Below are 56,498 nucleotides of genomic sequence, written 5' to 3' on the forward strand. Positions count from 1 at the left end.
CCAGACCACCCTGGCGTTCCTGGCGGACCACCGGGCGTCGACCTGAACCCGATGCGGTGCGCGCCGGGGTCGGGGCCGGTCTCGCCGGTGGTGACGACGCCCGACGGGACCGCTCCGGCCAGGTGACGACGCCGGCTGAAGTGGTCATGCCTGCCGGGGATGAACTGAGCGTGCGCCGTGATCCGTACTGACGGGTGTGCGGACGACGGAGTTGGTCACCTGCCCCCGGAACGCGTTCGACTGGCTCGGCCCGGCCGGCGTACGGGCGGTGGTGATCCGCTGGCTGCGCCTGGTCGCGTCGGACGCCGAGCTGGCGCCGTACCTGATCGGGCTGGACCGGCCCTGGCTCGCCCGCCGGTTGACCGCCCTGCTGGCCGTGGCCCTCGGCGACCCCGGCGGGGACGGTGGGCGGGCGGCCGGCGGGGCGTGGCGGCGGCTCGGGTTGACCGACGAGCAGCACTGGCGGGTGCTGGACTACCTGGCCGCCGTGCTCTGCGGCCTCGGCCTGCCGGTCGACACGGTCGTCGCGGCCCAGCGCGCCGTCGCCGGCGACGCCCATGCGTGACGCGTGCCGACGGCGAACGGCCGTCGGCGGGCAACCTCACGCCTGACGGCGGTCAGCCCCAGTTGTCGCCGTACTCGCGGACCCCGTCGACGTCGAGGGTGATCCGGCTGTTGGGGGTCCACGCGCCGGTGGCCGCCTGCCAGCTCGGGTCGTCGCGTTCGTCGATCGCCGTCCAGTTCGGCCGGTGCAGCCGGAGCTGGATCGGCCCGGAGGAGGCCCCGGGGGCGAGGACGCCGGTGGTGAAGGTCAGCTCCACCCAGCCGGGGAAGGGGGTGCCGGGCACCGGGTAGACGGTCGGGGTCGGCGTCGGGCCGGGACCGGGCGGCGGCGCGGGCGGCGGAAAATACTGGAGGGTACGGCGGATGGTGGCGCAGCCCAGCGTCGCCCAGTCGCACTCGCTGCTCAGCGCCGCGTTGCCGTTCTCGAAGCGCAGGTGGTAGCGGACCCGCACGGTGGTCAGGTCCAGTGGTGCGGTGCCGGTGTTGGTGACGGCGAGCCGGAACTGGGCCTGGTTGTCGGTGGGTGCCCAGTCGAGGTTGAGGTAGTCGACCTTCGCCCGCCCGTACGCGGTGCGCACGGTGGTGACCGCCGAGGTGTCGGAGTAGCCGCCGACGGCGTACGCCTGGAGGGCGATCCGGTAGTCGGTGCCCGGGGCGAGGTCGGTGAGGGTGACGGCGTTGGTCTCCGTGCTGCCCAGTCCCCGGTAGGCGTTCGGCCCGATCGGCGAGCGCACGTCGTAGGTGATCGGGCCGCCCGGCTCGCCCTTCCACGTCGACGGGGTCCAGGTCAGACTCAGCCGGTGCGGGTCGTTGGCGACCACCACCGGTGCGCCGGGGGTGGTCAGCGCCGGGGTGTCGTCGGCGCGGGCGGCGCTGACCGCGACCAGGCTGACGAGCGCGGCGACGGTGGCGGTGGCGGTGACACGACGGGCACGCATAGCCCGGATGGTACGGACTGGCATGCACGTCCATCAATGCAGAGGTTGATGGCTGATTCGTTTCCCCGTTCGGCTGGGCGGGCGGGCGGGCGGACGCGACGGAGCGGGACCCGTGACCGGGTCCCGCTCCGTGGGTCGCGCCGCGCCGCGGCGGCCGGTGCCGCTCAGGCGGGGATGTAGTCGAACTCGTCCGGGTTCGGGCCGGTCCGGCCCGACTCGCCCCGGTCCAGCCCGCTGAGCCGCTCCATCGCCGTGTCGTCCAGGGTGAAGTCGAAGATCCGGAAGTTCTCCTCGATCCGCTTCGGGGTGGTCGACTTCGGGAAGACGATGTCGCCGCGCTGCACGTGCCAGCGCAGCACCACCTGGGCGGGGGTGCGCCCCACCTGCTCGGCGACGTCGACGATCGCCGGGTCGTCGAGCACCCGGCCCTGGGCGATCGGCGACCACGCCTCGGTGAGGATGTTGTGCTCGCTGCCGTACGCGCGCACCTGCTCGTTGGTGAGGTACGGGTGCACCTCGATCTGGTTGACCGCCGGCACCACGTCCGCCTCGGCGGCCAGCCGCTCCAGGTGCGGCACCTGGAAGTTCGACACCCCGATCGAGCGGGCCCGGCCGTCGCGCTGGAACTCCTCAAACGTCTTCCAGGTGGAGACGAAGTCGCCGTCGTAGCGGGTCGGCAACGGCCAGTGGATGAGGAACAGGTCGACGTAGTCCATCTTCAGCGCGGACAGCGTCGACTCGAACGCCCTGCGGGCGTCCTCGGGGCGGTGGAAGCCGTTGTTCAGCTTGCTGGTCACGAAGACCTCGCCCCGGTCCAGCCCGGAGGCGCGGACCGCCTCGCCGACCTCCGCCTCGTTGCCGTACATCTGGGCGGTGTCGATGTGCCGGTAGCCGATCTCCAGCGCCCGGCGCACCGCCTCGGCGGTGTCCTTCGGCTCGATCTGGTAGACCCCGAAGCCGAGCTGCGGGATGGTGTTGCCGTCGTTGAGGCTGATGTCGGGAACGGTGTGCGCCATGTCGGCTGTCTCTCCCATCGTCGTGTTCGCCCGGTTCGGCGCGTCGATCGGCCGCCGGACCGCAGCCCGCACGCCCGCCGGGCGGGTGTGTCACGACGAGGGTGTACCCGGTCGGGCCAAGTCCTCACGGCCCGACCGGGGTGATCTGCGACAACCGGACCGTTCAGCCCCAGATCGCGGTGGCCCACTCCGGGTGGTCGACGAACGGGTTGCGGTTGCCCTGCCAGCGCTCGTAGATGCGCTGGTTGCGGCGCTGTTCGAAGGCGTCGGGCGGGTCCTGCCGGTGCCACTGGAGCAGCACCGGCAGCCGGCCCAGGTAGGGTGCGCTGCCGTTGGTGACGGAGTTGTTCATCTCCAGGTTCGGCCAGCCGTCGTCACCCTCGTACCGGATCGCCATATACATGATCATGCGGGCGACGTCGCCCTTGACCGCGTTGCGGGGCTCGAACGAGTCGGCGTCGGTGTAGCTGCCGGCGGCCTCGGCGACCGCGCTGCCACCGGTGTCGAAGTCCTTGTTGCCGCGCGCGGAGTTGACCGTCACGTCCTCCGGCCGCAGGTGGTGCACGTCGGTGCCCGGCCCGGTGGCGGTGCCGAAGTCACCGTGCGACTTGGCCCAGACGTGTTCCCGGTTCCAGTCGTTGGCCCCGCCGCCGTTGCTGCTCTTGCTCTGCGACCGTCCGCTGTAGAGCAGGATGACGTTGTTGGCGTTCGCCGGGTCCTGGTCGGTGTCCTTCAACGCCTCCCACACCTGGTCGTAGTTGAGCTTCGTCTGGGTCTTGATGATGGTGTGCAGGGAGGTGCGCAGCGCGCTGCCGCTCTTGCCGACCGCGCTGGCGTAGTACGTCGAGTCGTACGGCCCGGTGGAGCCGGTGGGCGCGGGGGTGGGGGAGGCGCTCGCGGTGGGCGTCGGTGTGCCGCCGCCACCGACGCTCATCGCGGTCGGGCTCTTCAACCCCCCGTGACTGAAGTACGCGGTCAGCGTCCCGGTCGCGGTGACCTGCCGGCCCCGCAGCGACGGGTTGGTCAACAGCCCGAACGTGCTGCGGTAGTCGGCGGTGATCTGGACGTAGAGCATCCGGCTGGTGCCGGTCTCGGTGGCCGTGTCGGCCAGGGCGATGGCGGTGTCGGCGGTGTAGCCGGAGGTGAGCACCGTGCTGGTGGCGGTCGGCTGGCCGATCACGTAGCCGGTGACCGTGGCGGTCCGGCCGTCCTGGGCGGCGAGGGCCTGCGCCACGGTCGACGTGGCCGCCGCGGACGCCGACGTGGCGGACACCGCCACCGGGACCGCCAGGGTGACGACGGCGATGAGCGCGGCGACCAGCCGCCCGGGTCGCGGGCGGGTGCTGCTCTTCATATCCATGCCCGGCGATGTTATCGGCCGGAACCCGGCCGGCGGGAGGTCGACGAGGTGAATTCCCGGCCACCGCGAACCGCTACGCGGCGGGGTCCCGCCCGACGGGCAACCCGCTCAGCGGGCGGGGTTCCAACCGACGGGCAACCGGCTCAGCGGGCACGGACGGCGGCGGAGGCGACGCGGAAACCGATGGTCCGCTCGACCAGCCGTTCCACCAGCTCCGCCTTGCGCAGGCCGCCCACCCCGCGCAACCCGAGGTGGACGGCCAGCGCCCGCAGGTCCCGGATCGCCCAGGGCGTCAGGTACGCCGTACCGTCCCCGCGTCGTGCCATGGCGTCGAGCGCGGCCGACGCGGCGTCCAGGTCGACGCCCGACGGGGCGGGCCGCACCGGCGCGGTCGGCGACAGCGGCGTCGGGGCGGCCGGCCGGTCCGACGGGCCGTCGACCGGTGCCACCAGGTCGCCGGCCGGCGTCACCGGGACGACGGCCAGCCGGGCCCGGCCCTGCGCCAGCGCGGCCACGTCGGCGGCCGACAGCCCGGCCAGCAGCTCACCCACCCGGGCCAGCACCCCGGCCGCGAGGTCCCCGCCGGGTGGCGTCCCGGTCACACCGTCACCTCACGGGGTTGCAGGTGGGCGATGAACTCCGTGGTGATCTGCCGCAGCTCCTCCTGCACCACCGGCGAGGTGACCCGGTGCCGCAGCACCACCGGCACCCCGCGCGGGGTGTTCCCGGCGAACAGGGTGATGTTCTCCCGCAGCGCGGTGGGAAAGACCGGCAGCCCCAGGGCGCGTACCTGATCCAGGTAGCCCTGGTGGGCGGCGATGGGCCGCTGCGCGGTCAGCTGGATCATGGTGAAGACCACCCCGGCGATGTCCGGGGCCACCTTGTGGTGCCGGCGGCTGGTGGCGAACCGGCGGGCGTCGGCGTTGTAGCGGTCGACCAGCTCCCGGACGCTGCCGCAGAGGTGGTCGATGCCGAGGGTGGACAGGTAGTCGGCCTTCGCCGGGATGAGCAGGTGGTCGCTGGCGATGACGGCGGACTGGGTGACCACGTTGAAGTTCGGCGGGCAGTCGATCAGCACCAGGTCGTAGCCGTCGAGCGCCGCGTCGTGCAACCCCTCGGCCAGCGCGCCCCGGACCCGGAACAGCTCCCGGTCGTAGTCCTCCCCGTCGGCCACGCCCCGGGCCAGCGCCAGGTCGATGTCGGCCAGCCCGAGGTGCGAGGCGATCAGGTCCAGCCGGCCGGCCCCGGTCAGGTGCGCGTTGGCCGGGCCGGGGGAGACCACCAGCTCACCCAACGTAACCGCTGGAGTGTCCCCGCGTAGCCCGTCGTACCAGCGTTTCACGGTGCGGCCGTCGCGCAGCCGCTCCCGCCAGTCGTCCGGGTCGTAGAAGCTGAACGTCAGGCTGGTCTGCGGATCGAGGTCGATCAGCAGCACCTTCATCCCCCGGTTCGCCAGTTCGGCACCGAGGTTGGCGGTCACGGTGGTCTTGCCCACCCCGCCCTTGTAGTTGATCACGGACACGACGTACACCGGCGGCACCTCCCCAGAGGGGGAACCGTAACCGCCCGGATGTCGTCTGACCATCCATGATGCCCACCCCGCCCGGTCACGCTCCGCGACCGGTCATCCGGCTCGCCGCCGTCGGCACCGGACTCGCCGGCGTGGCCGTGGTCTGCTGGGCGGTCGGGATGACCCGCTGGCAACCGCTCACCGAACCGGTCGGCCCCTGGTCGGAGCGACTCCCCGGCGCGCACACCTACTGGGCCCGTGACCTGCGTTTCCTGGCGTTGGTGGCGGTCGTGTCCGGGCTGGTGCTGGCCGGCGGCGGCCGGCGCTCCTGGGCCCTGCCGGCCGTGCTGCTCGGCGGCGCCGCGCTGGTCGCCGACGTCGCCGTCGACCGGGCCGACCCCACCGGCCCCGGCGCGACCGCGCTGCTGGTCGCCGGCGGCTGGCTGGCCGTCGCCAGCACCGCCGCCCTTGGCGTACGCCGGGACGCGTCGACCGGTGTGGACGGTCCGATCCACCGCGCGGGGGTGGCCGGCCGGGACCGGAGGGTGCTGACCGGGATGGCCGGTGTGACGGCGGTGTCGGCGCTGGTCGCCGTACTGACCCGGTCGCCGACCGGCCGGGAGCCCGCGCTCGGTCCGGCCACCCTGGTGACCGGCCTGCTCCTGCTGACGTTGACCGTGGCGGGCGCGCTGGCCGCCGCCCCCGACCGCGATCGGGCCCGGATCACGTTGGCGGTCGGGTCGGCAGTCGTCGGTGGGATCGGCCTACCGCTGGTCCGCCTGGTCGGACCGGGGGACCGGCTCGTCGCGGCCGCGCTGCTCGGCGCGGTGCTGCTCGTGGGGGTGACACTGCTGGTCCGGCCCTGGCCGGGTGGTCGACCGGCGTGGTGGTGGCACGCGCGGTTCGTCCCGTTCGCACTTGTCGTACCCTCGGCGCTGCTGTTCGTCGCGGTGTTGGTCAGCGCGGCTCTGAGCGTCGGGGCGCCGTGGACCGCGCTTGCCGGCAACAGTCCGATCGCCGGTGGGGACCGGGACGTCCTCCCCGCGCTCGCCGGGCTGCTCGCCGGGCTCGGCACCGCACTTCTGCTGACCCGACCGACCGTCCTGGGGCACGACCGGCCCGCCCCGGACGTCGCGGCGGTTCGGGTGGCCGACGCCGGTTGACCGGAACGACGGGCGTAGCCGGCCGGATCCGTCCGCCGTCCGGCCGAAGGTCCGGTGTGGAGACCCTCGGGTACGAGGCTGAGAGCACGGCGATCACCTACAGTGATTGCCTGTCCACTGCCGCCGCGTCGAACGGGGACCGTGATCGCCTCGGTCGGCACCTCCGGGACGGCAGGCGTCCCGGGGCAGCGTCACCGGCAGGGTTCGCCGGCCGGCACGTCGTCCCCGCCGCCCGGAGCACAGCGACGGTAACCCCGTCGAGGGGCGCGGGCGGCGGTCACTCGACGACCGGCAGCACCACCTCGTTGTGCCGCAGGAACCACGGCTTCCACGGCGGGTCGAACCGGGCGTACCGGATCGCCCCCGACGGGGTCAGCCCGGCGTCGGTGACGGCCCGGCCCAGCGCGGTGGCCCGCTGATCGAAGGCCCGGTCGGTCCACCGCCCGGCGAACCGGACCGCTGCGGCCAACTGCTCCGGGATCTCCCGGACGGTGATCCGGGGGTCCTCCGGTTCGGGCACGGTGGCCGGGCTGAGTCGCGCCGGCAGCACGAACCACACCCGCCAGGCCCCGGGCCGGTCGCCCTCCTCCTGGACCACCGGCGCGGTCATCGCGATCTGCTCGGAGCCGGTCGCCGCCTGGACCACCGGCCCGTTCGTGCCCATCCGGCGGCGGGACCGGTTGGCCCCGGACAGATACGCCGCCAGCGGCCGGAACGCGGCGGTGCCGGCGGCGGCGAACCCACCGTCGATGCGCAGTTCGGCGACCAGGTGGGCCGGGTACCGGCGCAGCTCGAAGCCGGGGTGCCGGCCCAGCACCCGGTACGGCTGCCGCTCGGTCATCGGACACGCTCCCGGTCGCGGGGGATCTTCTCCACCGCAACGCTACCGCCCGTGCGGGGTTTCCTCCCGGGGAAGCGGAACGGTCCGCCAGTACTGCCGTCTGCCCTCGTCCCGGACGACCACGCCGAGCCGGGCCAGTTCACCGCGCAGTTCCCGGGCGTCGCGCTGCCGGCCGGCCTCGACGGCCCGCTGCCGCGCGCCCAGCAGCGGGTCCGCCCCCGGCGGCAGTTCGGGCAGCCCCGCCACCCACCGGCGGTAGGCGTCCCGGTGCGGATCGCCGTCCTGCCACGGCCAACCGTGCTCACGGAAGGCGTCGCCCAGCCGTCGTCCGCTCAGGTCGGACCGATCCCGGGCCAGTTCCGCACCGGCCGGGCCGAGCAGCACCAGCTCCTTGCGGTCGACGAAGACGGCGGTGACGGTGCGTCGGGCCAGCTCGCGGTCGACGCCGTCGCGGCGTAACCGGACCCCGCCCCGGTCCACCGTGACGATCAACCGCTCCCGGGTGCCGACGTAGGCGAGGAGCAGCCCGGCCAGCATCCCGAGCAGCAGGCCCCCGACCAGTGCCCGCTGGTACGGCAACCCGGCGACCAGTTCGAACCAGCCCTGCACCGGAGCCCAGGGCAGCCCGGCCACCCAGTCGGCGACCATGGGCAGCCGCCCGCCCAGGGCGCCGCCCAGCAGCGGGAAGCCGACCCACATCACCAGCAGCTCCCCGACGTCACCCCCGACCGTGGTCGGTGCGCCCGGCTCCCGCGCCCGCATGGTCAGTGCACCTCCCGCCGCATCGTGCGCACCAGCCCGGCGGCGAGCGGCGCGACCACCCAGACCAGCAGGGACACCCCGAGCCGACCCCACTGCCCGGCGGTCACGTCCGGGCCGAGCAGCGGCTCCATGGTGATCGAGGTGTCCAGCCAGCGGGCCGGGCCGTGCAGCGCCGAGATCATCGCGGACAGGATGCCCCACACGGTCGGCAGGAGCAGCGAGGTGACGATCGCCAGTGGGGTGTTGAGCAGCAGCAACCCGAATCCCGCGCCGATCAGCACGTTGATGGCCTGGAACACGGCGGCGTGCCCGGCCAGTGCCGGGTCGAAGTTCCAGTCGCCCGCCCCGCCGGTGACCCCGGCCAGCAGGGTGCCGACGGCGGCGACGGCCAGGCTCACCAGCACCGACGCCAACGCGGCGAGCAGCACGGCGGCGAGCTTGGCGACGATCACCCGTTCCCGGCGCGGCACCAGGGCGAACGTGGTCAGCGCGGTGCGCTGGGACCACTCGGCGGTGATCGACAGGATGCCCAGCACCGGCAGCAGCAACGCCACCGGCGCCAGCGACGCGGTGAAGAAGTTGCTGAAGGTCTGCCCGGCGTCGTCGACGAAGCGCAGTTGCAGCGCGACGATCGCGGCGGCGATCAGCCCGATCGAGGCCAGCAGCCAACGGCCGGCCCGGGTGTCGCCCAGCTTGCGCAGCTCCACCCCGATCAGCCGGGCCAGGGACGGGCCGGGGACCGCCTTGCGGACGGTGCCGGGGGGAGTGGTAGTCATGGTGGTCACTGCACGGCCTCCTTGGTGCTCGCGCCGGCGGTCAGGGTGAGGAAGAGCTGTTCCAGGCCACCGCCGCCGGCCGGCCGCAGCTCGGTGAGGACCAACCCGGCGTCGGCGGCGGCCTGCCCGACGGCGTCGGATTCGGCGCGGACCACGCACCCGCCGTCGGCGTTGGCGGTGGCGTCCAGCCCGGCCCGGTCGAGGGTGAGCCGCAGGGCGTGCGGGTCGCGGGCCCGGACCAGGGTGCCCGCCCCGGCGAGCAGTTCGTCCTTGCCGCCCTGGGCGACCACCCGGCCGCCGCCGATCACCACCAGCCGGTCGGCGACCGCCTCCACCTCCCGCAGCAGGTGGGAGGAGAGCAGCACGGTGCCGCCCCGGTCGGCGAAGTCGCGCAGCAGGCCGCGCATCCAGAAGATCCCCTCCGGGTCCAGGCCGTTGGCCGGCTCGTCGAGGACCAGCACCCGGGGCTCGCCCAGCAGCGCCAGCGCCAGGCCGAGCCGCTGCCGCATCCCCAGCGAGTACGCCCCGACCCGCCGCTTCGCCGCCACCGGGTTCAGGCCCACCCGGTCCAGGACGGCGGGCACCCGGTCGGCGTCCACGCCCATGGTCCGGGCGGCCAGGGTCAGCGTCTCCCGCCCGCTGCGCCCGACGTGCTGCGCCGAGGCGTCCAGCAGCACACCCACCTCCCGACCCGGGTTGGGTAGCTCCCGGTAGGGCTGGCCGGCGACGGTGGCGGTGCCGGAGCTCGGTCGGGTCAGCCCGCAGAGCATCCGCATGGTGGTGGACTTGCCCGCCCCGTTCGGGCCGAGGAAGCCGGTCACCGTGCCGGGTTCGCAGCGGAAGGAGACGTCGTCGACGGCGGGGTGCGGGCCGTACCGCTTGGTGAGGTTCTTCACGGTGATCATGCCGTCGAGCCTGTCGCGACCACCCGGCCGGGCGCTGCGGCCGGCGGTCGAGTGTCACCCCTACCTAGGTCTACCGGCAGACCTCGACTTTGGTTGGTGTCCGGGCGGCCGGCCGGGTTTCTAGCATGGGTGGGTGAGTGCTGCCGTCGTACCCGATCATCCCTGGCTGCTGCCGGGGGCGCTGACGCCCGAGACGAGGGCATCCCGCCGTACGCCCCGGGACTGGCTGGTCGACACGGTGGCCTTCCTGCTCGCCGTCGGCTGGGCGCTGGTGGGCTTCGGCGACGCGGTGTCGCCCGACCCGCAGTTCGCCCACAACGCCGGGCCGCCCTGGCTGGTCGGGGTGGACCTGGCGGCGGGCCTGATCTTCTGCGCGGCCCTGTGGCTGCGCCGGCGCTGGCCGGTCGGGCTGGCCGTGGCCGGCCTGCCGCTGGCCCTGTTCTCGGTGACCGCCGGGGTGGCGCTGCTGGTCGTGGTGTTCACCGTGCTGGTCCACCGGCCGTTGCCGATCGGCGCGGCGCTGGTCGGCTTCCACCTGGCGGTCATCCCGCTCTACACCGTCGTGCGCCCCGACCCGACGCTGCCCTACCTGGCGACGGTGGCCTGGACGGTGATGTTCGTCGGGATCGTGGTGGCGTGGGCGCTGTTCGTCCGGGCCCGCCGGCAGCTCGTGCTGTCGCTGCGCGACCGCGCCCACCGGGCCGAGGCCGAGCAGCAGCTCCGCATCGAACAGGCCCGGCAGCTGGAACGCAACCGGATCGCCCGGGAGATGCACGACGTGTTGGCGCACCGGATCTCGCTGCTCAGCCTGCACGCCGGGGCGTTGGAGTTCCGCCCGGACGCGTCACCGCAGGAGGTGGCGCGGGCGGCCGGGGTGATCCGGGGCAGTGCGCACGCCGCGCTACAGGACCTGCGTGAGGTGATCGGGGTGCTCCGCGCCGACACCTCCGGCGGCGACGCCGCACCGGAACGCCCCCAGCCCACCCTCGCCGACGTGCCCGCGCTGGTCGCCGAGTCCCGGGCCGCCGGGGTACGGGTCACCCTGGTCGACGAGGTCGCCGACCTGGCGGGGGTGCCGACGGCGGTGGGGCGCAGCGCGTACCGGATCGTGCAGGAGGGGCTGACCAACGCGCGCAAGCACGCCCCCGACACGGCGGTCGGTGTCCGGCTGGCCGGCGGGCCGGGGCGGGAGTTGGCCGTGGAGATCCGTAACCCCTGGCCGGTGGGCTCACCGGCTGCGGGCCTGCCCGGTGCCGGCACCGGGCTGGTCGGCATCGCCGAGCGGGTCAACCTGGCCGGTGGCCGGCTGACGCACGGCCGGGACGGCGCGACCGGCGACTTCCGGCTGGCCGCCCGGCTGCCGTGGCCGGCATGAGTCGCCCGGTTGCCGTGCTCGGCACGGGCTGTCCGGTTGCCGTGGCCGTCCCGGCCTGTCCGGTCGTCCTGGCCTGTCCGGTCGTCCTGGCCTGTCCGGTCGTCCCGGTCTGTCCGGTCGTCCCGGTGGGCCCGGGCCGCCCGGTCGGGACTGCCGAGCGGGTGGCCGGTGGTGTCCGGTGACCGGTCTGCCAGACAGCGACGACGGCCCGGTGCGGGTGTTGATCGTCGACGACGACGCGCTGGTCCGCGCCGGGCTGTCGATGATCCTCGGTGGGGTGCCGGACGTCCGGGTGGTCGGCGAGGCGGCCGACGGCGACGAGGTGCCCGCCGCCGTCGCCGCGTGCGCGCCCGACGTGGTGCTGATGGACATCCGGATGCCCCGGGTGGACGGGCTGGCCGCCACGGAGGCGCTGCGGGCGCTGCCGCACCCGCCGGAGGTGCTGGTGCTGACCACCTTCGACGCCGACGAGCAGGTGCTGCGGGCGTTGCGGGCCGGCGCGGGCGGTTTCCTGCTCAAGGACACCCCACCCGCCGAGATCGTCCGGGCGGTGCGGCGGGTGGCGGCCGGTGAGGCGACCCTGTCGCCGACGGTGACCCGCCAGCTGATCAGCCACCTGACCATCGGGCCGACACCGGGAGCGGACCCGCGTCGGGACCGGGCGCTGCGGCTGCTGGCCGGGCTCACCGAGCGGGAACGGGAGGTCGCGGTGGCGCTCGGCCACGGCCGGAGCAACGCGGAGATCTCGGCGGAGCTGTTCATGAGCGTGGCGACGGTCAAGGCGTACGTGTCCCGGCTGCTGACCAAGCTGGCGCTCAACAACCGGGTCCAGGTGGCGCTGCTGGTGCACGACGCGGGCCTGGCCTGACAAGCGGAAACCGGACCTGGGTCGGTCCGGCTGCCCGGTGCCGACGAACAGGTGGCGCTGCTGGCGGTCGCCCGGGCCGGTGCGGTGGTGGACGGTGTGCAGGTGTTGACGCCGGAGGATCTGCTCACCGCCTGGGGGGATTGAACCGACGCCGGTCACCGCCCGTACCACTGCGCGAGGATGCGTTGCGGCGATTCAGCCGCAACTGCTGCCGAGCTGCGGGAGGCCTGCCGTGCGAGTTGGTGAGCAGTCGACGGACCCCATCGATCAGGTTCTGGGTGAGGTGCCGGTGCCCGTCTCGTTGACACCCGAGGACGTCCGGCTCGCGGTACGGGCGGTCGTGGTGCACGCCGCCGAGGAGTGGCCCAACGGGCCGCTGTGCCGCAACGACGGGTCGTCGTACCCGTGCCGGTTGCACCGTTGGGGACGACGGGTGCTGGAGAACCACGGGTTGAACGATCGTCAGATCGACGCGCTGATCCGGCACGGAAATCCGTTCGTGCACGTGCCCTTCCCGTTCACCTACACCACCCCCCGGCCCGGGACGGCACCGGCGCGGACCGCCCCGGCGGCGGCCGGCTATCCGGCCCGTGGCCAGGTCGGCCGGCCCGGGACACCCGGGGCGCGGCCGTCCGCTGCGGGGATGCGGCCCGCGGTGCGTGGCGGCGTGCCGGGACGGCCGGTGACACCCCCCGCCGCCGCGCCGCGCTGGCCCCGGGCGAGCTGAGCGGTCAGGCCCGGCCGACGCCTCCGGTACCCCGATGCCGGTCCGGCCCCGATGATCCCGTGGGGCCGGGCCGGCATCGGCTGCCGCGAGGGTCAGCGGCTGACGCCACAGTCGGGCGCCGCCCAGCTGGTGCGGTTGGTCGACGTGTCGCGGTTGTTCTCCCGCCGGGAGTCGACGTGGACGTGGTCGTCGTGGCCGGCGTACCCGGGGCCGTAGATGCCGCTGAACCCGTGGTCACGGGAGGCGCGGGCCACCTCGCACAGTGACCTGCTCCCCGAGGTCAGGTCGGCGGCGTTGCCGTAGAGGTGCTGGCTGTCCGAGGCCCCGCCGACCTGCTTGTTGCAGCGGGAGTCGCGGAAGCCGCTGGTGACGTTGAGCGGCTTGTCACCCAGGCTGCGCCGCAGCGCCTCCAGTTTCCACATGGTGCGCACCGCGGTGGCCTTGGTGTCGGTGGCGGAGAGCGGGCCGCCGCTCCACCCGCCCTTGCCGCAGCCGTCGTCCAGCTCCCGGTAGCTGAAGTGGGCCGGCGTGCAGTCGTTGTCCTGGAGCTGGTAGAGCTTGGTGAAGGTCTGCTTGCCGGCGATGCCGTCGCTGCGCAGCCCGTACGCGCTCTGGAAGCGCTTGACCGCGGCGGCGGTCTCGGGACCGAAGTCCCCGTCGATCCGGACGATTCCCCCTCGTCCCGCCCAACCGGCGATCCGGATCTGCAACTGGCGGACGTCGTCCCCGGAGCGACCCTGGTAGAGGTCGCGTTTCCAGGTGTAGCAGCCGTCGGCGTGGGCCGCTGGCGCGGCGGCCACCGTGGCGATCGCGGCTCCCGGCAGAGCCAGGGCGAACGCGACGAGTGCCCGCTTCACAGTGTTCTGGCGCACAGAAGTCCTCCCGATTGGAAGTGATTGGGGTGGTGAACAGGGCATCGCCCGGGACGTCCTGCGACCTCCACCCTGACAGCTGACGAGCTGATTCGTGGTGATAAAGGGGAATTGTCCTCGCGATTAGCGATACCTGGGTATTGCCTGTGAAATGCGGGGAATAGTAATTCGGTCAGGTCGTACCGACCGGGGACGGATTTCGCTACCAAGGCGAAGCCTGTCGAAACTGACCAGTCGGGCACCGAGGGCGATGGGGGTTCGTGACCGGGACCCGGTAACGTCGTCCCGGCCGGCGAGGTCGGGGAGGTGCACGTGGCGCGGGGCGGGGTCTTCTGTGTCGAGGGGCAGTGGCACCGCGACCTCAACGAGCGCGGCTCCGTGCTGCCCACCCTCGAACTGCTCGAACGCCTCGGCCGCATCCGCTACATCCACAAGGACGCCGCCACCCGCGACGAGCTGTTCTACTTCCTCGACCGCTGGCTGCTCAAGCAGTACGCCGATCACCGGGTCGGTTTCTTCGCCATGCACGGCGAGCCCAGCCGGCTCTGCCTCACCGACTGGGATTCCGTCGAGCTGGCCGACGTCGCCGAGCGGATGGCCGGCCGGGGTGAGGGCCGGCGGCTCTACTTCGGCAGCTGCTCGGTGCTGCGCGCCTCCGACGCCACGCTGCGCGACTTCCTCGACGTCACCGGCGCGGCCCTGATCTGCGGCTTCACCCGCGAGGTCGACTGGGTCGAGTCGGCCGCCTTCGAGACGGTGCTGCTCGACGTGCTCGCCAACGGCCAACGGCACAACGCCGCCGAGCTGCGGATGGGCTCGGCGCACTGGGCGCCGCTCGCGGCGTACCTCGGCTTCCGGGTCATCTATGCCAACGGCCGAGCCTGGCGGCCCACCGTCCGCCCCCGGGTCCCCGCCCAGCCGGCGCGGGGTCGGGTCACCGGTCGCCCCGGCTGACGCCACCGGGGCCACCGGCCGGCGGACCTGGTAGAACCGGGGGATGGCACGCAGCATCGCAACCAACACCCGGGTCGACCGGGACGCCCTGATCGAATTCGTCCGCCCCCGCCACCGGGTCCTGCTGATGACCACCCGGGCCGACGGCCGGCCGCAGTCCTCCCCGGTCGCCTGCGGGGTCGACGCCGCCGGGCGACTGGTCATCTCCAGCTACCCGCAGCGCGCCAAGGTCGCCAACATCCGCCGGGACCCCCGGGTCTCCGCCTGCGTGCTCTCCGACGACTGGGACGGCCCCTGGGTGCAGGTCGACGGCACGGCCGAGGTGCTCGACCTGCCCGACGCGCTGGACCCGCTGGTGGAGTACTTCCGCAGCATCTCCGGCGAGCACCCGGACTGGGACGAGTACCGGGCGGCCATGGTGGCGCAGGGCAAGTCGCTGATCCGGGTCACCATCGGAAGCTGGGGCCCGATCGCCACCGGCGGCTTCCCGGCCAGCCTCGCCGACTGACCCCGCCGGCCGGGCCGGCACCGCCGTCGCCCGGCCCGGCGCGGCTCAGCCGACCAGGGCGGCGTAGACGAGCTGACGCAGCTGGGAGCGCAACGGGTAGGTGCTCGACGGCATCAGCTGGGTGAACAGCAGGGCGGTGATCTCCTCGGCCGGGTCGACCCAGAACGCGGTGCTGGCCAGCCCACCCCAGTAGAACTCGCCGACGCTGCTCGGCACCTTGGCCGGGACCGGGTCCTGCACCACGGCGAAGCCCAGGCCGAAACCGATGCCGTCGAGCACCGTCTCGGCGAACCCCTGCGGCTGCAACGACGCCAGGTCACCGCCGCCGGGCAGGTGGTTGCGGGTCATGTAACGCACCGTGCGGGGCCCGAGCAGTCGTACGCCGTCCAGCTCGCCGCCGCGCAGCAGCAGCTGGGTGAACCGGTGGTAGTCGGCGGCGGTGGAGACCAGCCCGCCCCCGCCGGAGAAGCACTCCGGGCGGGTCAGCGCGGCGGCACCGAGCTGGTCGGCGCGGACCGCCCGGCCGGTGCCCGGGTGCGGGGTGTAGAGGGCGGCGAGCCGTTTGGCGTCGGCCGGGTCGACCCAGAACCGGGTGTCCGTCATGCCCAGCGGGGTGAGGACCCGCTCGGTGAGGAAGTCGGCCAGGCCCTGCCCGGAGACCACCTCGATGAGCCGGCCGAGCACGTCGGTGGAGACCCCGTAGTTCCAGCCGGTGCCGGGCTGGAACAGCAGCGGCAGCTGCGCCATCCCGGCGCTCGCCCCGGCCAGGTCCAGCCCCGGCGGCACGCCGAGGTCGTAGCCGGCGGCCCGGTAGAGCGCGTCGACCACCGAGGTCTGCGCGAAGCCGTAGGTGAGCCCGGCGGTGTGGGTGAGCAGGTGCCACACCCGGATCGGCTCGACCGCCGGCACGGTGTACGGCTTGAGCGCCGAACCCCTGTCGAAGACCCGGACGTCGGCGAACTCCGGCAGCCAGCGGCTGATCGGGTCGGTCAGCTCGAACCGGCCCTCCTCCCACAGCATCATCGCCGCGACCGAGGTGATCGGCTTGGTCATCGAGTAGATCCGCCAGATGGTGTCCGGCTCGACCGGGCTGCCCGCCTCCACGTCGCGCAGCCCACGGACCGAGGAGTGCGCCACCTCGCCGCGACGGGTGACGACGATCTGCCAACCGGCCAGCCGCCCGTCGTCGACGTACCGGCCGAAGTGTTCGTCGATGCGGGCCAGCCGGGCCGGGTCGAAGCCGGTACGGGCCGGGTCGGTGCTGGGTGCCACGCTCACCCGCCGAAACTACTAGCCGGTACGCGCCGGACGAAAGGTGCGGTGGTGGTGTCGGTGCTCGCACTTAGGGTGGGGTGGTGCCGCAGACCATCGAGGACGAGACGTTCCGCCACACCGACTGGTACGCCGAGGAGCTGGTCGACCGGCACTTCGTGCGTTGCGTCTTCACTGACGTCGACCTGACCGAGGCGGTCACCCGGGGTGCCTCGTTCACCGGGTGTGACTTCGGCGGGGTGTCGTTCAACTCCTCCCGGCACACCGACTCGGCCTTCGTCCGCTGCGGGTTCCGCCGGTGCAACCTGTTCGAGGCCGAGTTCACCGGTTGCAAGCTGGTCGGCAGCACGTTCGACCAGTGCGCGTTGCGTCCGTTGCGGGTGTCGGGCGGGGACTGGTCGTTCGTCGGGTTGCCCGGGGCCGACCTGCGGGGCGCGCAGTTCAGCGACGTCCGGATGCGGGAGGTCGACCTGTCCGGGGCGGACCTGACCGGCGCGACCCTGGCCCGGGTGGACCTCTCGGCGGCCCAGCTGCGCGCGGTGCGTCTCACCGGGGCCGATCTGCGGGGCAGCGACCTCACCGCGTTGGACCCGACGGCGGTCGAGCGGGCCGGCGCGGTGATCGACCCGACCCAGGCGATGGTGCTGGCCGGGGCGCTGGGTTTCGAGATCCGCTGACGGCCCCCTATCGTTGATCTTCTGGCCATTTCGCGGCTGAGCTGGTCTTTCATATTAGGTAGGAAACTTTCCGCGGCACGCACTTGGTAACAAACTGGAAACGCCCACCCGCTGGCATATGGCGCATGGCGGCCCTGGAATGAAAACGTGAGAACGCTCACGGCGCGACCGCACCCCCTCCCCGACCGGTCGCGGGCGTCGGGCTGGGGAGTGGGACATACGTGAACGACCAAGAGACCTGGCGGATCGGGCCGGGCCCGACGACGCGCATCGCCCAACGGCGGGAGGCCCGTCGTCGGCAACGCCGCCGCTGGGCGATCGGTTCGGTGGCCGGCCTGGCCTGCCTTGCGGTGCTGGTGACCTATCTGGGCCCGGACCCGGACCCGGCGGAGCCCGACCTGGTGCTGCCGGCCGGTGCGCCGACCCCGGCCGGTTATCCGACCGGGGCGACGGGGGTGGGCGTGTCGGCCGAGGCCGGGGTCGTCGCACCCGGCCTGCAGCCCCGGGAACGCACCCCGCCGCCGCCGAGCGGGCCACCGACGCCGACGGCCACCCCGGCGGCGTCCCCGGCCGCGCCGACGCTGAGCGTCTCCCGGGCCGAGGTGCCCGCCGAGGTGGACCTGACCGCCCTGGGCGCCCGGGACTGGGTGCACTGGGGCCTCAACCGGCCGGAGACCCTGATCCGTAAGAGCGGCGGCACCGGTGAGATCCGCGACGAGGGCGGCCGGGGTGCACGCGACCGGTACGACACCAATCCCGAGTTGTTCGGGTGGCGTGACGGTGCCGGGGTGCCGGCAGTCTCCGCCACCGCCACCGGTGTGTTCGTCTGCGGGGTCGGTAACGGGTTCGCGCTGGCCGTGACCGGCGACGGTGAACCGCGTACGGTGCACCTCTTCGCCGGCACCTGGATGGCCCAGGGTCGGTTGGACGTGCGGCTGTCCACCGGCGGCGCGACCCGCACGCTGCGGCTGGAGGACCCGCACACCACCCACACCGCCCAGTTCGTCATCCGGTACCGGGTGCCCCGGGGTGAGCAGCTGCTGATCCGCTGGACCGTCGAGAAGACCTTCAACAGCAGTTGCGGCAACGTGAACCTCCAGGCGGCAGCGGTGCGTTGAGTCGTTCGCCCGCCTTTGGGGTTTATGTCGGGATAGCGTGGCCGGGTCGATGCCACGAGCTACCCGGAGGCGCAGATGTCGACCGACGAGCAGGTGCTGGACAGCCCCGAGGGCTGGGTCGCCGATCACATCCGGCGGTACGTCGCGACCGGCGGTGCCGAGGGGCACGAGTGGCAGCCGGGCGTCTACACGCTGCTGCTGACCACCCGGGGCCGGCGCAGCGGCAGGCTACGCCGCACCGCGCTCATCTACGGGCGGGACGGCGACGACTACCTGATCGTCGCCTCCCAGGGTGGTGCGCCCCAGCACCCCTCCTGGTATCTCAACCTGCTCGACGAACCCGACGCGCAGGTGCAGGTGGGCCCGGAGACGTTCGCCGTCCGGGCGCGGACCGCCGAGCCGGCGGAGCGGGCGCGGATGTGGCCGAGGATGACCGGCATCTGGCCGGCCTACAACGAATACCAGAGCAAGACCGACCGGGAGATCCCGGTGGTGGTGCTGCAACGGCGCTGACCACCCGGGTGGCGTCCACCGGTCGGGCTCAGCCGGTCGGGTGGCCCCGGTCGGGGTCAGGTCGGGTCCGGCGCGGCCGGATCGGGCGCGTCGGGTTCGGCACGGAAGTGCCGGCTCGGCGCCACCAGCAGCGGGGCGGCCAGCGCGGCCAGCGCCCCGCCGAGCAGCGGAAAGACGATGAACACCCACAGCTGCCGGAGCGCGGCACCGCCCTCGAACACGGCCGGACCGAACGACCGGGCCGGGTTGATCGAGGTGCCGTCCAGGGTGATTCCCACCAGCAGCACCGCCACCAGGGCCAGGCCGATCGCCAGACCGGCGAAGCCGGCGTGCTCGACCCGGCTCGTCACCACCAGCACCACCAGCACGAACAGGAACGTCAGGATGACCTCCAGCACCGCCGTGCCACCCCGGTTGATGTGCACCCCGTAACCGTTGGTGCCCAACGCTCCCGTCTGGTCCGCCACGCCACCCCAGCGGACCAGCCCCCAGATGACGAAGCCGGCCACCGTGGCCCCCACGAACTGCGCGATCCAGTACGCGACCGCGCCGACCACGGAGATCTTGCCGGAGAGCAGCACCCCCATCGTCACCGCCGGATTGAGGTGCGCGCCGGAGAGCGGGCCGATCGCGTACACCAACCCCACCAGCACGAACCCGAAGGCCAGCGCCACGGCCACCACGCCGCCCTGGAGTTGGGCGAAGACGGCGGTGCCCACCCCGGCGAGGACCAGCAGCAGGGTGCCGAGCAGTTCTGCGGCGTACCGTCGGGCAGCGTCCATGCGCTCAGGGTAGGAAAGATCAGGGGGCTGAGGAGCGGAAACGTGGATGTTCTGCGGATTCGCCGATAGCCGGCGCTCTATTTGACGAACCTCCGTGCGGCAGGCACCGTGGGTGGGGAGGGCGGCACGAAGACGCCCCGAATCACCCGGCGGGCACCGGTTCGCCGCAGGGAACGCGCACGTGTCGTCGAGCGACGTTCCGACCCTGATGATCCCGATGATCCCGAGGAGTCCCACCATGCTCACGATGACCGACAACGCCGTACTCGTGATCCGTGACCTCGCCGCCCAGCAGGACGTGGCCCAGGACGGCGGGCTGCGGATCGCCGCCGACACCGAGGCCGGTGCGCTCACCATCGAACTGGTGCCCGTGCCGGCGCAGGGCGATCAGGTCGTCGACACCGAAGGGGCCCGTATCTTCCTCGACCCCGACGCCGCCGAACTGCTCAACGACACCTCCGTGGACGCCTCCGTCGACGACGAGGGCGTGGTCCAGTTCGGCTTCACCGAGCAGGAGTGACCCGGTCAGCGGGCCCACCGGTGCTCCCCGCCGCGGTGCGGCCGGGTGAACCCGTCCCGGTCGTCGACGCCCGTCGGCGGGCCCCGACGACGCCCGTCGACCGGCCCGGTCAGCTCCGACAGCACGTGCGCCAGATGGTGCGACGTGCTCCATGCCGTCCAGTTCGCCGGTGACCCGGCCCCGGTGACCCGGCGGGCCCGCCGCAGCAACTCGTGGTCACCCCAGGAGAACCCCGCCCCGGCGGCCGGCCAGTGTGCGGCGGTGACCAGCGTGCGGCACAGGTCGGCGAACCGTTCGTCGCCCCGGCCACCCCGCCGCGACCAGCGGTAGATCCACCACCCGTCGTCGGTGGTGTACCGCACCGTCGGCAGCCGGTCGCCCGGCTCCACGTCGCCCGGCGGGGCGGGGACCACGCCGTAGTCGCCGTACCCGACGCCCAGGTCGGTCAGCCGACGCCAGAACAGCCAGTCCCAGCGGTCCACCCGGACCGGTTCGTCGGTGCGCAGCCGGGACAGCGACGGCGGCATCCCGCCGGCCGCCACGGTCACCGTGCGCCAGGCGTGCCGGCAGGCCCAGTCCACCACCCGGCGTACCCGGGGCTCGGCGACCCGCAGGTCGGCGAGGCAGCACACGTCACCGGCGTCGACCAGCAGGTCGCACTGCTCCGGGACCAGCCCGGTCCGCCGCCAGATCCGCTCCACCGCCGTCGTCGTGGCGTCCGGGCCGGCCCGGTCCCGGCCGATCCGCAGCCGGACCACCGCACCCCGGGCGTACGCCCGACAGGCCGCGCCGTGTGCCGCCAACCGCCGGTCGCCACAGGCCAACCCGACCACCGGCAGGACGGGCAGGTCCCACCGGGCCAGCTCGCCGGCCGGCCCGTCGGGCAGGGCGCAGACGTCGACGGCCGGCACCAGACCGGCGGGCAGCCGGCGCAGCAGATCGGGCAGGCCGGTATCGGCCGGGGACACGTCGAGGACCGGGGCGACCAGGGGAGCCGAGGCGCTGTCGAGATGACCCAGCGCCTCCAGCTCACCGCGTCTGCTGGTGAGGATGGGGCGGTAGACCGGTTCCGCCACCCGACCCCCGGGGGCGGGCACCATACCTCAATCTACCGGGCCGACCGGCCCTGCCACAGGGGTTGCCGGCAATCGTCCTGACGGATCGGCACCGTACCCGGGGCCCTCCACATCGGGCATTGACAGTGGTCGGTGCCGGTGGTGGCATGGGTGGGCGGTACGCCGGGCGTGGAAGGGCATCCGATCACCATGTCCCCGCTCCATCCTGCCCGGAAGGCGTACCCCCATGACATCGTCGTGTCACCGTGCCGGCCTGCTCGCGGCGTTGACCGCCGCCGCGCTGCTGCTGGCCGTTCCGCTGCCCGCCCGTGCGCTCGCGGTGCCCGAGCCGAGCACCCCGGTCACCGGCAACGCCACCCACTTCGACGGCCTCGGTGCCCCGTACGGCGGCTGCGGCCTGCCCCAGGCGGAGCTGGACTCGCCGGACTTCGTCGCGCTCAACGCCTACGACCTGCCCGGTGACTACTCGTCGTACCCGCTGCGGCCGATCCCGGCCAGCCAGGCGGCGAAGATCGGGCTGTGGAACAACGGCCTCAACTGTGGTCGCTTCGTGCGGGTCACCATCGGCGACTACTGCACCGGCGTCAACGACGGCGCACCGGGGCAGCCCTTCTGCCGCAACGGTTCGTGGATTACGGACGCCTACAACGGGGCGACCCTGACCATGGTGGTGGCGGACAGTTGCGGCGACGGCAACGCCTGGTGCCGTGACGACCCCTACCACCTGGACCTCTCCACCGCCTCGCTCAACCGGTTCGTGCGCAACGGGACGCCGGTGGGGGACCTGAACCCCACCCACTGGAACAACCGGCACGTCTCCTGGTCGTTCGTGTCCGCGCCGGACTACTCCGGCGACATCCGGATCGGCTTCATGAAGGGCGCCCAGCGGTACTGGCCGGCGATCGCCGTCTCGCACCTGCCCAACGGCATCCACGGGGTGGAATACCTGGCCGGTGGGGTGTGGACGGCCGCCACCATGAACAGCGACATGGGACAGTCGTACGTGATCGGGGCGACCGCGTCCGGTGGCACCGACTTCCAGATCCGGGTCCGCGACGCGGCCGGCACGCTGGTCAACAACGGTCGGGTCTACCGGTTCGCGCTGCCCGCCTCCTGCGGTGGGACGTGCTCGGCGGCGTACACCCGGGCCGACTACACCACCTCGGACGGGACGACCCCGACCCCCACCGCGACGCCGACCGGTACCCCCACCGTGACGCCGACCGGTACCCCCACCGTGACGCCGACCGGTACCCCCACCGTGACGCCGTCGGCCACCCCCACCGTGACGCCGACCGGCATCCCCACCGGCACGCCCGCGCCGGTGGCCGGTTGCTCGGCCGGATACCGGGTGACCGGCTACTGGTCGGGCGGCTTCCAGGCCGAGGTGACGGTGCGCAACGTCGGCAGCACCACCATCACCGGCTGGACCACCGCGCTGACCTTCGCGGGGGCGCAGCAGATCGCCTCGTCCTGGAACGCCACGGTCAGTCAGTCCGGCCGGCAGGTCACCGCCACCAACGCCAACTACAACGGCAGCCTGCCGCCCGGCGCGACCACCAGCTGGGGCCTGGTCGGCACCGGTGACAACCAGCCCCCGACCGTGCTGACCTGCGCCGTCCGCTGACCCACCGCCGAGCCGGTGCCCCGACCCCGGTCGGGGCACCGGCCGGTCGTCACCCTGCCGGGTGCGTCGGCAGCAGACCGGGACCTGCCGCTGCCGGGTGCGCCGTGTCGCCGGCTCACCGGTCGTCCGCCGGCGGGGCGAGCCGCACCCCGACCCCGCGCACGGTGTGCAGGTAGCGCGGCTGCTGGGCACTCTCCCCGAGCTTGCGGCGCAGCCAGGACAGGTGCACGTCGACGGTCTTGTCCGCCCCGCCGTAGGGGATCCGCCAGACCTCGGTGAGCAGCTCCCGTTTGGTCACCACCGCACCGGGCCGGCCGGCGAGGTGGTGCAGCAGGTCGAACTCGCGCGGAGTCAGCTCCACCGGTACGCCGTCCAGGGTGACCTGGCGGGCGCGTGGGTCGACGCGCAGCCCGCCGACCGCCAGCACGGCCTCGCCGTCGGGCCGGTCGGGGCCGCCCCGGCGCAGCACCGCCCGCACCCGGGCGTCGAGCTGCACGGCGGTGAACGGCTTGACGACGTAGTCGTCCGCCCCGGCGTCGAGCAGCCGGACGATCTCCCGCTCGTCGTCGCGGGCGGTGGCCACGATCACCGGTACGGCGCTGACCGCACGCAGCATCCGCAACAGCTCGCCGCCGTCGAGGTCGGGCAGGCCGAGGTCGAGCACCACCAGGTCGGGCCGGTCGTCGAGGGTGTGCCGCAAACCCTCCATCGCGGTCGACGCGGCGGCCACCGCGTGTCCCCGGTCGCGCAGCGCCCGGACCAGCGGGGTACGGATGGTCAGATCGTCCTCGACGAGCAGCAGTCGGGCCACCCCAGCAGGCTAGCCCCGGTCGCCGACCCGCCCGCCGGCCGGGCGCAGCTCCGCAGGCGGGCGCAGCTCGGCCGATGGGCGGAGTTTGCGCAGCTCACGGCGGGTTTATGTCAGCTACTGGACATGCGGTCGACTGGTGGTAGCCGGCATGACCGACATATTTTCGAGGTACGGATCCGGGTCGTACGGCGCGGATCGTGGAGTCACCCCCCATCGCTCCCGGCCCGAGAAGGTGGCCGGCAGGCAGGAGCACCATGTCCAGCACCGGTCCCCGGCGTCGCCCGGCCACCCAACCCGTCCCCGGCCGCGACGACGTGGCCCTGGCCGATGCCCAACTGGTCAGTTACCGGCAGACCGGCATGCCCGCCTCGGCCCGGATGCTCTACGCCGTGGTGCACGCCAACGGCATCCTGGCCCGTGGTCTCGGCGCGGCCTCCGCCACCCGGCTCGCCCCCGGCATGTACCAGGTCGTCTTCGACCAGGACGTGAGCCGGGCCGGTTACGTGGGCACGATCGGGTTGGCCGGCAGCGCCGGGCTCGCGCCGCCCGGTGGCATCAGCGTGGTGGGGCGGACCGGCATCCCCAACGGGGTGTTCGTCAAGACGTTCGCCACCGACGGCAGCGTCTCCGACCGTCCGTTCCACCTGGCGGTGTTGGCCTGAACGGGCGCACGGCGCCGTACGACCCACCGGCCGTCCGTCGCCGCGCTCCGACCGTCTCCCACCATCGCAGCCATCCGGCGGTACGCCAGCGGGGACCTGGTTCGACCGGTGCGATCGCCCGCGCCGGTCTGGAGTGGTCGTTGCCCGATCCGGCGACGGGCAAACCTGCCCGGGGCGGGGAATTCCATCATCTGCACGGCCCGGCGTGATCTGTCGTCGTTGCGGGTATGAGCGGAACATGGAGCATTTCACGATCGCGACGGTCGCCCAGAAGAGCCCAGACTTCCGCCGGGTGCTCTGGACCGGCGAGAAGACCCAGTTGGTGATCATGACCATTCCGCCGGGCGGCGAGATCGGCGAGGAGGTCCACGACGGGATCGACCAGATCCTGACCTTCGTCAGCGGCACCGGTGAGGCCCGGGTCGGCGGGGAGACGCGGGAGGTCGCCCAGGGTGACCTGGTGGTGGTGCCGGCCGGGACGAAGCACAACTTCGTCAACACCGGGCCCAACCCGCTGGTCCTCTACACCGTCTACGGCCCGCCGGAGCACGCCGACCAGGTGGTGCACCGGACCAAGGAGGAAGCCGACGCGGCGGAGGCCGCCGGCCAGGACGAGCCGCCGACGTCCTGACCCGGTGCCGCCGCCGACCGGCGGAGCCGACCGACAGGGCCCCTGCCCACGCCCGGTGCGTGTGGCCGGGGCCCTTCGTCGTCGTCGAGATCCGGCAGGTCCGCTACTGCTCGCCGGTGGCGCCGACGCCACCGGCGTCCCGTGGGACGTGCCGTCCGTGGGACGCGGATCGGCACCCGGGCGGCCGGCGGTCACCGCACCGGTACGCCGGAGACGTCGACCGTCTCCGGATACTTGAGCCCCGATCCGGTGTTCAGCACCACCACCCGCTCGTCGGCCCGGATCCAGCCGCCGGCGCGCAGGTGGCGGGCGGCGGTCAGGCAGGCCGCCCCCTCCGGGCAGAGCAGCAACCCCTCCCGGGCGGCGAAGTCCCGCAGGTCGGCGAGGATCTCCGCGTCGTCCACGGCGACCGCCGTGCCGCTGCTCTCCCGCAGCGCGGTCAGGATCAGCTCGTCGCCCAGCGGGGCCGGCACGGTGATCCCGAAGGCCACCGTGTGCGCGTCGACCCAGGGCCGGGCGCGGTCCTCCCCGGCGGCGAACGCCCGGACGATCGGCGCGCAGCCGGTGGACTGCACGGCCACCAACCGGGGCAGCTTGTCGCCCACCCAGCCCAGCTCCCGCAGCTCGTGCAGGGCCTTGTGGATGCCGATCAGGCCCACCCCGCCACCGGTCGGGTAGATGATCACGTCGGGCACCTGCCAGCCGAGCTGCTCGACGATCTCGTACCCCATCGTCTTCTTGCCCTCCAGCCGGTAGGGCTCGCGCAGTGTGCCGGCGTCGAAGACGGCCCCGTCGGCGTCGGCCACCAGCTCGGCCACCCAGCGTCCGGCATCGCCGATCAACCCGTCGACCAGGCGCAGGTCGGCCCCGGCGGCCACGCACTCGCGGCGGCAGATGACCGGGGCGTCCAACGGCATCACGATGGTCGCCGCCATCCCGGCCCGTGCCGCGTACGTCGCCCAGGCCGCCCCGGCGTTGCCGTTGGTGGGCATGGCGAGCCGTCGTACGCCCAGCTCCCGGGCCCGGCTCACCCCGACCGCCGCCCCCCGGGCCTTGAACGACCCGGTCGGGGTGAGTCCCTCGTCCTTGACGATCAGGTCGGCGATGCCGATCTCGTGGCCGTACGCCGGGGCGCGCAACAGCGGCGTCCACCCCTCACCCAGCGTGGTGACGTGCCGCTCGTCGGCCACCGGCAGCAGTTCCCGGTAACGCCACAGGTCGGCGGGGCGCAACCCGAACCGCTCGGGGGTCACGGCGGCGGCCACCGCGGCCAGGTCGTAGCGGGCCAACAGCGGCGAGCCGCACGTGCAGAGGTTGGTGAGCCGGCCGGGGTCGTGCTCCCGACCGCAGCGGGGACATTCCAGGTGGGTCAGGTACACGATGCTCCTCGCCGTCGGCCCGGGTCGATGCTCGGCACACCGGCATTCTCCGGCAATCCGTCCGGGTTCGCCGGGGGCGCGGCATGTCCGCTCCGATGTCGGGTAGAAGGGTCGGCATGGACCTCGACCAACCCACCGTCCTGCTCCCCGGCGACGTCCGGATGCCGCTGCTCGGTTTCGGCACCTGGCAGGCCACCGGCCAGGCCGGCTACGACGCGGTGCTGGCCGCGCTGGACGCCGGCTACCGGCACCTCGACACCGCCACCATGTACGGCAACGAGGAGGAGGTGGGTCGGGCGGTACGGGAGAGCGGGTTACGCCGCGAGGACGTCTTCATCACCACCAAGCTGCCGCCGGACCGGGTCGGCCGGGAACGGGAGACGCTCGAGGCGAGCCTGCGGGCGCTGGGCACCGACCACGTCGACCTGTGGCTGATCCACTGGCCGCCGTCGTCACCGGCGGACAGCATCCCGGTCTGGCGCGAGCTGCTGGCCGCCCGGGACGAGAACCTCACCCGGGCGGTGGGGGTGAGCAACTACGCCACCGCCCAGCTCGACGAGCTGATCCAGGCCACCGAGGAGAACCCGGCGGTCAACCAGATCCGGTGGAGCCCGACGCTGTACGACCGGCAGCGGCACACCGAGCACCGGGACCGGGGGATCGTGCTGGAGGGCTACAGCCCGTTCAAGGCCAGCGACCTGGCCGACCCGGTGCTGACCCGGATCGCCGCCGCGCACGACGTCTCACCGGCGCAGGTGGTGCTGCGCTGGCACGTCGACCACGAGATCGTGGTGATCCCGAAGTCGGTGACCCCGGAGCGCATCCGCGCCAACGCCGACATCTGGAACTTCTCGCTGACCGCCGAGGAGATGCGCGACATCGACGCCCTGGGCGGTTGAGCCCGGACGGGGTGCGGGGGCGTGACCGGCCGGTCACGCCCCCGCGTGGTGGTGGGTGGTGTGGGGTCAGGCGCGGGCGCAGGCGACGCCGTTGAGCGAGAAGCTGGTCGGCGCCGAGTACGTCCCGTTCAGCGAGCCCTGGTAGCCGAAGGTCGCGGTGCCACCGGGGGAGATGCTGCCGTTGTGCGCGGCGTTGCGGGCGGTCACCGTCGACCCGCTCTGGCTGACGGTGGCGTTCCACGAGCTGGTGACCTGCTGCCCGCTGGGCAGGTTGTAGGTCAGGGTCCAGCCGTTGATGGCGCCGGAGCCCCGGTTGGTGATCGTCACGTCGGCGGTGAACCCGTTGTTCCACGAGTTGGACGTGTACTTCACCGCGCAGCCGCCGCCGGTGGGCGGGGGCGTGGTCGGCGGGGCGGTGGTGGGCGGCGGGTTGCCGCCGGTGTTGACGGTCTGGGAGAAGTTGGTGACGGCGAGCCCGGCACCGCCCTGCCACGGCTCGAAGCCGGCCTGGATGCTGGTCAGGTACCAGTCGTTGGTGATCGCCCCCCGGTTACGGGTGTCGGCGATGAAGTCCAGCACGTTGAAGCTCATGCCCTGGATCGCCGACGGCGCGACGTAGGAGATGACGTTGTTGCCGCCGTTGTTGCCGCGCCACACCTCCCAGCTGCGGCCCGCGATGTTGGCGTTGCCCACCGGGGAGCCGATCGGCTGGATGCTGCCCTGCCGGTTGAACCAGATCATGATCTCCATGGCGTTGACCCCGTCCCGCTTGGGCGACGGGTCGAGCCAGATGTCGTAGGCGGCGTCGTAGATCGCGCCACCCACGTAGTTGAAGGAGATGCTGCCGGGGGCGCTGCTGATCGACTTCACCTGGGCCGGCAGGTTGGTGCCCGGCGAGCAGTTGGTGTAGTGGCAGCCCACGAAGATCGACGGGTACGACACCGGTGCGCCGTTGGTCGGCGCGGAACCCTGCTGGCTGGTGATGTTGAAACCGCTGCCGGTGACGTTGATGCACTGCTGGGCGGTGGTGCCCCAGCGGTTGTTCTGGACCACGTACCGGCCGCCGATGACGGTGGAGCCGTACTGCTCGCAGATCTGGGTGTCGGCGGAGGCGGTGCCGCCGACGGCGACGGCCACGATCGTGCCGACGGCCAGGAGGCCGGCGGCGGCGAGGGCCCGCAATGGACGCTTCATGATGCTCCTTGGCTGCGGCGCGGGGCGCCGGACCTTGTCTCGGATATGACCGGGAGCGCTCCCATGGTCCCTGTCACATTTACACACTTGAAACTGTTGCGCAACTGAACCGGTTAAGTTAACGGGCGATCATGTCCACGTACGTGAACCACGTCCTACCGGTTGGGCGCGAGCAGCGCGCGGGCCGTCCGGGCCTGGAGCGCCGCCTCCCGCAGCACCGCCGCCAGCCGGTTCCGCGCCTCCGGCCCCAGCCGGTCCACCGGCGCGGCCACCGAGATCGCGTCCACCGCCGGCTCCCGCAGCGGTACGGCCACCGCCACCGCCGCCAGCCCCGGGCTGCACTCCTCCCACTCCTCGGCCCAGCCCCGCCGCCGGACCGCCGCCAGCTCGGCCCGCAGCGCCTCCGGCGTGGTGACCGTCCGCCCGGTGGCCGCCGCCAGCGGCCACTGGAGCAGCCGGTCGACCTCCTCGTCGGTCCGCGCGGCGAGCAACGCCTTGCCGGCCGCGGTGGCGTGCGCCGGCAGCCGACGCCCCACCGCGCAGACCGGCCGGACGATGTGCGCCGAGTCCCGCCGGGCCAGCAGCACCACCGAGCCGCGGTCCAGGCGGTAGAGCTGGACCGTCTCTCCGGAGCACCCGGCGAGCCGGTCCAGGGTCACGTCGTAGAGGGCGGCGGCGTCCGCGCCGGCCAGGAAAGCCGCCCCGACCTCCAGCGCCCGCAGGCCCACCGAGAACCGGGTGCCGGTCGGATCGGCGGCCACCCACTCGCGGTCCAACAGGGTCCGCAGGATGGCGTGCAGGCTGCTCTTGGGGATGCCCAGCGCCCGGCTCAGCTCCACCGGCGAGCGGGGGCCGGCGGGGGCGGCCAACGCCTCCAGCACGTCCAGCGCGCGGCCCGCCGACTTGACCGAGCGGTATGACTCGTCCGTCGTCACGCCGTCACTCTAGTGAGACGAACGACTTCCGGCCCATGGGTATTCTTCAATCGAACGGCGTTCGACGGGCTGAACCACTTTCTGTCCAGTCCGGAGGGTGGCGATGGGTCTCACCGGCCCTGGTGTGCGCCGATCGCGCGGAGTAGTGTCTTGCCTTCACCGCGTACCGATCCCCTCCGGAGGCGTACACCACCATGCGTGGCTCCCCCCTGCGCATCCTCGTCGTCGGCGCGGGCATCGCCGGCCTGGCCGTCGCCCGGGCCCTGCGGCTGGCCGGCTTCCGGCCCGACGTCACCGAGAAGCTCCCGCCCAACGAGCTCGCCGACACCGGCCTCTACCTGCCCGGCAACGCCGCCCGCGCACTACGACGACTGGACCTCGACGGCCCGGTCCGCCCCCTCGGGCAGGTGATCCACCGCCAGCGCTTCCTCGACGCCGCCGGCGACCCGCTCTGCGAGGTGGACCTCGACACGCTCTGGGCCGAGGTGGGTGAGTGCCGGGCGCTGCCCCGCCGCGACCTCTACCAGGTGCTGCTCAGCGGGGCCGGGGGTGCGGTGCGGCACGGCGCCGAGGTGAGCACCGTGGAGCTGCTGCCCGCCGGGGTCGCGGTCACCTTCACCGACGGCACCGGCGGCGAGTACGACCTGGTGATCGGCGCCGACGGCCCCCGCTCGGCGGTCCGCTCCCTGGCCGCGCTCGGCGGTCCACCCCGCCCCGCCGGCCAGGTGGTCTACCGGGGCGTGGTACGCGACGGCCCCGACGTCGCCGACTGGACGGCGCTGCTCGGCCGGCGGGCCGGCTTCCTCGTGGTGCCGCTCGGTGCCGGGCGGCTCTACTGCTACGCCGACGAGGCCGGCACCGTCGCCCCGGCCGACCCGGTCGCCCGGCTGCACGAACTCTTCGGCGGCTACGGCGGGCCGGTCCCGGCGGTGCTGGCCGCCTGGCGCGACGTGCAGGTCGGGCTCACCGACGAGGTCGAGCTGGGCCGCTGGCACCGGGGCCGGGTACTGCTGGTCGGCGACGCCGCGCACGCCACCGCACCCACCCTGTCCCAGGGGATCGCCATGGCGCTCGAGGACGCGGTGGTGCTCGCCGAGTCGCTCCGCGCCGCCGGCAGTGTCGAGGCGGCCCTGGTCGCGTACGAGAGCCGTCGTCGTCCGCGTACCCGATGGGTGCGGGACCGGACCCGGGACCGCAACCGCACCCGCGACGTGCCGCCGGCGCTGCGCGACCCGTTGCTGCGCGGGCGGGGCGGGCGGATCTTCGGTGAGCACTACCGGCTCCTGGTCGGCCCGCTGTAGGCCCGACGATAGGCCGGACATGGTGCCAGAGCACCCCGAGCGGTGCTGCCACCTACCGGGGACTAACATCCTTTCGGATGACGGCCCGCAGCTGACGACGCGTGCCGAGCGGGACAACCGAGAACCGGAGGCCATTCGTGACCACCGTCGCACCCAAGCCGGTCGTGACCCGGCCATGGCCGGTCCGAGAGCCGGTCAAGGGGTCGGCCATCGCGCGGCTGCTGCGCACCACGGACGCGAAGCAGATCGGGATCATGTACATGGTCACCGCGTTCGTGTTCTTCATGATCGGTGGCCTGATGGCCCTGGTCATGCGAGCCGAGTTGGCCCGACCGGGCATGCAGTTCCTGTCGCCGGAGCAGTACAACCAGCTGTTCACCATGCACGGCACGATCATGCTGCTGTTCTTCGCGACCCCGATCGTTTTCGCGTTCGCCAACTACGTCGTGCCGTTGCAGATCGGCGCCCCCGACGTCTCGTTCCCCCGGCTGAACGCCTTCGCCTACTGGCTGTACCTGTTCGGCGGCACGATGGCGACCGCCGGTTTCCTCACCCCGGGCGGCGCCGCCGACTTCGGCTGGACCGCCTACACCCCGCTGAGCAGCATCGAGCACTCGCCCGGCGTCGGCGCGAACATGTGGGTCGTCGGCCTGGCCATCTCGGGTCTGGGCACCATCCTCGGCGCGGTCAACCTGATCACCACGATCCTGACCCTGCGCGCCCCCGGCATGACCATGTTCCGGATGCCGATCTTCACGTGGAACATGCTGGTCACCAGCCTGCTGGCGATCCTGGTCTTCCCGCTGCTGGCCGCCGCGCTCTTCGCGCTGGCCGCGGACCGGCTGCTCGGCGCGCACGTCTACGACCCGGCCACCGGCGGCCCGATGCTGTGGCAACACCTCTTCTGGTTCTTCGGTCACCCCGAGGTGTACATCATCGCGCTGCCGTTCTTCGGCATCATCACCGAGATCATCCCGGTCTTCTCCCGCAAGCCGATCTTCGGTTACAAGGGTCTCGTCGCCGCCACCATCTCCATCGCCGCCCTGTCGATGAGCGTCTGGGCGCACCACATGTTCGCCACCGGCCAGGTGCTGCTGCCGTTCTTCAGCTTCCTCAGCTACCTGATCGCCGTGCCGACCGGCATGAAGTTCTTCAACTGGATCGGCACCATGTGGCGGGGCCAGATCACCTTCGAGACGCCCATGCTGTTCGCCGTCGGCTTCCTGGTGACCTTCCTCTTCGGTGGTCTGACCGGGGTCCTGCTGGCCAGCCCGCCGCTCGACTTCCACCTGCACGACAACTACTTCGTCGTGGCGCACTTCCACTACGTGCTCTTCGGCACCATCGTGTTCGCCGTCTTCGGTGGCATCTACTTCTGGTTCCCCAAGATGTTCGGCCGGATGCTCGACGAGCGCCTGGGCAAGATTCACTTCTGGCTCACGATGATCGGCTTCCACACCACCTTCCTGGTGCAGCACTGGCTCGGCGCCGAGGGCATGCCCCGCCGGTACGCCGACTACCTGCCCGGCGACGGCTTCACCACGCTCAACATGATCTCCACGATCGGCGCGTTCATCACCGGTATCTCGACCCTGCCGTTCATCTGGAACTGCTGGAAGTCGTACAAGACCGGGCCGGTCGTCGAGGTGGACGACCCGTGGGGCCACGGCAACTCGCTGGAGTGGGCGACCAGCTCCCCGCCGCCACTGCGTAACTTCGACCGGATGCCCCGGATCCGCTCCGAGCGCCCGGCGTTCGACGCGAAGTTCCCCGAGCTGGCCGCCGGCCAGAGCCTCGCCGGCCCGCCGGAGGGTGGTGCCAAGCCACTGACCAGCGAGGTCAACGGCGGCGCCAGCTACCAGGAGGACACCTCCGGGAACCTCGACCAGCGCTGACGCCCGACCCGAACCGCCGAAGGGCACCGCACCCCACCGGGGCGCGGTGCCCTTCGGCTTCCTCAGGATGACCGAGGAGGAGGGGCCGGCGGAGATCACACCCTGGTCGCGCCTCCCCCGGTGCGAACCCGCAGGGTGACCCACTCTCGATGGGGCGGTATGCCTGAGCGTCATAGTTATGCCTCTCAGACATACCGCTCACGCGCAGCGGTACGTGTCCCGGCGGCGCGGGCATCGCGGTTGACGACGGCTCCGGACGAGTGCGGGCGTGGCTCAGGCGGCCGGTGCCGGTTCTGGTGCCGGCGTGGACAGGGCGGATGCCGGGGCGACGGGCGGGCGGCGGTGACGTAGCTCCGTCGGCAGGACCACCAGGGTCACCAGCAACCCCACCGCCCCGGTGACCGCGAAGCCCCAGAGCGGCACCGAGGCGTCGATGACCGCGCCGGCCAGCGGAGCGCCGAGCGCGATGCCGACCGTGGTGGCGGAGCCGTGCAGGCCCATCGCCTCCCCGCGTACCCCGGCGGGGGCGAGCCGGCTGACCGCGTCGGCGGTGGCGGCGATGGTGGGGGCGCAGAGCGCACCGGCCGGGAGCAGCGCCAGGCAGAGCAGCCACCAGTGACCGCCGCCCAACCCGACCGGAATGGTGCAGAGGCTGAGCAGGGCGGCCAGCGCCAGCGGAGAGAAGGAACGGCGGACCGCACCGTAGGCGAAGCCGCCGACCAGCGAGGCTACCGCCCAGGCGGCGAGCACCGCGCCTGTCCAACCGACCTCGCCACCGGCCCGCAGCACGGCCACCACCGCCACGTCGGTGCCGCCGAGCACCAGCGTCGCGGCGGCGCTCACCGCGAACACGGCGAGCAGGCGGCTGGTCAACCACTGCCGCCGCGGCACCCGGGGCTGCGGGCCGACCGGCTCCTCGGCACCGCGGGTCGGCGGGTCGAGCAACCACAGGGCGATGCCGGCGCCGACGATGCCCGCGCCGACCGCCCAGAGCGTGACCCGGGGGGAGACGGCGGTGGCCAGGGCCACGGCCAGCGCCGGCCCGATCATGAAGGACAGCTCCATCGACATCGAGTCCAGCGCGTACGCGGGGCGGCGGCGCTCCGCCGGCACCAGGGCGGCGATCGACTGCCGGACCACCGAGAAGACCGGCAGCGCGAACAGCCCGGCCACGAACGCGGCGGGCAGCAGCAGCGGCAGGCTCAACGTCGGGGCGCCCGCCCAGAAGACCGCCTCGACGGCGGTGGTCACCGCGACCACCGGGCGCAGGCCGCGCCGGTCCACCAACCGGCCGAGCAGGGGCGAACCGATGGCCGCGCCGGCGACCGACGCGGCGCCGACCAGGCCGGCGGCACCGTAGCCCCGGCCCAGCTCCAGCACCACGTAGAAGGTGAGCGTCACCCCGGTCGCGGTGAGCGGGATGCGGGCCAGCACCGCCACCAGCAGCAGGGCCCGCAGACCGGGCTGGGCCAGGGCCAGCCGGTAAGGCGTCAACGTCATGATGCTCCGTACCTCCGGCGGTCATCCTCGACCGGGGGTACGACATCGGCAAGCGATTACCGGCTCATGCGGCGCTGATCACCGGCTCGCCGTGCAGGGTGACCCCGGCACCGTCCATCGCCCGCAGCGCCACGTCCAGCGTCGCCGGCGCGACCGCCGCCGTCAGGTCGAGCAGCACGGTGGTGGCGAAGCCCTCCCGGGCGGCGTCCAGGGCGGTGGCCCGCACGCAGTGGTCGGTGGCGATGCCGACCACGTCGACCCGGTCGACGTCGCGTCGGCGCAGCCAGTCGGCCAGGGTCTCACCGTCGTCGGCGTGCCCCTCGAACCCGGAGTACGCGGCGGCGTGCTCGCCCTTGTGGAAGACCGCCTCGACCCGGTCGGTCACCAGGTCGGGGTGGAACTCGCTGCCCTGGGTGCCGACCACGCAGTGCCGGGGCCACGACTCGACGTAGTCCGGCGGGTCGCCGAAGTGCGCCCCCGGGTCGACGTGGTAGTCCTTGGTGGCGACCACGTGGTCCCACCGCTGCGGTTCACCGGCCAGCAGGCCCGAGATGCCGGCGGCGACTCCCGCGCCCCCGGCGACGGCCAGGGAACCGCCCTCACAGAAGTCGTTCTGCACGTCCACGATGATCAGCGCGTTGGCCATCGGTGCCCTTCCTCTCCGCTCGCCGCCGGTGATCCACCTGCGGCACGACCCAGTCTGCCCCGGCGGCTCAACCAGCCGGCACGACCGTGACCGGGATCGCCGGATCACCCGCGGAGAGCTTCAACCCCTCCCACGGGATGGAGATCAGGCACTGCCGCAGGTGCTCCCGGGACTCGGCGATGGTGGGCAGCTCGACCGGTTCGCCGTCGACCACGAACGAGTGCTGGAGCGACCGGTCGTTGGCCTGCCGGTCCGGCACGCCCTGCGACACGACGACCTCCTCGGTGGCGGTGCCGGTGGGCTTGTGCCGGCGTACCGCGACCTTCCGGCCCCCGATGGTGCCCTTGTTCTCGGAACGCTTGACCACCGGCCGGCCGTCCACCTCGACCAACTTGTAGACCAGGCTGGCGGTGGGTGCGCCGGAGCCGGTGACCACGGCGGTGCCCGCGCCGTACATGTCGACCGGTTCGGCGGCGAGCGCGGCGATGGCGTACTCGTCGAGATCCCCCGACACGATGATCTTCGTCTCGGTGGCGCCGAGCGAGTCGAGCAGCTCCCGGGACTGCTGGGCGATCACCGCGAGGTCGCCGGAGTCGATCCGGACCGCCCGCAGCTGCGGCCCGGCCACCTCGATGGCGGTCCGGATGCCCTGGCTGATGTCGTACGTGTCGACCAGCAGCGTGGTGTCCCGGCCCAACGTGGCGACCTGCGAGGCGAACGCCGTCCGCTCGTCGTCGTGCAGCAGGGTGAACGCGTGCGCGGCGGTCCCGGCGGTGGGGATGCCGTAGCGCTGACCGGCCGCCAGGTTGGAGGTGAACCGGAACCCGGCCAGGTACGCCGCCCGTGCGGCAGCCACCGCCGCCTCCTCGTGGGCCCGCCGGGAACCCATCTCGATCAGCGCCCGGCCCCGGGCCGCGGTGACCATCCGGGCGGCTGCCGCGGCCACCGCGCAGTCGTGGTTGAGCACCGACAGCACCAGCGTCTCCAGCACCACGCACTCGGCGAACCCCCCGGAGACGGTGAGGATCGGCGAGCCGGGAAAGAACAGCTCACCCTCGGCGTACCCGTCGATGTCACCGGTGAAGCGGTAGTCGGCCAACCACCGGGCGGCGGGCTCGTCCACCACCCCGGTCCGGAGCAGGAACTCGACCTCCTCCGCGGTGAACCGGAAGTCCCTGATCATGTCGATCAGCCGGCCGGTCCCCGCGACCACCCCGTACCGGCGTCCGGTGGGCAACCGCCGGCTGAACACCTCGAAGGTGCAGCGGCGGTCGGCGGTGCCGTCGCGCAGGGCGGCACTGACCATGGTCAGCTCGTAGTGGTCGGTCAGCAGGGCAGGGCGAAGATGACTCACCAGCCCAGCCTAGAGTTCACCCGGCCGGGCCGCCGCCGTGGCCCGGGATCGCCCGCAACGCCGCGCCCAGCTCGGCGCGACTGGTGATGCCGAGTTTGCTGTAGACCCGCTGGAGGTGGTTCTCCACCGTCCGGTGCGACAGGAACAACCGGCTCGCGATCGCCCGGCTGGTCACCCCGGTGGCGGCGAAACCGGCGATCTCCAGCTCCCGGTCGCTCAGCGTCGGGCGCAGCGCGTCCAACGCCGGGGTACGGATCTCGTCACAGCGGGTGAGCAGGGCGGCGAGCCGTTCGTGCGCGGCGGCGGCCGACGCCGACCGGTTGCGCCGCCACCCATGCAGGGCCGTCGCCGTGGCGTCGACCGCCCAGACCGTCAGGTCCAGCTTCGCGAATCCGTCGGCCACCTCCAGCAGGGCCGCCCCGTCCCGCTCGGCGGCGGCCCGGGCGTGCCGGGCGAGCAGCGGAGCCAGCACCCCGTCGACGGTCTCGGAGAGTTCGGCCAGCCGCTGCGCGACCGTACGCCGGAAGCTGTCGGTGCAGGTCGGCCCGACCGCAGCGGTGGCCTGGCCGAGGCGGACCAGGTCGTGCAGGACCAGCGCCTCGTGACCGGCGAAGCCGTCGGCGCGCAACCGGTCGGCCAGCTCGCACAGCTGCCTGGTGGCCCCGGTCAGGTCGCCCCCGGCCGCCAGCACCGCGCCCCGGGCCTGCTCCAGCCATGGTCGGAGCACCGCCATGCCGGGGGCCTGGGTGCGGTCGGCCTCGGCCATCGCCGCGACCGCGGTCGCCACGTCGCCGCGCAGCAGCGCGGCCTGGGCCCGCTCGGCGTGGGCCAGGCCGGCGAAGACCCGGCTGGTGGCGAGCACCGCGCAGGCACCGAGGCTGGCCTTGAGCGCGCCGTCGCCGCGACCCCGCAGCCGCGCCGCGTACGCCTGGAGGATGGACAGGTAGCCGGTGCCGAGCCGGAAGTCCCCGGCGCCGGCCTGGTCGGCGAACTCGTCGGCCACGATGGCGTCGATGCCGGCGAGGTCCCCGCAGAGCGCCAACCGGGTGCCCCGGGCCAACTCCATGGCCAGTTGCAGGTACGGCATGTCGGCCCGCCAGTTCGCCGCCTCCGCCTGCACCCGGTCGATCGCCGTGGCGCTGGCCCGGAACCGGCCGTGCACGGCGTCGACGTGGGCGATCGTGCACCGGGCCAGTTCCCGGGCCGCGACACTGGCCGCCGGGCGGTCCAGCACCGACCGGCCGAGTCGCAGCGCGGTGTCGACGTCCAGGCCGTGCAGCCGCATGATCGCCTCGAAGGCGCGGACCCGGGCCTGGTGCCCGGGATCGGTGAGGGCCTGCCCGGCCACCGCGATAGTGTCCACCGTGGACTGTTCGCTGAGCCCCCAGTAGCTGACCATCCCGCGTACGGTCAGCCACCGGCTGCGGCGGTGCTCACAGGCGATGTCACCGGCCACCGCGTCGAGCACCCCGATCGCCTCCGTCGGCCGGTCGCCGAACATCAGGATGGTGGCGAGGAGTTCGGCGGCGTCGTAGCCGCCGTCGGCGTCGAGCGCCGCGCGGGCCAACCGGGTGGCCAGCGGCACGTCGTAGCGGGTGAACGCCTGGACGGCCGCCTGGAGCAGCAGACCGGGGTCCTGGGCGGTGCCGGAGTCCAGCCGCCACACCGCCACCCGCAGCAGGTCGCCCCGGCGGCGGGCGCCGGCCAGCTCCACCCGTTCGGCGAGCTGGGCCTGCAGGCGGCGGGTCCGGCTGACCGGGCAGCGCCGACGGATCACCTCGCCGTAGAGCGGATGGGCGAGCCGGACGTCGACCCGGCGGTCGTCCGGCACGACGGTGATCAGGCCGCGTTCCTCGGCGACCTCGACGTCGGCCGGGTCGGCGGCCCGGTCGAGCAGCCGCAGGCCGAGCGGTTCACCGAAGGCGACCAGCTCCACCACCGCCCGGACCCCGGGTGCCAATCGACCGATCCGGGTGTCGATGAGATCGGTGAGGCTGGGGGCCAGCTCCAACCGCCCGGTCCACCGCCACAACCCGTAGGTGCGGACCATCTCACCCCCGGTGGTGGCGGCCAGCACCAGCTCCCGTAGCAGCAGCGGGTTGCCGGCGCAGAGCCGGAACAACCGCTCGGCGGAACCGGAGTCGACCGGCCCGGCCAGCAGGGCGGCGAGCAGACCGGCGGTCTCGCCGGGGCCGAGGGGGGCCAGCTCGGCGTGCGTGACGAGATCGTCGGTCCACAGTGCCCGGATGGGCAGCGGGATCTGCTCGCCGCTGCGCAGGGTGCCCAGCACGGTGGTGTTCTCGGCGCGGGCGAGCAGGTGGACCAGCGCCGCCGAGGGCGGGTCGAGCAGGTGCGCGTCGTCGATGGCGAGCACGATGCGCCGCCCGGCGGCCTGCTCCTGGAGCACCTCGACTCCCCAGCGCAGCACCCCCGCGGGGGACAGGCCCGGCGGTTGCTCGGCCGGCAGCACCGGGGCGAGCCCGCCGAAGGGCAGCGCCGCGGTGGCCGTGCTGGCCGCGACGAACGACAGGGCGTAGCGGTCGGTGGGTAGCGCGGCCACCCCCTCGCGCAGCAGCCGGCTCTTGCCGACGCCCGCGCTGCCGCTGAAGAAGAGGCCGTGTCCCTGCTCGTCGTGCACCGCTGCCAACAGACGGCTGAGTTCATCCGTTCGGCCGACGAAACTCCACCGACTCATCTGAGCAGCATATCGATGTAAATCGGTCCGGAGGTGCCTGGTGACGCTGTGAAGTTGAGTAACGCCACAGTTACCGCTGAGTATTCGGATGTTTCGGTGACGTCGGGTGCGCCCCGTAACCTTCCGGCAGCCAAAAGTCACCGACCGGACGTCCTACACGGGTGCAGACCGTCGCCCGTGTCAAGCGGAGGCCGCATGAAGCCCGGACCACCCCCCGGGGTCGACCTGACCGACGACCCGTCCGACGAGCCCGGTGCCGGCGGGCTGCGCGCCCCGGGCCCGTTCCCGGGCCACCTGCGGATCGACGAGGTCCACCCCGACGAACCCCTCGCCGTGGTCGCCGCCGGCCCCGCCGGGGCGGCCCGCCGCGAGGTGCTCGCCGCGCTGCTCGGGATCCCCTCCGGGATGCTCGCCGTGCCGGCGGGCAGCAGCCTGCTGGTCCGGCACGCCCGGGTCGCCACCCGGGCGGCCTACGTACCCGGCTACCGTCAGCCGCACTTCTACGGGGCCGACCAGGCGGCGGCCGGCCCGGCGCTGGCCCGGGCGCCGCGTCGGGTCGAGTTGAGCCTGCCGGAGCCGCTGCTGCGGCACTTCGCCGTGCTCGACACACCGGACACCGACACCCTGGGCGTGGCCGGTGGGCGGGTCCTGCTGGACGCGGTGACCCGCTCCGGCGCGCTGCTCTTCGTGATCGGCGCCGACCAGACCCTCACCGCCGCCGAGCTGCACCTGCTCGCCGAGGTGGCCCGTACCTCGGCGCGGGTCTTCTTCGTGGTCACCCCGGGGGCGGGCGGCTGGGTGCCACCGGAGGCGGCGGCGACCGACGGCACGGGGGTGTCCGTCCCGCCGCCCCCGGCCGGCCCTGCGGTCGATCCGGTCGCGGCGCACCGGGCCACGCTGCTGGCCACGGTGCCGGACCTGGCCGGGGCCGACTGGTTCCCCGTGCACCGGGCCGAGCACCCGGGCCTGCGGCGGGCGCTGGTCGGCTGGTCGGCCGTCGAAGGGCTGCGGCGGGCGAGTTCGCGTTCGCCGCTGCCGCCCGGCAGCCACGGGCGGGTGCCGGTGGCCGCCGACCCGCCCGGCGACGACTGGGGCGACCGGTTGCAGCGGCAGAGCCGGTCCTGCGCCCGTGCCATCCGTCAGCACCTCGCCCTCGAACTGGCCGCCGTCCACCTGCGTGCCGTCCAGGAGATCGTCTTCGGGGCGGGCTGCGCGGGTCTACCCACACTGCTCGACCGGGAACTGGAGGCCCTCTCCCTGCTCGCCACCCGCCAGCAGGACCGGGCCGCCCGGGAGATCGTCGACGAGGCTGCCGCCCGGGTCTTCGGCGCATCGTTGCCCGAGGGGGCGCGGCAGCGGATCGACGCCGCCGTCGGGTGGGGGCTGGCCGACCACCCGTCCGGCCAGGATCTGGACCGGGTGCTCCTGGTAACCAGCACCGCAGGGGTGGCGGTGGTGTCCGGGGCCGGCGCGCTGGACGCGTTGGCCGGTCATCCCGGCGCACCGCGGACCGAGGTGCTGCCGCCGATCGGGGTCGCCCTCTCCGGCGGGTGCTGGCAACACTGGCGCAGCCCCGGCAACGACGAGCCGAACGCGGCCCGCGCCTGGGTGCAACGGGCGCTGCGCGAGGTCGAGTTGGACCTGTCCCGCGAGGTGTCCCGGCGGTTCGAGGCGTTGCGGCTCTCGCTCGACGGGGTCCTCTCCGACGCCCTCGACCACGGCATCCTGCTCGCCTGAGCCACCGAGGGTTTTCGTGCGCATCCCCGCCGTGTCCGTACCTTGCCGGGTTTCCGCAGCTCGGGAGGGTGATCCAGGCCGCCCCGGCGTTCCGGTTCATCGGATCGCCACTTCCGGTGGCACGATGGGGGGCATGGCGGCTCCACAGGTTGCACCGGTCGAGACGCCGGACACCGACGAGGTGCCGGTCGCGGACCGGCAGTGGGTGACGATCGTCTGGGACGACCCGGTCAACCTCATGACGTACGTGACCTGGGTCTTCCAGAAGCTGTTCGGTTACAGCCGGGAGAAGGCCGAGAAGTTGATGCTGGACGTGCACCACAAGGGCCGTGCCGTGGTGTCCAGCGGCGCCCGGGAGCGGATGGAGCACGACGCGTCGCAGCTGCACGCGTACGGCCTCTGGGCGACGGTGGACCGCTCGTGAGCGCGAGGAGTGAGCCGGTGTTGCGAGCCCCGCAGTCGCGAACGGAGATGATCCGGTGAGCATGTTCCGTCGCCAGGGCGACCGTTACGTGGCGACCTTCGCGGTGGACGAGGCCCGGGTGCTGCGCAAGGTCGCCAGTGAGGTGGTCGGGCTGCTCACCGACGGCTTCGACCCGGCCGACCCGGTCGTGGGCCGGCTCTTTCCCGACGCCTACCCGGACGATCCGGCCGGGGCGGCGGAGTTCCGTCGGTACACCGAGGGCGACCTGAAGACCGCCAAGATCGACCAGGCGGGCGCGGTGCTGGCCGCGCTGCCCGACTCCGCCGGCGGCGAGGTGCGGCTGGACGCGGAGGCGGCCGAGGCGTGGTTACGGGCGCTCAACGACGCCCGGCTCGCGATGGGTGTCCGGTTGGAGATCAAGGACGGCACGGACCTGGGCGAGGAACTCGACGACGCGGTCGCCGAGGACCCGACCTCGTCCCGGGTGTTCCAACTGTCGGTCTACGCCTATCTGGGTTATCTCCAGGAATCCCTGCTCAATGCCTTGATCGACTGAACTGTGACGGTCACCGCCTCGCCGGGTCCGCCGGACGGGCGCTAGGCTGGTCGTCGTGCTGAGCATCGACCGATCGATCGTCGAGGCGATCGTCGCCCACGCGCGCCGGGACCACCCGGACGAGGCGTGTGGGGTCGTCGCCGGACCCGTCGGCGGCGACACCCCTACCCGGCACATTCCGATGGACAACGCGGCCCGCTCGATGACGTTCTACGAGTTCGACTCGATGGAGCACCTGCGGGTGTGGCGGGAGATGGACGACCGCGACGAGGAACCGGTCGTCATCTACCACTCGCACACCGCGACCGAGGCGTACCCGTCCCGGACGGACGTCGCCTTCGCCGGTGAGCCGGGCGCGCACTACCTGCTGGTCTCCACCCGCGAGTCGGACACCGAGGAGATCCGGTCCTTCCGGATCGTCGACGGCGTGGTGACCGAGGAGCCGGTGCGGATCGTGGACGCCGGGGTGGACCCGCACGCGGTCCAGTCCTACATGTTCGGGCAGAGCCCGGCGACGGTCGACTACGAGTGTTCCGGCAGCTGACCTTCAGCTCCGCACACCCTTTCCGTCCGGCACCGAGGCACACCCGACCAAGGAGTACGTCATGGCCATCGAGGTTCGCATCCCCACCATCCTGCGCAGCTACACCGGCGGCGCGAAGGTCGTCGAGGGCGCCGGGGACACCCTGGGCGACCTGCTCACCGACCTGGACACCCGGCACGCCGGCCTGAAGGCCCGGCTGGTCACCGACGCGGGCGTGCTGCACCGTTTCGTCAACGTCTACGTCAACGACGAGGACGTCCGGTTCCTGGGCGCGCTGGACGCCAAGCTCAACGACGGCGACAGCGTGACCGTGCTGCCGGCCGTGGCCGGTGGGGCGTTCGGCTTCGCCGCTGCGGCGGCGATCAGCCAGCACCGTGCGGCCACCGCGGCGGTGGCGGCACGGCGCGCGGCCGTCGCCCCCCGCTGAGGGCGGGCGTCATGGCGCGGTACGACAGCCTGCTCGACGCCTGCGGCGGCACCCCCCTGGTGGGGTTGCCCCGGCTCTCGCCGACGGTGCCCGACGGGGCACCGCCGGTGCGGCTCTGGGCCAAGCTGGAGGACCGGAACCCCACCGGCAGCATCAAGGACCGCGCGGCCCTGTTCATGGTCCGCGCGGCAGAGCAGGCCGGCCGGCTCCGCCCGGGGGACACCATCCTCGAGCCGACCAGCGGCAACACCGGTATCGCGTTGGCCATGGTGGCCAAGCTGCGCGGCTACCGGCTGGTCTGCGTGATGCCGGAGAACGTCTCCACCGAGCGGGTCCAGCTGCTCCGGATGTACGGCGCGGAGATCATCTTTTCGCCGGCGGCGGGTGGTTCCAACCAGGCCGTCGCCACCGCGAAGCAGATCTCGGCCGACCATCCGGACTGGGTCATGCTCTACCAGTACGGCAACGAGGCCAACGCCCGGGCGCACTACGAGACCACCGGGCCCGAGCTGCTGCACGACCTGCCCACCATCACGCACTTCGTGGCGGGCCTGGGCACCACCGGCACCCTGATGGGCACCGGGCGGTTCCTGCGGGAGAAGGTCGAGGGCATCCAGGTGGTGGCGGCCGAGCCGCGCTACGGCGAACTGGTCTACGGCCTGCGCAACATCGACGAGGGCTACGTCCCCGAGTTGTACGACGCGACGGTGCTCAACCGCCGCTTCTCGGTCGGCACCCGGGACGCGGTGCTGCGCACCCGGCAGTTGGTGGAGGTGGAGGGGATCTTCGCCGGCTTCTCCACCGGGGCGATCCTGCACGCCGCCCTGGCCGTGGCGCACGAGGCGGCGCGGGACGGCCGACGGGCCGACGTCGCCTTCGTGGTCTGCGACGGTGGCTGGAAGTACCTCTCCACCGGGGCGTACGGCGGCACGCTCGCCGACGCCGAGGGCGCCCTGGAGGGGCAGCTCTGGGCCTGACCCACCGGGTGGGCCGGTCGACGGGACCGTCGGCCGGCCCTGTGGGTGTCACGTTGGTGACAACTTCCAGTAGATGATTCTTGCCCTGCCGTCGCTGCGCGTAGGCTGCCCAGCGTGGCGTACGCGTCGGTTGAGATCATCAGCGGTGCTGACCCCGGCGTGTCGACTACGCCTAGTAATCGTGGGGCCACCCGATGCGGCTGACCGTTCTGGGCTGCGCGGGGAGCTTCCCCGGCCCTGAGTCCCCCTGCTCCGCCTACCTTGTCGAGGCGCAGGGTTTCCGCCTGCTGGTCGACTTCGGGCCGGGCTCGCTGTCCACCCTCCAGCGGTACGCCGGGCTGCACGCCCCGGACGCCATCCTCCTGACCCACCTGCATTGCGACCACATTCTCGACGCCGCGTCATACGTGGTGGTCCGGCGGTACGCCCCGGACGGGCCGTACCCGCCGCTGCCGGTCTACGCGCCGCCGGGGGCCCCGGACCGGCTCGCCACCGCCTACGGCCAGGACGACAGCGGCGTCGAGGACGTCTACCAGTTCTACGGGCTCCAGCCGGGCACCTTCCCGATCGGCCCGTTCACCGTCACCGTCGACCGGGTGAACCATCCCGTCGAGACCTACGGGGTGCGGTTGGAGCACGAGGGCCGGGTGCTCTGCTACTCATCGGACACCGCCCCCTGCGACGCGCTGCTGCGGCTCGCCCAGGATGCCGACGTCTTCCTCTGCGAAGCCAGCTACCTCGACGGGGTGGACAATCCACCGGACCTGCACCTCACCGGCCGGGAGGCCGGCGAAACGGCTACCAAGGCCGGGGTGGGCCGACTGCTGCTGACCCATCTGGTGGTGGCCTGGGGCAGCGAGTCGCACACCATCGCCTCGGCCGCCGGGGCCTTCACGGGGCCGATGGAAGTGGTCCGGGCCGGCGCCACCTACGACATCTGAGCACACCGGGCACCCGGGCATGCGCCGATCATGCGACCGCATAGGGTGCAGGGATGGCACGACCTGACGGGCGGCGACCCGACCAACTCCGACCGGTGACGTTGACCCGGGGCTGGAGCACCCACCCGGAGGGCTCGGTGCTCGTCGAGTTCGGCGGTACCCGGGTGCTCTGCACCGCAAGCGTCACCGAGGGTGTGCCCCGCTGGCGCAAGGGCTCCGGGCTCGGCTGGGTCACCGCCGAGTACGCGATGCTGCCCCGGGCCACCAACACCCGCTCGGACCGGGAGAGCGTCCGTGGCAAGATCGGTGGGCGGACCCACGAGATCTCCCGGCTGATCGGCCGCAGCCTGCGCGCCTGCGTCGACCTCAAGGCGCTCGGCGAGAACTCGATCGTGCTCGACTGCGACGTGCTCCAGGCCGACGGCGGCACCCGTACCGCCTCGATCACCGGCGCGTACGTGGCCCTCTATGACGCGGTGAGCTGGCTTGCCGGCCGTAAGTCGTTGGCCGGCAAGCCGGAGAAGGTGATGCACCGCTCGGTGGCCGCGGTCAGCGTCGGGATCGTCGCGGGCGAGCCGCTGCTCGACCTCTGCTATGTGGAGGACGTGGCCGCCGAGGTGGACATGAACGTCGTCTGCACCGGCGAGGGGGACTTCGTCGAGGTGCAGGGCACGGGCGAGGACGGTGTCTTCTCCCGGGCGCAGCTCGACGCGTTGTTGGACGTCGCGTCGTTGGGTTGTCTGGAACTGGCCGAGGCCCAGCGGAAGGCGCTCGCATCATGAACAAGGTCCTGCTCGCCACCCGGAACCGCAAAAAGCTGGTGGAGTTGCAGCGCATCCTGGACGGCGCGCTCGGCGCGCACCGGATCGCCCTGCTCGGCCTCGACGACGTCGAGGAGTATCCCGAGCTGCCGGAGACCGGCCTCACCTTCGGTGAGAACGCCCTGATCAAGGCTCGGGAGGGCTGCCGGCGTACGGGTCTGCCCACCATCGCCGACGACTCCGGCATCGCGGTGGACGCGCTCAACGGCATGCCGGGGGTCTTCAGCGCCCGCTGGGCGGGGCGGCACGGCGACGACCGGGCCAACCTGCAACTGGTGCTGGACCAGATCGCCGACCTGCCTGACGAGCACCGGGGGGCGGCCTTCGTGTGCACCGTGGCGCTGGTGCTGCCGGGCGGCAAGGAACACCTGGTCGACGGCCGCCAGTCTGGCCGGCTGCTGCGCGCCCCGCGCGGCGACGGCGGTTTCGGGTACGACCCGATCTTCCTCGGCGACGGCCAGGACCGCACCAACGCGGAGCTGACCCCGCAGGAGAAGGACGCGATCAGCCACCGGGGCAAGGCGTTGCGCGAGTTGGCGAAGCTGGCCGCCAAGGTGCTGCCCGCCACCTGACCCCCCCGTTCCTGCTCCTCGGGTGGCCCTCTCCGGGCGGGGGTGGCTCATTCCGCTGCTCGGCTCGTGACGGGCTCGGCATCCCGTAGGCATCCAGGCGTCGCCACTGCCCGGGGAGTGGCCGGCGCGGTTCCGTGGCGCGCTCTTCCGTCTGCGGTGCCGCATGCCCGTCGCCCCTCCGCTGCGGGCCCGGCCGACGAAACACGCTCCTCTTCGTCCCGTCCCGCCCCACTACGCCAAGCCCTCCTGTTCACCAAGAGTGACCGCCTGGCCGGCAAGACCCAATGGCATCCGCATCCTTTGCTCTGCTGCCTTTGAAGCGACGCATGCCGAGAGTCACTGCCTCTATCGGGAGCTTTTCCGACCGGGTTCCGGTTTCTGCTGGTGAGAGCGGTGTCGCCTCTATGGCAGCAGAGCAAAGGATGCGAGTGGGGATAGGTGAGGGTGACGAGCTTCGCCACTCTCGGTAACGGTAGTGGGGAAGAAGAAACATCACGGATTGTGGTGGCAGATGGGATGGTTTCCGGGGGTGCGGCGATTGTGGTCCAGCTGAGGGGGCGCGGTGGAGTGTGATGGCGGAGGCCGGCCCACGACGGCGGTGAACCTGCCGGGGTGAGTGCCCAGGCCCCGACCGATTCCGCCGGGGGCGGCCGATTCCGCCGGGGGCGAACGACTCCGCCGTGGGCAGCGGGTCCTGCCAGGACGGAGTGGGGTGGGGAGGTCCGGGAAAGCCGGGGCGGCGGGCGGTCAGCCCAGGGGGCCGATCTCCCGCTCGATGGCGCTACGCAGGTCGGGGCCGGCGAGCACGGCGCGGGCCGCTTCCATCACCGGGGCGAGGAAGACATCGGGACCGGGCTCGCCGGCCGCACCCCCGAGTGCGGCCACGGCGGCCCGGCCGGCCGGTGACGGCTCCAGCGGTGCGCGCAGTTGCAGGCCCCGTACCGCCGCCAGCAGCTCCACGGCGAGCAGGCTGGTCAGGTTGTCCAGCACGGTGCGCAGCTTCTTGGTCGCCGCCCAGCCCATCGAGACGTGGTCCTCCTGCATGCCACTGGTGGGCAGCGAGTCGACCGAAGCGGGCGCGGCCAGCCGGCGGTTCTCCGCGACGATCCCGGCGGCCGTGTACTGGGCGATCATCAGCCCGGAGTTCACCCCCGCGTCGGGGGACAGGAACGCCGGCAGGTCCCGGTTGCGGGTCACGTCGAGCAGCCGGTCCACCCGGCGTTCCGCGATCGCCCCCACCTCGGCGGCGGCGATGGCCAGGTAGTCGGCGGCGAAACCGAGCGGAGCGCCGTGGAAGTTGCCTGTCGACTCGACCCGGCCGTCCGGCAACACCACCGGGTTGTCCACCACCGAGACCAGCTCCCGGCCGGCCACCGTCGCGACGAAGTCCAGGGTGTCCCGGGCCGCGCCGGCCACCTGCGGAGCACACCGCATCGAGTACGCGTCCTGCACGGCGTGCGCCAGGTCGTCACGGTGCGAGTCCATCACCCGGGAATCCTGGAGCAGCCGGTGAATGTTCGCCGCCGAGGCGGCCTGCCCCGGGTGCGGCCGGATGGCGTGCAGCTCGGGCAGGAAGGGGCGCTCCGAGCCGAGCATCGCCTCGATGGCCAGCGCGGCGGTCACGTCGGCCATGGCGAACAGGTGCCGGGCGTCCGCGACGGCCAGCAGCAGCATCCCGAGCATCCCGTCGGTGCCGTTGATCAGCGCCAGCCCCTCCTTGGCGGCCAACGCGACCGGGGTCAGCCCGGCGGCGCGCAGCGCGTCGGCGGCGTCGACCCGTTCGCCGGTCGGTCCCAGCACCCACCCCTCGCCGAGCAGCACCAGCGCGCAGTGCGCCAGCGGTGCCAGGTCACCGGAGGCACCGAGCGAGCCGTGCTCCGGCACCCACGGGGTGACGTCGGCGTTGAGCAGGTCGACCAGCCCCTGCGCGAGCAGCGGACGGACCCCGGAGCGGCCCAGTGCCAACGAGCGGACCCGCAGCAGCATCATCGCCCGAACCACCTCGCGGGGCATCGGCGCACCCACCCCGGCCGCATGCGAACGGATCAGCGCGTGCTGCAACTCGGCCCGGCGCTGCGGGGCGACGAAGGTGTTGGCCAGGGCCCCGAAACCGGTGGAGACGCCGTACACCGGGCGGCCGGCGGCCTCGATGCCGTCCACGATGGACCGACTGTCGACCATCGCCTCGACGGCGGCCGGAGCGAGGACGACCCGGGCGTCGCCGCGGGCCACGGCGAGCACGTCGGCGGGGGTGATCCCGGTGGGCTGGACGGTCACAGTCGACATTGCGGTACTCCGTTGTGCAGGACCTGGCGGACCAGTGGGACACCCGGCCGGTAGGCCAGGTGCAGGTGGGACGGGGCGTCGAGGATCATCAGGTCGGCCCGTACGCCGGGGCGCAGCACCCCGACGTCGGTGCGGCGCAACGCCTGCGCGCCGCCCGCCGTCGCGGCCCAGACCGCCTCCGCCGGGGTCATCCGCATCTCGCGGACGGCCAGCGCGACGCAGAACGGCATCGACGAGGTGTACGACGACCCGGGGTTGCAGTCCGTGGCCAGCGCCACGGTCACCCCCGCGTCGAGCAGCCGCCTGGCATCCGGGTACGGCGACCTGGTGGAGAACTCCGCCCCCGGCAGCAGGGTCGCCACGGTCGGATCGGTGGTGGTGGCCGAGCCGGCCAGCGCGTCGACGTCGGCGTCGGACAGGTGGGTGCAGTGGTCGACGCTGGCCGCCCCCAGCTCCACCCCCAGCCGTACCCCCGGCCCCGGGCCGAGCTGGTTGGCGTGCAACCGCAGCCCCAGCCCGGCGGCCTGCCCGACGGTGAGGATCGCCCGGGTGTGGTCGGCGTCGAAGGCGCCCCGTTCACAGAACACGTCCACCCAGCGGGCGTACGGCGCGGCGGCGGTGAGCATCGGCCCGCACACCAGCCCCACGTAGTCGTCGGGGCGGCCCGCGTACTCGGCGGGGACGACGTGCGCGCCGAGGAAGGTGGTCTCGGCGGCCACCTCGGCGGCGATCCGCAGCGAGCGGGCCTCGTCGGCGACGGTCAGGCCGTACCCACTCTTGATCTCCATGGTGGTGGTGCCCTGCCGCATCGCCTCGTCGCGCAGCCGGTGCACGGTGTCCCGCAGGTCGTCGTCGGAGGCCGCCCGGGTCGCACCGACCGTGGTCCGGATACCCCCTCCGGTGTACGGCTCACCGGCCATCCGGGCCGCGAACTCCGCCGCCCGGTCCCCGGCGAACACCAGGTGCGCATGGCTGTCCACGAACCCGGGCAGCACCGCGCCCCCCTCGGCGTCGATCCGCCGGTCGGCGGCCGGCGCATAGCGGGCCGGGCCGATCCAGACGACCCGACCCGCCTCCACCAGCAGGGCGACCCCCCGCCGCAGACCCAACGGCCCGTCCCCGCCGGCCGCCGGCACGTTGGTGACCAACTCGCCGATGTTGTCGACCAGCAGGCTGCTCACGCCGCCCCTCCCGTCCCGGACCGGCCGCCCCCGCCGCGAGTCGCCGGCCGCTGCCCGGACCCGGCCGGGACCCGGCTAGTCACCGGTCACCGCCGCGATCGCCGCGCGCAGCTCAGCCGGCACGTCCACGGTCAGGTGCCGGCCGTCGCGCACCACCTGCCGCCCGTCGACCACCACCTGGTCGACGTCGGCGGCGGTGGCCGCGAAGAACACCCCCACCGGCGGCACCCCGGCGGTACGCGGGCTGTCCAGCCGTACGGTCACCAGGTCGGCGCGTTCCCCGACGGCGATCCGGCCGGCGTCGGCCCAGCCCAGCGCGGCGTGCCCGGTGACGGTGGCCGCGTCGCGCAGCGCGGCGGCGGTGAAGTGCCCGCGTCGCCGGGTACGCAGCCGCTCGTCCAGCTCCACCGCGCGGGCCTCCTCGAACAGGTCGACCACGGCGTGACTGTCGCTGCCCAGGCTCAGCGGGATGCCGGCGTCGGCCATCAGCCGGGCCGGCCCGATCCCGTCGGCCAGGTCCCGTTCCGTGGTGGGGCACAGACACACCCCGGTCCGGTGCTCGGCCAGCAGGGCCAGGTCGGCACCGGTCGGGTGGGTGGCGTGCACGGCGGTGACGTCCGGACCGAGCACCCCGCGGTCGGCGAGCAGCCCGGTCGGGGTACGCCCGTGTGCCGTCCGGCAGGCGTCGTTCTCGGCGGGCTGCTCCGACAGGTGCACGTGCAGCGGGGCACCCTGCCGGTACGCCCACCCGGCGACGCTGGCGAGCTGGTCCGCCGGCACCGCGCGTACCGAGTGGATCGCCGCCCCGCGCAGCGCGTGCGCCCCGGCTGGCCGGAACCCGTCGACCCGTTCCGCCCAGCGCAGCGCGTCCCCGTCACCGAAGCGCCGCTGCACCCCGACCAACGGCTCCCCGGCCACCGAGGCGGTCAGGTAACAGGCGTCCAGCAGGGTGATCCGGATACCGGCCTGCGCCGCCGCCTCGACAAGCGCCGCACCCATCGCGTTCGGGTCGTCGTACGGCCGGCTGTCGGGGCCGTGGTGCAGGTAGTGGAACTCGCCGACGCAGGTCACCCCGGCCAGCGCCATCTCCGCGTACGCGGCCCGGGCCAGCGCCAGGTAGGAGTCGGGATCGAGCCGGCCGGCGACGGCGTACATCTGCTCCCGCCAGCTCCAGAAGTCACCCCGCCCGCCGTGGGTACGCCCGCGCAACGCCCGGTGGAAGGCGTGCGAGTGGGCGTTGGCCAGGCCGGGCAGGGTGAGCCCGGGCAGCCGTACCGCCTCGGCGAGCACCTCGACCCCGGTCTGCGGCGACGTGCCCCGGGCCAGCGGCGTGACGGCGGTGAACCGGCCGTCCTCGGCCTCGATCAGTACGTCCGGGGTCGGTGCGGCATGATCGGGCAGCCACGCCTGCTCGGCCAGCCAACGGGTCAGTGGCATGCCAGCTCCTCCAGCACCCGGGCCAGCGCGACCACCCCGGCCGCACAGTCGTCGTCGGTGGCCGACTCGGCGGGGGAGTGCGACACCCCGGTCGGGTTGCGCACGAACAGCATCGCGGTGGGCAGGTGCGCGGCGAGCACCCCGGCGTCGTGGCCGGCCCCGGTGGGCAGCACCGGCGCGGCCAGCAGCCCCGCCAGCCGGTCGGCCAGCCCGCCGTCGAAGGTGACCAGCGGGGTGGCCGACTCCCGGGTCACGGTCAGCTCGGTGCCGTCGCGGCGGGCCCGCTCGGCGGCCTTGGCCCGGACCGCTTCGACCAGGTCGTGCAGGGTGTCCGGTTCGGCCGCGCGCGCGTCCAGCCAGCCGGTCACCGTCGACGCGATCGCGTTGGTGGCGTTGGGTTCCACCGAAATCCGGCCCACGGTGGCGTGCGCGCCGCGCAGCCGGGCCTCCTTGTTCGCCGCGAGCACGGTGAACGCGAAGGTGAGCATCGGGTCGCGGCGGTCGGCCATCCGGGTCGTACCGGCGTGGTTGCCCTCGCCGCGCAGCTCGAAGCGCCACCGGCCGTGCGGCCAGATGGCGCTCGCCACCGCGACCGGCGCGTCGGCGTCGACAAGCGCCCGCCCCTGCTCGACGTGCAGTTCCACGAACGCGGCGAACCGGCCGAGCAGCGCCGGGTCGGCCCCCGCCGGCCGGTGGCCCAGCGCCTCGGCGAAGCTCACCCCGGCCGCGTCGCGCAGCCCGGCCGCGCGGTCGGCGTCGATTTCGCCGGTGAGCAGCCTCGACCCCAGGCACGGTACGCCGAACCGGGCCCCCTCCTCCTCGACGAACGCGGCCACCACCACCGGCCGGACCGGGGTGACGCCTGCGGCCCGTAGCTCGTCCACGGCGAGGAACGCGCTGACGATGCCGAGCGGCCCGTCGTACGCCCCGCCGTGCGGCACCGAGTCGAAGTGGCTGCCGGTCAGCACCGCCCCACCGGTGTTCGGCCCGTCGGTGTTCGGCCCGTCGGTGGGCGGGTCGCCCCACCAGGCGAACAGGTTGCCGTTGCCGTCCCCGCTGACCGGCATGCCCCGCAGGTCGGCCTGCTCCCGGAACCACTCCCGCAGCCGCAGCTCCGGCGGGGTCAGCGCGTACCGCAGATAGCCGCCGCTGTCGGCGTCCCGGCCGACCGGCGCGATCTCGTCCCACAACTCCCGGAACCGCCCGGCAAGGCCGCTCACGCGGTTTCCCCTTCGTTCGCGACTGCGGGGCTCCGCTGCGCTGCGCTCCTCGCGCTCATCGGTGCTCGGCCATGGGAATGCGGACGTTGTCGCGCTCGGCGACGTCGCGGGCGGTGTCGTAGCCGGCGTCGACGTGTCGGATGACGCCCATCGCCGGGTCGTTGCTGAGCACCCGTTCGATCTTCTGCCCGGCCAGCGCGGTGCCGTCGGCGACGCAGACCTGACCGGCGTGGATGGATCGGCCGATGCCCACTCCGCCGCCGTGGTGGATGGACACCCAGGACGCCCCGCTGGCGGTGTTGACCAGCGCGTTGAGCAGCGGCCAGTCGGCGATCGCGTCGGACCCGTCGGCCATCGCCTCGGTCTCCCGGTAGGGGCTGGCGACGCTGCCGCAGTCCAGGTGGTCCCGGCCGATCACGACCGGTGCGGACAGCTCACCGGAGGCGACCATGTCGTTGAACCGCACCCCGGCGACGTCCCGCTCGCCGTAGCCCAGCCAGCAGATCCGGGCCGGCAGTCCCTGGAAGGCGACCCGGTCGGCGGCCATCCGCATCCACCGGGCCAGCGACTCGTTCTCCGGGAACAGGTCGAGCACGGCCCGGTCGGTGGCGGCGATGTCGGCCGGGTCACCGGAGAGCGCCGCCCAGCGGAACGGCCCCTTACCCTCGCAGAACAGCGGCCGGATGTACGCCGGCACGAAGCCGGGGAAGTCGAACGCCCGCGCGTACCCTCCCAACTGCGCCTCGCCCCGGATCGAGTTGCCGTAGTCGAAGACCTCCGCGCCCGCGTCGAGGAAACCGACCATCGCCTCGACGTGCTTCGCCATCGACGCCCGCGCCCGGTCGGTGAACTCGGCCGGCTTGGCCGCCGCGTAGTCCCGCGCGTCGGCCAACTCCACCCCCTCCGGCAGGTACGACAGCGGGTCGTGCGCGCTGGTCTGGTCGGTGACCACGTCGACGGCCACGCCCCGGCGCAGCAGCTCGGGGAAGACGGTGGCGGCGTTGCCGACCACACCGACGCTCAACGCCCGCCGGTCCCGCTTCGCGGCCAGCACCCGGGCGACGGCGTCGTCGAGCGAGTCGGCCACCTCGTCGAGGTAGCGGTCGTGCACCCGCCGGTCGAGCCGGGTGCGGTCCACGTCCACGATCAGGCAGACGCCGTCGTTCATGGTGACCGCGAGGGGTTGCGCCCCGCCCATCCCGCCGCAGCCGGCGGTGAGGGTCAGCGTCCCGGCGAGGCTGCCGCCGAAGCACTTCGCGGCGACGGCGGCGAACGTCTCGTAGGTGCCCTGGAGGATGCCCTGGGTGCCGATGTAGATCCACGAACCGGCGGTCATCTGCCCGTACATGGTCAGGCCGAGGGATTCCAGCCGGCGGAATTCGGGCCAGGTGGCCCAGTCGCCGACCAGGTTGGAGTTGGCCAGCAGCACCCGGGGGGCCCACTCGTGGGTCCGCATGACCCCGACCGGGCGGCCCGACTGCACCAGCATCGTCTCGTCGTCGCGCAGCCCGGTGAGGGTGCGCACCAGCGCGTGGTACGACGGCCAGTCCCGGGCCGCCTTCCCGGTGCCGCCGTAGACCACCAGGTCGTCGGGGCGTTCGGCCACCTCCGGGTCGAGGTTGTTCATCAGCATCCGCAGGGCGGCCTCCTGCGGCCACCCCTGCGCGGTACGGGTGGTGCCACGGGCGGCACGGACGGGCTGGTGCATGGCGTACTCCTCTCAGCCGAGGAACAACTGACGACGGGCGGCGGACGACTCGAACGCCTCCAGGCGGCGCTGGGTCTGGATCGGGGCGGCGTCACAGATCGCCTGGAGCACCACCATGGCCAGGGTCATCGGGGCGGTGTGCAGGTCGAAGACGAGGTCGGTGCCGACGGCGGCGGGGAGCACCAGCTCGGCGTACTCGGTGGCGGGGCTGACCGGGGAGTCGGTGATCGCGACGACGGTGAGGCCGGCGTCGCGGGCGGCGCGCAGCGCGTCGAGGGTCTCCCGGGGGTAGCGGGGCAGCACGAAGGCGAGCAGCGCGTCAGCCCCGGCCGAGGCGGCCTGTTCGAGCCGGTCGGTGAGCAGGCTGCCTCCGTCGTCGAGGACCCGGACGTCGGGCAGCACCTTGGCGGCGAAGTACGCGAAGTAGGCGGCCAGCGGCGCGGCGGCCCGTAGGCCGAGCACCGGCAGGGGGCGGCTCGCCGCGAGCAGCCGACCGGCGGTGGCGATCCTGTCCCGGTCGGCCAGCTCGCCGGCCAGCCGGTCCAGGTTGGCCATCTCGGCGCGTACCGCGAGTTGCAGTTCGTTGCCGTCGTCGGGGCGACCGTCGGGCCCGGCGGCGGTCAGCTCGCGCAGCCGGCGGCGCAGCGCCGGGTAGCCGTCGTGGCCCAGCGCCACGGCGAACCGGGTCACCGACGGCTGGCTGACCCCGGCAAGCTCCGCCACCTCGGCCGCCGACAGGTAGGCCACGGTGGCGGCGTGCTGCACGAGGCAGTGCGCGATGCGCCGTTGGGTGGGGGTGAGCCGGACCCCGTGGAACAGGTCGAGCAGCCGGTCCGGCGGCGCGGCGACGGCTCCGTCATTCATGCCGCGACTCTATGCATGAAATATTTCAGGAGCAACCACCGCCCGCCCCCGCCCGACGCCGCCCGGACAGGCGATCGTCGTCCGGGCCGCCGGGACGCGGGTGCCTGCCGTCGGGGCCGGTGGTCGCCGTCCGCCTCAGCGGGCGGCGCGGACGATCTCGGCGGTGGCGTCCCGGCGGACCGCGTCGTAGAACGCCTCGGACTTCTGCTCGTCGGCGAAGACCACGCTCTCGGTGCCCACCCGGCCGGTGCCCCGCGACGGGCTGGTGACGAAGGTGAGGTTGCCGCCGCGCAGGCCGCGCAGCTCGGTCGCCAGGTCCAGCAGCGACATCTCCCGGTCGACGGAGACCGACGACGAGGCGGCCCGGACGAAGTCGTTGAGCTTCCCCGGACTGGTCAGGATGCCGCCGGTGGCCGCCTTGTCGAGGATCGCCCGGATCACCTGCTGCTGGTGCCGGATCCGGGCGAAGTCGCCGTCCGGGAACTGCTTGCGCTGCCGGGAGTAGTCCAGCGCTGTCGCCCCGTCCATCGTCTGCCGCCCGGCGGGGAAGGTGCGCAGCGGCGGGTGGATCGAGGTGAACCGGTGGTCGACGGTGATGTCGACCCCGCCCAGCGCGTCGATGATCTCCTGGAAGCCGGCGAAGTCGACCACCGCCACGTGGTCGACGTGCACCCGGGTGAACTCCTCGACGGTCTGCACCATCAGCGGAATCCCACCCCAGGCGTACGCCGCGTTGATCTTCGCGGTCCGGCCGCCGTGTCGGCCGTCCGCCGACCGGGGTACGCGGACCCAGGTGTCCCGGGGGATCGAGACGAGCTGGGCGCTCTTCCGGTCCTTCGGCAGGTGGGCCAGGATGATCGTGTCGGTGCGGGACCCCTCGGTCCGTTCCGGGTCCCGGGAGTCGCTGCCCAGGACCATGATGTTCATGGCGTCCCGGGCCACCACCGGCGGTCGGTTCTGCGTCGGCACCCCGGTGAAGGCGTCCACCCGCTCGACGTCCTTGTCGACCGAGCGCAGATAGAGCGCGCCCGCGCCGACGCCACCCGCCCCCAGCAGGGCCAGGGCCAGCAGCACGATCAGTGCGATCCGCCAGCCCCGTCGGCGCTTCGGCGGCGACCCCGGGGCGTCGTCGGACCGGGTCGGAGCGGGTTCCGAAACGTTCTCACCTGCTGGCACGGCCGCATGTTACTGAGCCGCCACCCAGTACGGCAGCCCACGTTCGCCCGACGGCCCGAGGCCCGAAAAGCCGCCGTACGCTGGACGTTCAGCCGCCCGTCACCTGCGGCTGGTAGAAACCGCGCCGTGGATGCGACGAGACTGCGCCGGGCCATCGCCCGCACCCCGCTGGCACCGGTGGCCGCCTTCCCCGGGCGGCTCGCCAGGGTCGCCAGGTACGACGCGAAGGTGCTGCGCACCTCGGCCCGCTGGCTGGCCACCTCCCGGGAGCACCACAACTACACCTACGAACTGACCCGGCTCAGCCGGGAGCACCTGACCTGGTTCGTCAGCGTGGTCTGCGACGTCCCGGTGGCCCGGGTCCGGGGCCACCTCGCCGAGATCACCGGCGACGCGACGCTGCGCCGGCACATCGAACAGGCCACCGCCCGGTCCGCCCGACGCGGCCTGGCCGACCGCCGGGTCCGCTACGCGCGCCGGATCGGCTGGTACGCGATCGTCCGGGCCACCCGGCCCACCCACGTCGTCGAGACCGGCACCGACAAGGGGTTGGGTAGCTGCGTCCTCGCCGCCGCCCTGCTGCGCAACGCCGCCGAGGGGCACCCCGGCCGGCTCACCTCGCTGGACGTCAACCCGGAGGCCGGCTACCTGGCCCGCAGCGCACCCTGGGCCGACGTGATCGACCTGGTGGTCGGCGACTCGGTCACCGCGATCGCCGCCCTGGAGCGGCCGGTCGACCTGTTCCTGCACGACAGCGACCACAGCCACGACCACGAACGCCGCGAGTTCGACGCCGTCGAGCCGAAGCTGGCCCCCGGCGCGATCCTGCTCACCGACAACGTCACCACCACCGGGGTGCTCGCCGAACACGCCGCACGCACCGGCCGCCGGTTCCTCGCCTACCGCGAGACCCCGCTCGACCACTGGTACCCCGGCGACGGCATCGGTGTCGCCTGGTGAGCGGCCCGCCCCGCGGAGCCGGGGCGACCGGCGTGGACCCG

At 73.2% G+C, this 56,498-nt stretch carries 56 protein-coding genes (1 of these 56 running past the window's edge); 28 read left to right on the plus strand and 28 right to left on the minus strand.

What is annotated here, in order from left to right; genetic code table 11:
- A protein-coding gene (locus J7462_RS25665) for an AAA family ATPase (protein ID WP_219467620.1) crosses the window boundary here: on the plus strand, positions 1-46 show its 3' portion. The gene continues 1,277 nt to the left of window position 1, outside the view; the window shows 46 of its 1,323 coding nt (coding positions 1,278-1,323); its start codon lies off the left edge, out of view; its stop codon occupies positions 44-46.
- A 150-nt stretch (positions 47-196) separates the two neighbouring features.
- On the plus strand, positions 197-565 hold the full coding sequence (locus J7462_RS25670; RefSeq protein WP_219467623.1) for a globin: 369 nt from the start codon (positions 197-199) through the stop codon (positions 563-565).
- Between the two features lie 52 nt (positions 566-617).
- On the opposite strand, the gene J7462_RS25675 is transcribed toward J7462_RS25670, so the two are convergent.
- The 5 genes from J7462_RS25675 to J7462_RS25695 form a co-directional block, all read right to left on the minus strand.
- Positions 618-1,502, minus strand: a complete 885-nt coding sequence (locus J7462_RS25675) for a fibronectin type III domain-containing protein (RefSeq protein WP_219467626.1) — start codon at positions 1,500-1,502, stop codon at positions 618-620.
- Positions 1,503-1,666: 164 nt separating this feature from the next.
- Entirely contained in the window at positions 1,667-2,518 is an 852-nt protein-coding gene (locus J7462_RS25680) for an aldo/keto reductase (RefSeq protein WP_219470711.1), read from the minus strand.
- Between the two features lie 163 nt (positions 2,519-2,681).
- Positions 2,682-3,878, minus strand: a complete 1,197-nt coding sequence (locus tag J7462_RS25685; protein ID WP_219467629.1) for an endonuclease — start codon at positions 3,876-3,878, stop codon at positions 2,682-2,684.
- A gap of 143 nt (positions 3,879-4,021) precedes the next feature.
- Positions 4,022-4,480: a Rho termination factor N-terminal domain-containing protein gene (locus J7462_RS25690; protein WP_219467632.1), complete on the minus strand. Its 459-nt coding sequence runs from the start codon at positions 4,478-4,480 to the stop codon at positions 4,022-4,024.
- Positions 4,477-5,409, minus strand: coding sequence for a ParA family protein (locus J7462_RS25695; RefSeq protein WP_219467635.1), 933 nt, complete (start codon positions 5,407-5,409; stop codon positions 4,477-4,479). Before J7462_RS25695 ends, J7462_RS25690 begins: the two co-directional genes overlap by 4 nt.
- Positions 5,410-5,465: 56 nt before the next feature.
- On the opposite strand from J7462_RS25695, the gene J7462_RS25700 reads away from it, so the two are divergent.
- A complete protein-coding gene (locus tag J7462_RS25700) occupies positions 5,466-6,551 on the plus strand; it encodes a hypothetical protein (RefSeq protein ID WP_219467638.1) in 1,086 nt (361 codons plus the stop codon).
- Positions 6,552-6,828: 277 nt separating this feature from the next.
- Here the strand turns inward: J7462_RS25700 and J7462_RS25705 are convergent, their stop codons facing one another.
- Genes J7462_RS25705 through J7462_RS25720 form a run of 4 tightly spaced genes read right to left on the minus strand, consistent with a single transcriptional unit; the run spans position 6,829 to position 9,835 of the window.
- On the minus strand, positions 6,829-7,392 hold the full coding sequence (locus J7462_RS25705) for a heme-binding protein (protein ID WP_219467641.1): 564 nt from the start codon (positions 7,390-7,392) through the stop codon (positions 6,829-6,831).
- Positions 7,393-7,434: 42 nt separating this feature from the next.
- A complete protein-coding gene (locus J7462_RS25710; protein ID WP_219467644.1) occupies positions 7,435-8,154 on the minus strand; it encodes a hypothetical protein in 720 nt (239 codons plus the stop codon).
- A 2-nt stretch (positions 8,155-8,156) separates the two neighbouring features.
- A complete protein-coding gene (locus tag J7462_RS25715) occupies positions 8,157-8,930 on the minus strand; it encodes an ABC transporter permease (protein ID WP_219470712.1) in 774 nt (257 codons plus the stop codon).
- Between the two features lie 5 nt (positions 8,931-8,935).
- Positions 8,936-9,835 carry an ABC transporter ATP-binding protein gene (locus J7462_RS25720; protein WP_219467647.1) on the minus strand — a complete coding sequence of 300 codons (900 nt, stop codon included), beginning with the start codon at positions 9,833-9,835 and terminating at the stop codon, positions 8,936-8,938.
- A 133-nt stretch (positions 9,836-9,968) separates the two neighbouring features.
- Here J7462_RS25720 and J7462_RS25725 point away from each other — a divergent pair, with 133 nt between their 5' ends.
- The 3 genes from J7462_RS25725 to J7462_RS25735 all read left to right on the plus strand — a co-directional run bounded on the left by J7462_RS25725 (position 9,969) and on the right by J7462_RS25735 (position 12,805).
- On the plus strand, positions 9,969-11,210 hold the full coding sequence (locus J7462_RS25725; protein WP_219467652.1) for a histidine kinase: 1,242 nt from the start codon (positions 9,969-9,971) through the stop codon (positions 11,208-11,210).
- 91 nt (positions 11,211-11,301) lie between these two features.
- Positions 11,302-12,078: a response regulator transcription factor gene (locus J7462_RS25730; protein WP_219470713.1), complete on the plus strand. Its 777-nt coding sequence runs from the start codon at positions 11,302-11,304 to the stop codon at positions 12,076-12,078.
- A gap of 289 nt (positions 12,079-12,367) precedes the next feature.
- Positions 12,368-12,805 carry a hypothetical protein gene (locus J7462_RS25735; protein ID WP_307799679.1) on the plus strand — a complete coding sequence of 146 codons (438 nt, stop codon included), beginning with the start codon at positions 12,368-12,370 and terminating at the stop codon, positions 12,803-12,805.
- 92 nt (positions 12,806-12,897) lie between these two features.
- On the opposite strand, the gene J7462_RS33030 is transcribed toward J7462_RS25735, so the two are convergent.
- The gene (locus J7462_RS33030) at positions 12,898-13,677 is read right to left on the minus strand and encodes a D-Ala-D-Ala carboxypeptidase family metallohydrolase (RefSeq protein WP_308291032.1); all 780 of its coding nucleotides are present in this window, start codon (positions 13,675-13,677) and stop codon (positions 12,898-12,900) included.
- Positions 13,678-13,989: 312 nt separating this feature from the next.
- Here J7462_RS33030 and J7462_RS25745 point away from each other — a divergent pair, with 312 nt between their 5' ends.
- Both J7462_RS25745 and J7462_RS25750 read left to right on the plus strand, forming a co-directional pair.
- The gene (locus tag J7462_RS25745) at positions 13,990-14,631 is read left to right on the plus strand and encodes a DUF6642 family protein (protein WP_208569675.1); all 642 of its coding nucleotides are present in this window, start codon (positions 13,990-13,992) and stop codon (positions 14,629-14,631) included.
- Between the two features lie 43 nt (positions 14,632-14,674).
- Positions 14,675-15,139, plus strand: a complete 465-nt coding sequence (locus tag J7462_RS25750; protein WP_219467658.1) for a PPOX class F420-dependent oxidoreductase — start codon at positions 14,675-14,677, stop codon at positions 15,137-15,139.
- Positions 15,140-15,184: 45 nt separating this feature from the next.
- Here J7462_RS25750 and J7462_RS25755 read toward each other — a convergent pair whose 3' ends face one another.
- Entirely contained in the window at positions 15,185-16,417 is a 1,233-nt protein-coding gene (locus J7462_RS25755) for a serine hydrolase (RefSeq protein WP_219467660.1), read from the minus strand.
- Positions 16,418-16,494: 77 nt separating this feature from the next.
- Between J7462_RS25755 and J7462_RS25760 the strand changes: the two genes are divergently transcribed.
- The 3 genes from J7462_RS25760 (at position 16,495) to J7462_RS25770 (ending at position 18,719) form a co-directional block, all read left to right on the plus strand.
- Positions 16,495-17,088, plus strand: coding sequence for a pentapeptide repeat-containing protein (locus J7462_RS25760; protein ID WP_219467663.1), 594 nt, complete (start codon positions 16,495-16,497; stop codon positions 17,086-17,088).
- A 221-nt stretch (positions 17,089-17,309) separates the two neighbouring features.
- Positions 17,310-18,206, plus strand: a complete 897-nt coding sequence (locus tag J7462_RS25765; RefSeq protein WP_308291033.1) for a hypothetical protein — start codon at positions 17,310-17,312, stop codon at positions 18,204-18,206.
- 75 nt (positions 18,207-18,281) lie between these two features.
- A complete protein-coding gene (locus J7462_RS25770) occupies positions 18,282-18,719 on the plus strand; it encodes a nitroreductase family deazaflavin-dependent oxidoreductase (RefSeq protein ID WP_208569599.1) in 438 nt (145 codons plus the stop codon).
- 56 nt (positions 18,720-18,775) lie between these two features.
- Here J7462_RS25770 and J7462_RS25775 read toward each other — a convergent pair whose 3' ends face one another.
- Complete coding sequence (locus J7462_RS25775; RefSeq protein ID WP_208569598.1) at positions 18,776-19,501, minus strand: aquaporin; 726 nt, start codon at positions 19,499-19,501, stop codon at positions 18,776-18,778.
- 238 nt (positions 19,502-19,739) lie between these two features.
- Between J7462_RS25775 and J7462_RS25780 the strand changes: the two genes are divergently transcribed.
- Positions 19,740-20,021 carry an iron-sulfur cluster assembly accessory protein gene (locus J7462_RS25780; RefSeq protein WP_208569597.1) on the plus strand — a complete coding sequence of 94 codons (282 nt, stop codon included), beginning with the start codon at positions 19,740-19,742 and terminating at the stop codon, positions 20,019-20,021.
- Between the two features lie 5 nt (positions 20,022-20,026).
- Here the strand turns inward: J7462_RS25780 and J7462_RS25785 are convergent, their stop codons facing one another.
- Positions 20,027-21,121: a beta family protein gene (locus J7462_RS25785; protein ID WP_219467669.1), complete on the minus strand. Its 1,095-nt coding sequence runs from the start codon at positions 21,119-21,121 to the stop codon at positions 20,027-20,029.
- A gap of 202 nt (positions 21,122-21,323) precedes the next feature.
- Between J7462_RS25785 and J7462_RS25790 the strand changes: the two genes are divergently transcribed.
- On the plus strand, positions 21,324-22,724 hold the full coding sequence (locus J7462_RS25790) for a cellulose binding domain-containing protein (protein WP_219467671.1): 1,401 nt from the start codon (positions 21,324-21,326) through the stop codon (positions 22,722-22,724).
- 115 nt (positions 22,725-22,839) lie between these two features.
- Here the strand turns inward: J7462_RS25790 and J7462_RS25795 are convergent, their stop codons facing one another.
- Positions 22,840-23,535 (minus strand): response regulator transcription factor, encoded by a 696-nt coding sequence (locus J7462_RS25795; RefSeq protein ID WP_219467673.1) that lies wholly within the window; start codon positions 23,533-23,535, stop codon positions 22,840-22,842.
- A gap of 254 nt (positions 23,536-23,789) precedes the next feature.
- Here J7462_RS25795 and J7462_RS25800 point away from each other — a divergent pair, with 254 nt between their 5' ends.
- Both J7462_RS25800 and J7462_RS25805 read left to right on the plus strand, forming a co-directional pair.
- A complete protein-coding gene (locus J7462_RS25800; protein ID WP_219467676.1) occupies positions 23,790-24,197 on the plus strand; it encodes a hypothetical protein in 408 nt (135 codons plus the stop codon).
- Positions 24,198-24,435: 238 nt separating this feature from the next.
- Positions 24,436-24,828, plus strand: coding sequence for a cupin domain-containing protein (locus J7462_RS25805; RefSeq protein WP_219467678.1), 393 nt, complete (start codon positions 24,436-24,438; stop codon positions 24,826-24,828).
- 191 nt (positions 24,829-25,019) lie between these two features.
- Here J7462_RS25805 and J7462_RS25810 read toward each other — a convergent pair whose 3' ends face one another.
- Positions 25,020-26,207: a threonine synthase gene (locus tag J7462_RS25810; RefSeq protein ID WP_219467681.1), complete on the minus strand. Its 1,188-nt coding sequence runs from the start codon at positions 26,205-26,207 to the stop codon at positions 25,020-25,022.
- 116 nt (positions 26,208-26,323) lie between these two features.
- Here J7462_RS25810 and J7462_RS25815 point away from each other — a divergent pair, with 116 nt between their 5' ends.
- Entirely contained in the window at positions 26,324-27,106 is a 783-nt protein-coding gene (locus tag J7462_RS25815; RefSeq protein ID WP_219467684.1) for an aldo/keto reductase, read from the plus strand.
- A gap of 66 nt (positions 27,107-27,172) precedes the next feature.
- Here J7462_RS25815 and J7462_RS25820 read toward each other — a convergent pair whose 3' ends face one another.
- Positions 27,173-28,300, minus strand: a complete 1,128-nt coding sequence (locus tag J7462_RS25820; protein WP_219467686.1) for a cellulose binding domain-containing protein — start codon at positions 28,298-28,300, stop codon at positions 27,173-27,175.
- Positions 28,301-28,455: 155 nt separating this feature from the next.
- On the minus strand, positions 28,456-29,235 hold the full coding sequence (locus J7462_RS25825; RefSeq protein ID WP_219467689.1) for an IclR family transcriptional regulator: 780 nt from the start codon (positions 29,233-29,235) through the stop codon (positions 28,456-28,458).
- Between the two features lie 194 nt (positions 29,236-29,429).
- On the opposite strand from J7462_RS25825, the gene J7462_RS25830 reads away from it, so the two are divergent.
- Complete coding sequence (locus tag J7462_RS25830; protein ID WP_145918112.1) at positions 29,430-30,536, plus strand: FAD-dependent monooxygenase; 1,107 nt, start codon at positions 29,430-29,432, stop codon at positions 30,534-30,536.
- Positions 30,537-30,673: 137 nt separating this feature from the next.
- Positions 30,674-32,431 (plus strand): cytochrome c oxidase subunit I, encoded by a 1,758-nt coding sequence (ctaD, locus tag J7462_RS25835; RefSeq protein WP_219467692.1) that lies wholly within the window; start codon positions 30,674-30,676, stop codon positions 32,429-32,431.
- Positions 32,432-32,704: 273 nt separating this feature from the next.
- On the opposite strand, the gene J7462_RS25840 is transcribed toward ctaD, so the two are convergent.
- The 4 genes from J7462_RS25840 to J7462_RS25855 all read right to left on the minus strand — a co-directional run bounded on the left by J7462_RS25840 (position 32,705) and on the right by J7462_RS25855 (position 38,626).
- A complete protein-coding gene (locus J7462_RS25840) occupies positions 32,705-33,931 on the minus strand; it encodes an MFS transporter (RefSeq protein ID WP_219467695.1) in 1,227 nt (408 codons plus the stop codon).
- 64 nt (positions 33,932-33,995) lie between these two features.
- Entirely contained in the window at positions 33,996-34,577 is a 582-nt protein-coding gene (locus J7462_RS25845) for an isochorismatase family protein (protein WP_208567438.1), read from the minus strand.
- Positions 34,578-34,644: 67 nt separating this feature from the next.
- Positions 34,645-35,931, minus strand: coding sequence for a nicotinate phosphoribosyltransferase (locus tag J7462_RS25850; RefSeq protein WP_208567437.1), 1,287 nt, complete (start codon positions 35,929-35,931; stop codon positions 34,645-34,647).
- A 16-nt stretch (positions 35,932-35,947) separates the two neighbouring features.
- Positions 35,948-38,626: a LuxR C-terminal-related transcriptional regulator gene (locus J7462_RS25855; protein WP_219467697.1), complete on the minus strand. Its 2,679-nt coding sequence runs from the start codon at positions 38,624-38,626 to the stop codon at positions 35,948-35,950.
- Positions 38,627-38,821: 195 nt separating this feature from the next.
- Here J7462_RS25855 and J7462_RS25860 point away from each other — a divergent pair, with 195 nt between their 5' ends.
- From J7462_RS25860 to rdgB, 9 genes are all read left to right on the plus strand, one after another.
- Positions 38,822-40,363, plus strand: coding sequence for a hypothetical protein (locus J7462_RS25860; RefSeq protein WP_219467702.1), 1,542 nt, complete (start codon positions 38,822-38,824; stop codon positions 40,361-40,363).
- A gap of 133 nt (positions 40,364-40,496) precedes the next feature.
- Positions 40,497-40,787: an ATP-dependent Clp protease adapter ClpS gene (gene clpS, locus J7462_RS25865; RefSeq protein ID WP_091251593.1), complete on the plus strand. Its 291-nt coding sequence runs from the start codon at positions 40,497-40,499 to the stop codon at positions 40,785-40,787.
- 61 nt (positions 40,788-40,848) lie between these two features.
- Positions 40,849-41,343, plus strand: coding sequence for a DUF2017 domain-containing protein (locus J7462_RS25870; protein ID WP_219470718.1), 495 nt, complete (start codon positions 40,849-40,851; stop codon positions 41,341-41,343).
- A gap of 55 nt (positions 41,344-41,398) precedes the next feature.
- Positions 41,399-41,887: a Mov34/MPN/PAD-1 family protein gene (locus J7462_RS25875; RefSeq protein ID WP_219467705.1), complete on the plus strand. Its 489-nt coding sequence runs from the start codon at positions 41,399-41,401 to the stop codon at positions 41,885-41,887.
- 61 nt (positions 41,888-41,948) lie between these two features.
- Positions 41,949-42,314, plus strand: coding sequence for a MoaD/ThiS family protein (locus J7462_RS25880; protein ID WP_219467707.1), 366 nt, complete (start codon positions 41,949-41,951; stop codon positions 42,312-42,314).
- An 11-nt stretch (positions 42,315-42,325) separates the two neighbouring features.
- Entirely contained in the window at positions 42,326-43,291 is a 966-nt protein-coding gene (locus tag J7462_RS25885) for a PLP-dependent cysteine synthase family protein (RefSeq protein WP_208567432.1), read from the plus strand.
- Between the two features lie 194 nt (positions 43,292-43,485).
- Positions 43,486-44,232: an MBL fold metallo-hydrolase gene (locus tag J7462_RS25890; RefSeq protein WP_208567431.1), complete on the plus strand. Its 747-nt coding sequence runs from the start codon at positions 43,486-43,488 to the stop codon at positions 44,230-44,232.
- Between the two features lie 53 nt (positions 44,233-44,285).
- Positions 44,286-45,014 carry a ribonuclease PH gene (rph, locus tag J7462_RS25895; protein WP_204927210.1) on the plus strand — a complete coding sequence of 243 codons (729 nt, stop codon included), beginning with the start codon at positions 44,286-44,288 and terminating at the stop codon, positions 45,012-45,014.
- On the plus strand, positions 45,011-45,625 hold the full coding sequence (rdgB, locus tag J7462_RS25900; protein ID WP_208567430.1) for an RdgB/HAM1 family non-canonical purine NTP pyrophosphatase: 615 nt from the start codon (positions 45,011-45,013) through the stop codon (positions 45,623-45,625). The genes rph and rdgB overlap by 4 nt, the downstream gene beginning before the upstream one ends.
- A gap of 747 nt (positions 45,626-46,372) precedes the next feature.
- Here the strand turns inward: rdgB and hutH are convergent.
- The 7 genes from hutH to J7462_RS25935 form a co-directional block, all read right to left on the minus strand.
- Complete coding sequence (gene hutH / locus J7462_RS25905) at positions 46,373-47,911, minus strand: histidine ammonia-lyase (protein WP_219467710.1); 1,539 nt, start codon at positions 47,909-47,911, stop codon at positions 46,373-46,375.
- Positions 47,899-49,092, minus strand: coding sequence for an imidazolonepropionase (gene hutI / locus J7462_RS25910; protein ID WP_219467713.1), 1,194 nt, complete (start codon positions 49,090-49,092; stop codon positions 47,899-47,901). The genes hutH and hutI overlap by 13 nt, the downstream gene beginning before the upstream one ends.
- Positions 49,093-49,167: 75 nt before the next feature.
- On the minus strand, positions 49,168-50,523 hold the full coding sequence (locus J7462_RS25915; RefSeq protein WP_219470720.1) for a formimidoylglutamate deiminase: 1,356 nt from the start codon (positions 50,521-50,523) through the stop codon (positions 49,168-49,170).
- Positions 50,520-51,749, minus strand: coding sequence for an allantoate amidohydrolase (locus J7462_RS25920; RefSeq protein ID WP_219467717.1), 1,230 nt, complete (start codon positions 51,747-51,749; stop codon positions 50,520-50,522). The genes J7462_RS25915 and J7462_RS25920 overlap by 4 nt, the downstream gene beginning before the upstream one ends.
- Positions 51,750-51,804: 55 nt before the next feature.
- Entirely contained in the window at positions 51,805-53,457 is a 1,653-nt protein-coding gene (gene hutU, locus J7462_RS25925; RefSeq protein ID WP_219467720.1) for a urocanate hydratase, read from the minus strand.
- A 12-nt stretch (positions 53,458-53,469) separates the two neighbouring features.
- Positions 53,470-54,321, minus strand: a complete 852-nt coding sequence (locus tag J7462_RS25930) for a MurR/RpiR family transcriptional regulator (protein ID WP_208567425.1) — start codon at positions 54,319-54,321, stop codon at positions 53,470-53,472.
- A gap of 135 nt (positions 54,322-54,456) precedes the next feature.
- Entirely contained in the window at positions 54,457-55,401 is a 945-nt protein-coding gene (locus J7462_RS25935; RefSeq protein WP_219470722.1) for an LCP family protein, read from the minus strand.
- A 222-nt stretch (positions 55,402-55,623) separates the two neighbouring features.
- On the opposite strand from J7462_RS25935, the gene J7462_RS25940 reads away from it, so the two are divergent.
- The gene (locus tag J7462_RS25940; RefSeq protein ID WP_219467722.1) at positions 55,624-56,457 is read left to right on the plus strand and encodes an O-methyltransferase; all 834 of its coding nucleotides are present in this window, start codon (positions 55,624-55,626) and stop codon (positions 56,455-56,457) included.
- Positions 56,458-56,498: the final 41 nt, after the last annotated feature.

Source organism: Micromonospora sp. RL09-050-HVF-A, from assembly GCF_019374995.1.
Taxonomy (GTDB): Bacteria; Actinomycetota; Actinomycetes; order Mycobacteriales; family Micromonosporaceae; genus Micromonospora; species Micromonospora antibiotica.

Coding starts and splice junctions, on each gene's coding strand:
- J7462_RS25870 (WP_219470718.1), top strand. CDS start 40,849: ATGTTCCGTCGCCAGGGCGACCGTTACGTGGCGACCTTCGCGGTGGAC.
- J7462_RS25890 (WP_208567431.1), top strand. CDS start 43,486: ATGCGGCTGACCGTTCTGGGCTGCGCGGGGAGCTTCCCCGGCCCTGAG.
- J7462_RS25785 (WP_219467669.1), bottom strand. CDS start 21,121: ATGGTGCCCGCCCCCGGGGGTCGGGTGGCGGAACCGGTCTACCGCCCC.
- J7462_RS25770 (WP_208569599.1), top strand. CDS start 18,282: ATGTCGACCGACGAGCAGGTGCTGGACAGCCCCGAGGGCTGGGTCGCC.
- J7462_RS25860 (WP_219467702.1), top strand. CDS start 38,822: ATGAAGCCCGGACCACCCCCCGGGGTCGACCTGACCGACGACCCGTCC.
- J7462_RS25790 (WP_219467671.1), top strand. CDS start 21,324: ATGACATCGTCGTGTCACCGTGCCGGCCTGCTCGCGGCGTTGACCGCC.
- J7462_RS25700 (WP_219467638.1), top strand. CDS start 5,466: ATGATGCCCACCCCGCCCGGTCACGCTCCGCGACCGGTCATCCGGCTC.
- rph (WP_204927210.1), top strand. CDS start 44,286: ATGGCACGACCTGACGGGCGGCGACCCGACCAACTCCGACCGGTGACG.
- J7462_RS25930 (WP_208567425.1), bottom strand. CDS start 54,321: ATGAATGACGGAGCCGTCGCCGCGCCGCCGGACCGGCTGCTCGACCTG.
- J7462_RS25820 (WP_219467686.1), bottom strand. CDS start 28,300: ATGAAGCGTCCATTGCGGGCCCTCGCCGCCGCCGGCCTCCTGGCCGTC.
- hutH (WP_219467710.1), bottom strand. CDS start 47,911: ATGTCGACTGTGACCGTCCAGCCCACCGGGATCACCCCCGCCGACGTG.
- J7462_RS25845 (WP_208567438.1), bottom strand. CDS start 34,577: ATGGCCAACGCGCTGATCATCGTGGACGTGCAGAACGACTTCTGTGAG.
- J7462_RS25855 (WP_219467697.1), bottom strand. CDS start 38,626: ATGAGTCGGTGGAGTTTCGTCGGCCGAACGGATGAACTCAGCCGTCTG.
- J7462_RS25720 (WP_219467647.1), bottom strand. CDS start 9,835: ATGATCACCGTGAAGAACCTCACCAAGCGGTACGGCCCGCACCCCGCC.
- J7462_RS25750 (WP_219467658.1), top strand. CDS start 14,675: ATGGCACGCAGCATCGCAACCAACACCCGGGTCGACCGGGACGCCCTG.
- J7462_RS25710 (WP_219467644.1), bottom strand. CDS start 8,154: ATGCGGGCGCGGGAGCCGGGCGCACCGACCACGGTCGGGGGTGACGTC.
- J7462_RS25680 (WP_219470711.1), bottom strand. CDS start 2,518: ATGGCGCACACCGTTCCCGACATCAGCCTCAACGACGGCAACACCATC.
- J7462_RS25830 (WP_145918112.1), top strand. CDS start 29,430: ATGCGTGGCTCCCCCCTGCGCATCCTCGTCGTCGGCGCGGGCATCGCC.
- J7462_RS25800 (WP_219467676.1), top strand. CDS start 23,790: ATGTCCAGCACCGGTCCCCGGCGTCGCCCGGCCACCCAACCCGTCCCC.
- J7462_RS25715 (WP_219470712.1), bottom strand. CDS start 8,930: ATGACTACCACTCCCCCCGGCACCGTCCGCAAGGCGGTCCCCGGCCCG.
- hutU (WP_219467720.1), bottom strand. CDS start 53,457: ATGCACCAGCCCGTCCGTGCCGCCCGTGGCACCACCCGTACCGCGCAG.
- J7462_RS25685 (WP_219467629.1), bottom strand. CDS start 3,878: ATGGATATGAAGAGCAGCACCCGCCCGCGACCCGGGCGGCTGGTCGCC.
- J7462_RS25705 (WP_219467641.1), bottom strand. CDS start 7,392: ATGACCGAGCGGCAGCCGTACCGGGTGCTGGGCCGGCACCCCGGCTTC.
- rdgB (WP_208567430.1), top strand. CDS start 45,011: ATGAACAAGGTCCTGCTCGCCACCCGGAACCGCAAAAAGCTGGTGGAG.
- J7462_RS25880 (WP_219467707.1), top strand. CDS start 41,949: ATGGCCATCGAGGTTCGCATCCCCACCATCCTGCGCAGCTACACCGGC.
- J7462_RS25840 (WP_219467695.1), bottom strand. CDS start 33,931: ATGACGTTGACGCCTTACCGGCTGGCCCTGGCCCAGCCCGGTCTGCGG.
- J7462_RS25805 (WP_219467678.1), top strand. CDS start 24,436: ATGGAGCATTTCACGATCGCGACGGTCGCCCAGAAGAGCCCAGACTTC.
- J7462_RS25675 (WP_219467626.1), bottom strand. CDS start 1,502: ATGCGTGCCCGTCGTGTCACCGCCACCGCCACCGTCGCCGCGCTCGTC.
- J7462_RS25775 (WP_208569598.1), bottom strand. CDS start 19,501: ATGGACGCTGCCCGACGGTACGCCGCAGAACTGCTCGGCACCCTGCTG.
- J7462_RS25815 (WP_219467684.1), top strand. CDS start 26,324: ATGGACCTCGACCAACCCACCGTCCTGCTCCCCGGCGACGTCCGGATG.
- clpS (WP_091251593.1), top strand. CDS start 40,497: ATGGCGGCTCCACAGGTTGCACCGGTCGAGACGCCGGACACCGACGAG.
- J7462_RS25885 (WP_208567432.1), top strand. CDS start 42,326: ATGGCGCGGTACGACAGCCTGCTCGACGCCTGCGGCGGCACCCCCCTG.
- J7462_RS25780 (WP_208569597.1), top strand. CDS start 19,740: ATGCTCACGATGACCGACAACGCCGTACTCGTGATCCGTGACCTCGCC.